We start from the raw sequence: 57,671 nt of genomic DNA, 5'->3' as shown, positions 1-57,671 counted from the left end.
ATGAGCTCCACTACGGCATGCGTAGGGTATTGTTCCTTAAGAACTGCGTAGCAAGAAGGATGATTAGCAGTTACAACGACAACGTATTGATCATCTTCATAAGCTTCATCAAAGGTCAAGTTTACTTCCAAAGTTTCGGCGAAGTTATCGAACGTAAACGCAGATCTACCAAACTGTTGAAGCGGAGCCTTACAAATACCTACAGCGTGAGCAGCTTCGGATGAAATGCCCGCCAATTCCCCGGAAGATTCCAGACCCGCGATTTTTTGCTTCAACGAATCATCCAATTGATTCCAACCTACCGCAAGCGGTGCGATTTGCGTCTTCGTTACACTGCCTTCGGCCAAATGAGTCGTTTGGATAGCACCTTCCGTTAACTTTTCGCCACCCACTGACTGATTAAGCAGTTTTGTTCCACTCAAATCTTCCAAGTTAAGATGCTTAAATTGAATCGCACCTTGTTGAATATGCTCGGCACCGATAGACTGCGGCTGAATGTGTACGCCTATAATTTCTCCGACCCCAACATGCCGGGCTTTGACAGCACAAGGAGATAAATGAGAAGACTGTACCGCCTGAGAAGCGATATGCTCTCCTGCTACTGCTTCAGCTGCGAGATGTGAGTTGGTAATTACGCCTTGCTGAATGTGTCTTCCTGTTACAGTTTCATCAGCTAGATGACGCTCCAAAACGGCGAGATTTTGAATATGCCCATCACTAATGCTGTCCACCGCTATCCGATCTCCATCCACGGCACCCATCGTAATATGATCACGAATAACGGATAGTTCTTGCAAGTGATAAGAGCGGATCGCTCCATCTGTAATGTGCTGCGAAGCCACTGACAATTCTGCAAGATGATCACCTTGCACCGATTCAAGCGCCAGCTTGGATGAAATGATGCTGAAATCAGCAATAGCATCTGTTTCTACAGCTCCAGCTGTTAAATGCTCAGCAAGCACGGAATGATCGGCAATATGTTCCGCCTGAATACTATCAAGTGCTAGATGGGCGGATTGCACCGTTCCCTTAGCGATATGTGCCGCTTGCACACTCCCATGCGCAAGATGCACGGCCAGCACGTTACCATGGGCGATTTGCCCTGCTTGCACACTGCCATGCGCAATGTGACCCGCTTCCACGCTACCATGCGCAAGATGAACGCCTGTCACTGCACTTGGTGCCAACTTGCTTGAACTAACACTGCCTTCTTGTAAATGTTCTTTTGCTATAGCATCAGGCTGAATATGCTGTTTGCTTATGGCATGAACCCGCACATGGTCGGAATGAATCAAGCTAGGAGTAAGATGAGCCGCTTCAATCGACAACGGTCGGATAGCACGTGCAGTAACCGCACCTTCTTGCAAATGATCCGCACTAATAGCAGATGGCGCTACCTGATCTTTCGTTATACTTTGAGGCTGCAAGTGCTCACTCTTCACCGATTGATAAGCGAGATGGCGCTCTTCCACAATTGCATCCTGCAAATGTCCTGCTTCGATTACATAAGGAGCAATATGAGCACCCTGTACAGCCTCCACCGTCATGTGATACTCGCGAATGACACCAGCGGTCAAATGTTCTTGATTAATCGACATCGGCTGAATATGCGATGCTCGAATGACACCCGTACCAACATGATTAGAGCGAATGACTTCATCTGCCAAATGATCCGACTGCACGGCGCAAATAGACAGCTTATCACTCGTGACCGACTTCGGCATTAGTGCACTTGTAGATACCGAATTCTCGCCCAGATGATCCTCACGAATCGAATCAGATGCCAGATGATCCTCGCCTACAGCACCAAATGCAATTTTTTCCGAAGTAATCGCCTGCTGCTGCACATGCTCAGCAGCAACCGCATTCGGTTGAATATGCTTCGCATGTATCGAAGCAGCCTGCAGCTGTTTAGCGCCAATTACTTCATTGGCAAGATGAATGCTCTCTACGGAATGTGGACGAATGGAATGGCTTGTTACCGATCCCTCTTGAAGATGCTCTCCGCTAATTGATAATGGAGAAAGATGATCTGCCATAATACTGAGCGGTCTTACATGCTCACCACCTATGACATGATCTCCAATATGGCGCTCTTCGATCACCCTATCTTGCAAATGAGCAGCTTGAACGCTCTCAGGAGCAATATGAATGCCCTTTACTGCTGTAGCAGCCAGATGTCTTGATGTTACGGCATCCAATTGCAGATGTTCTCCACCAATACTATCCGTCGCAATCTGCTCACTGTCTACCGCGCGATGGGCGATATGTTCTCGAAGCACAGACAGCTCCTGCAAATGCGTTGAACGAATGGCTCCCTCTGTAAGATGAATGGAATGAATGGACGCACCAGCAAGATGGTCCGCTTGAATGGAGCCATGAACCAACTTGTTAGCAGTAATGCTGGCGTCTGCTAACTTCTCCCCGCTAATGGCGCCTTCTGCAATATGCCTGCCCTGTATATTTTCATTCATAATATGGCCACTGCGAATCGAAGTCGGTGCTAGATGTTCCGCATGAACAGATTCAACCGCAAGCTTCGCACGTGTTATTGCTCCGTCAGCTAGTGATTCACCTTGTATACCAAGCGCTTCAATCTGCTTCGATGTAATCGTATGAGCAGTCAAATGTTCGCCAGTAAGCGTACCGTCGAGAATGAAAGAGCCATCTAAACCTTGATCATCTCCACATAGATGCTCCAACTGGAAGACGCCCGGCTTTAAATGTTCTGGACCTATCGCCTGAGGCTGTAAATGCTCAGCGCGAATTTCCCCAGCTCCAATATGATGAGCGTGTATCGTATGCACCGCGAGATGTTCTGACCGTATCGCCTGAGGTGAAACATGATTGCTTTCCACAGCCCCAATGGACAGGTGCTCAGGCAATATCGTATCCGGCGCAACCTTATCGCTTGTAACCGAGTAAGCACCAAGCACATAGGAAGACACTGAACCTTCTGCCAAATGCTTGCCTTGTACAGCCTCCAGCCCAATTTTGCTTGAAGTCACTGCTTGATCTTGAAGATGCAGAGAAGCGATAGCATCAGGCCGTACATGCTCAGCGTCAATACTATTAGGTTGAATATGATCATGGCCCACAGCCGCAGGAGTAAGATGAGTGCTATCAATTGAGGACGGATGAATAGCTCTGGAGGTGACAGCCCCTTCCTGTAAATGCCCTTCCCCAATCACACCTTCTGTGAGATGGGCAGATGCAATGCTGTGAAGCTGAATATGCTCACCTATAACTGAATTCGGCGTGAGATGGTGCTTCTCGATTGCCCCTTCTTTTACATGTCCTGCATGCACAGAATCAGGCCCAATATGGTGACTGTGTATCACTTCTTCTGCTAAGTGATGCCCGTGAACAGCTAGGGCAGCTAAATGCGATGACTGAATGGCTTCGGCTGTTATATGCTCTCCTGCTATCGTATCTGCTTGAATATGCTTGCCAGATACCGCATCAGGTGTAAGATGACGAGCGTTAATCGCTTCATTTTGAATATGCAGGCCAGTAATGCTGTCTATGGCGATTCGGTCACTGTCTACAGCTCGATGAGCAATTTTTTCACGGACAACGGAAGACTCTAGTAGATGATTCGAATGAATCGCTTCATCCACAATGTGCTGAGACCATACAGCCATATCAGCCAAATGACTCGAACGAACTGCACCAGCAGCTAACTTCGCGGAACTGACACTCAAATCTGCAAGGGCATCGGTGTCTACCGACCCTTTTGCAAGATGTTCATTTTGCACACTAGCATCTGCAAGGTGATCCCCCCGAACTGAAGAAGGCGCAAGATGCTCGGAATGAACAGCTTCCTGTGAAATATTTTCTCGCGTCACCGCTCCAATCGCAAGGGACTCTGATTCAATGCCGTAAGGTTCGATCTGCTCGGATGTAATCGTATGATCTGCCAACTGCTGATATGAAATGGAACGATCTTGAATGTGGCTGCCATCCCATTTCTCCGTAAATAAATGCTCTAGCTGGAATACACCTGGCTTCAAATGCTCCGGCCCTATCGACATCGGGCGCATATGCTCGGCTCCAATTTCACCAGCCTGAATATGTTGAGCTAGGACAGATTGTGACGCAAGATGAGCTGACTTCACAACCTGAGAAGCAAGATGCTCTTCCTGTATCGATTGAGGGGCAATATGCTCAGATACGATCCCTCCAAGCGATATCTTTTCCCCGGTTACAGCACCAGGGGCAATGGCAGATGATGACACTGCTGACTCTGCAAGCAGATCACCACGAATTGCACCGCGAGCAATCTTTTCAGCTGTCACTGCTCCTGCTGACAGCTTTGTTTGTGTAATGGCCTCATCATGAAGATGCTCAGACATAACCGCGAAGGATTGTAAATGATGCGGCCCTATCGCCTGAACTTCAATATGATCGCCGCGGACTGCCCCATTTGCAATATGGGAAGAATCTACCGCTTGTGCTCGCAGCGTGCGAGAATTGACAACGCCGCTGCCTAGATGCTCAGAGAGAACAGATTCGTTTCGCAAATGAGAAGAATGAATCGATTCTGAAGCAATTTTCAATCCGGTTATAGCGCCGTTCGCAATTTTTTCGTTATCTACGCTATTCGGCTGTAGCATTGCCGTTTGGATCGCTTCATCTTGTATATGCTCGGCACCAACTGATTTCAGTGCAAGCTTTTTGCTATGAACAGCACGATTTTGCAGTTTCTCTGACCCTATCGACTCATCCACGATATGTTCCGTACGGATCGAAGACTGCTGGATATGAGAAGAAGCAACTGATTTCTCTTGCAAATGTTGAGCTGCGACAGCACCCTCTTGAATATGATCTGCATGAACAGATTGAGATAAAAGCTGCCTAGACCCGATAGCTCCTTCAGCAACATGCTCAGCGCATACTGCTTCTGGCACGATATGCATGGCATTAACAGCGCCTCTGCCAAGCTGCTCCGAACCAACGCTGTGCTGGCTCAGCTTATCACTCGTTACAGCTCCATCCTCAATCAAAGCGGAATGAATCGCTTGGGGCTGAATATGGGCGCTTGCTACAGCTCCTACAGATAAGCTGTCGCTTCCTACAGAACCAGGCCGCAGCTTATCACTCGTAATCACGTAATCAGCCAAGTGCTCCGTCTGGATGAGACCACGCTGCAAATGCTCACTTTGAACAGAGGCTTCTGCTAAATGATGATGATTGATTTCACCTTCGCCTATATGCTGAGTACGGATCGCAAAGTCTGCAATGTGGCGAGATTCAACTACACTATTGCCGATAACCTCAGACTGAATGGCCTGATTCATCAAGTGCGAGCTGCTGATCGTGCGTTTGCCGATTTTTTCTCCATTTACACTACCATCAGCTAGCTTTTCTGCAATAATACTGTTATCTTGCAGCATATAGGAGCTTATCGCATAAGGCTCTATGTGTTCGCTGCGAATCGACTTCGGTGCAATTTTGTCACTTGTAATCGCATGCTCACTCAATTTCTCTGTTGTAACTACTTCATCTTGCAGATGCTCGCTTTGAATAATGCCTTCACCAAGATGTCTAGAAACAATAGACATTGGCTGCAAATGCTCGCTTGTAATCTCTAGTGCACCAATGTGCTCGCCTTCGACAGCACCTTTACTAATATGATGGGTCTCGATTGTGCTCTCTTCGATATGGGCTCCACTAACCACCTTCTCAGCAAGCTTGCTCCTACTTACAGCTCCATCAGCAAGCTTTGTACCATCTATCGCACCATCCTTGATCATATCTGAACGAATCGAATTGGATTGAATATGAGACTCTTCGATAATTTGCTCATGCAGATGGTGCGGAAGTACAACGCCCTCGGTTAAATGTTCCGATGTCACAATGCCTGCCTTCAAATGGCGTGCATCAATGAGTTCCGATTGCAGATGAATCGAGCCAATCGCTGAACCTTGAATATGCTCCGCATGTACAGCTCCCAAAGCAATATGCTGACGTGCAACACTACCTGGCTCCAACTGATCGGTTCCTACTGCCTGAGGGGTTAAATGAATACGATGAATAGACTGCTCTTCAATAGCTTCTGCTTTGATAGACTTCGGAGCATGATGTCTGGCTTCAATTTGTCCGGCTGCGATATGATGGTTCTGAATGGCGTCACGCTGAATCTGTGCGGTAGCAATAGCATCGGATTGGATATGTTCGGTAGCTATGGACTCTGCTTGAACATGTTCACTTCCAATAGCATGCTCTGCTACATGTCTGCTCGCAATTGCCTGATCTGCAACATGTTCCGTCTTTACGGCTTCTTGCTGAATGTGAATGGACTGAATTGCCTCTTCAACGATATGCCCACTCGTAATCCCTTGCGGTTTCAGCTTGCTTCCAGCAATGCTTTGGTCAGGCCATTGCTCTCCACTTAAAATATCAGATGCAAGATGCGATGTATTAATACTGCCCTTTTTAATGTGATAGCCTTGAATGGCATCCACTCTGACATGCTTGCCGGAAATCGTTTCTAATGCGATGTGCTTGCTGAGCACCGCATTGGCACTAATCTTATCCGAAGTAATGCTGTTATCTTGTATAATATCTGCGGATACGGATTGCGACTGCAAATGCTGTTCGCCAATCAGTTGTTCTGTCAAATGGCTCTGCTGAATAGAGCCAGGTCCAATATGATGATCCTGCACCGCCTGATCTTTTAAATGCGTTGAAGAAATGCTGCCTTCACGAATATGGGACTCGCTAACGCTGTCGAGCTGCAATTGCGCAGCACCTACACTGCCTTCCGCTAATTGCTGCTCAGTAACTGCCTGCAATTGAATATGAGCGCTACTCACACTGTTAAGCTGCAAATGCCCGCTGCTAATGGATTCATCCGCAATATGTGGAGAACGAACACTGCCAATCGCCAATTGTTTCGAGAGAATACTTTGTGGAGCAATCTTCTCCGTCGTTATCGCTTCTGAAGCAATATTATGCTCCGCTACAGCTTCTGCTTGCAAATGCTCTGTAGAGATAATGCCTTCAGCCAAGTGACAGGATTGAATAGCATGATTGCTTATAATGTCACCCGTAACTGCACCATCAATAAGATGAGCCGTTTCAATACTGTCTGCGGCAATTTTATCTCCCGTCACACTTTGCTGGGCGATCTTGCTTGCCGTTACCGCCATGTCGCTAATTTTATCTGTAGAGACACTTTCCGGCGATAACTTGAGCGAAGTGACGACGTAGTCTGCTAAATGATGAGAGAATACAACACCAGGACCAATATGACGATCGCGGATGACTTGAGTCATCAACTTCTCGCTCGAAATACTTTCATTTCTTAACATGCCAGTATCAATGGTTTGGGCACGAATATGACTAGAATGGATAGCGTCAGGTGCAATGTGTGTATCGAGGATGGAACCGGATGCGATTGCTTGTGAGGTGACAGAGCTCTGCTGCAAGTGGCGTGATTGTACACTGTCGTCGGCTAACTTGGCGGATGTTACGCTCCAATCTGCAAGCTTGTTGCGAGTGACAACGGCATCGGTTAAATGTTCGGATACGATAGCGCTGGTCGCAATTTGGGGAGTATGAATAGCACTGTCTTGAATATGTTCGGTAGCTACGGCACGCTTATCCATATGATGCGATTGTACCGCTTCAGGAGCAAGAATGTAGGATGTAACTGCGCCATCACTCAAATGACGTTCATCGATGGACTCATTTTTAATATGCTCACGCCGTATACTATCATGGCTTATATGTTGGCTTTCTACTGCAGCAGGTGCAATATGTGAACCTTCTATCGATTGTCTCGCAATATGACGAGATTGAATGGCCTCTTCCGCGATTTTGGACGGGACGATACTTTGATCGGCTATTTTGGATGATGTAATTGCTTGTTCTACAAGCTTGATCGTCGTAACCGCTTGATCGGCTAATTTGCCGGAAGTAATCGCATGGTCTGACAAGTTCCAACTTTGAATTTCACCTTGGCCGATATGTTCTTGGCGAATCGCATACTCTTGCAGGTGTTGAGATTGGATCGCACCAACTGAGATATGCTGTCCTTGCACGGCGTTTTTTTGGATATTTTGCGCACTGACTGCCCCTGCAGCCAAATGCTCCGTTAGCACTTGCTCTTCCGCAATATGACGGCTTTCTACCGTATGATCGGCAATCGCACTGCCGGACACACTGTTATTCGATAAATGTTCCTTGCTAATACTCCCTAGCGCAAGCTTCTCCGCGGTTACTGCACCATTTCTTAACTTAGATGTCGTAACGGCTTCTTCCCCAAGCTTGGAAGTATCCACGCTCTCGTTAGCAAGATTCTCGGTATGAATCGAGCCGCTTCGAATTTTATCTGCGGTGATGGAATGATCTTGAATCAATTCATTTGAAATAATGAGCGCCCGCAAATGTTTCGTATCGATTGAACCTTCTGCAATCTTAGAGGAATCAATCGTTTTATCTGCTAATTTCTCAGATGTTATGCTGCCGTCACGGATCTTCTCACCTGTAATCGAACGATCCCGAATTTTTCCGCCAGATATAGCATTGCGAATCAGATGTTCACCTGCGATCGATTCTAGTGCAAGCTTTGATCCCGTCACTGCACCATCTGCTATTTTGATCGCATTTATCGCATAATCGCGAATTGTATCCGTGTCAACGCTCTCGCGTTTCAGCTTGCTGCCATCGATGGCGTGAGGCGCTATTTTCTCCGTGGTTACCGCTTCAGCTGCGATGTCATCTGTGTATATAAATGCTTTAGACCGTTGAGATCCCCGCTTCTCCGCAATCCACTGCTCTTTATTCGCAGTTTGCCGTTCCTCTTGCATAGAAGTGGTCGATTGCTGCTTATCCTCTTGTGCGGATGTCGCCTTTTTACGTGTTCCTTTGTCATCCGACTCTACTTCCTGAGCAGGCGACGAAGCCGATGCAGATTGGTGCTTCTCTGCTCCAGAAATTACGTCTGCCGAATCATCTTCCTGAGCAGCCTGCTCTGATTCTCTGCGTCTTGAACGTTCTTGATATCGATCCTGCGAGCGCTTCTGGGATCGAGTTTGTTCTGAGCGGCTGGAAGCTGGGGGAGATGCTTCTTCCTCTTCCGATGCCTCTCGTCTTCCTCTCCGTTCATTACGATCAGGACGTTCATGACGCTCTCTCCGATCCCCAACTCTCCCTGCTTCCCGAGATGGAACTTCCGATTCATGTTCTCCTGCTTCAAACTCATGCTCATCAGCTAATTGAGCTCTCCTCCCATGCTCAGGCTGCTCAGCTGTGTCTTGAAGGGATGCAGCAGAATCCGTCTCCGTCCCTTCTAATTCACCTTCCTCAAAAACATGCTCACTTCCTTCAGCATAATCCTCCAATTCAAATATATCCGATGAATGGCGACCTGACTTTACAACGAAACCGTCTTCCTGATCTTCCATCAAATCGATCTCATCCAACTCTGAAGACATATGTGGCAATTCGGCCAAAGCGTTGAGCTTTGCCTGCTTATGTCTCGTGTCATGCCCTTTTTTCTTCATCATCTTATCCAACATACCAAGCTCCGATGTATGTGGATTATCAACGTAATAGAGTGGTTTCTTTGGCTTCTGGGCAGTAGGTTGAAGAGGTCGTGTTATTTTCTTCTTCTTCATGAGTTCTCTCCTTTCTTGCGGGCTGCAGTCTAAGCCTAGGGTATCATATGCGGGCTGGTGTACCGCTGTCACTTGCTCGAACCTCATTCATCCACCGATCTGCTGTATGCTCCCATGTAAAAAATTGTTCAACACGCCGCACACCTGCACGCCCTAGTCGTTCTCGAAGCTCAGCGTTCTCCAATAATCGAGTAATAGCACTGCCTAATTGCAACTTTAACTGGGTAGGCGATACTAAAATTCCTGTCTCTTCATTTAGAATTACCTCTTGAATTCCGCCCGCCCGTGAAGCAACAATGGGTACGCCTGTTGCCATCGCTTCCACATTTACGAGACCAAATGCTTCCTTATCGACAGAGGGTACAACGACAACATCAGCCATCGCATACCACTTCGGAACATCTTCATGCTGTACATAAGGGATAAACCGAACATGATTAGGATAACGACTCCCCCACTGCTCTAGCTTGCGCACATATTTCGTCTTGCGGGTTGAGCCATAGAAAGCGCTGCCTACTACAACAAACATCGTATTTGGATGCTTCTCTACTAATTGTGGAATAGCTTGTAAAAAATAATGAACCCCTTTTAATGGAATAAGACGGCCAACGTACATGACCACTTGCTTATGCTCCCAGCCGTTTAATCGCTTGCCTTCGACATGTGCTGCAGCCCCCTCTAAGCTCCAACGCGACTTGAACCGTTTTATATCAACGCCAAGCGGGTTGATAATCATTCGAGCAGCGCATGATGGAACCAATGCGGCTACTTGACGGTATAAATAGTGACTGTTGACCCAAATCCGCTCCACTTTCTGTAACATCCCTGCCAGCACATGTCTCGGTACATATTTCGACGAAATAAACGTCAGCGAATGCAGATTCAGCCATATTCGTGCATGAGGAAATGCACGCTGAAGCATGCGTACAAAACGAGGCCTATTTTCAATTTGAATAATATCCGGCTTATAAGAACGAAGTTGGCGTATCACTTGCTTTACATACGCTCGGCCGCCTGATGATGAAACTCGCACGCAAGGCACCTCTCCCACATAGCCATATGAACTTTGCCCCGGCCAACGCCTGCTATAGATAATCGCCTTCATCGAAGATTGAGATAAACTGACTACATGCTCAACGACTCGCTCAACTGAACTACTGGAACCTGATGGTATAGGGAAAGTACCCGGTGTAATGATCGCTACTCGTGGAATCCGCACAGCACACCTCCTTTCCTTAACAATGTTCATATCGCTCATCTGCACAAGCCCAAACAAACTTATTCCTGCATGCATACAATGGATTCGGAAAGCTTACATAACGATTATCCGAGTGAGGTGCATTGTCTATGTCCAACAGCTCCATGTATAAACGTATCGGTATATTGTTCAATGATCGTATGCTTCGCGGCGTTGCTGTTGGCAAGACAGGGCAAGAGAAGTTAGCATGGTATGAGGAAGCGGCCTCCCGGCATGAGGTTATCCCTGTCTACTTTCGCCTTGAAGACGTAGATATGCATTCTATGCAGGTAAAAGCCTATATGCGCCAAGGCAAGCATTATGTTTCTCGCAAAATTGCGCTGCCTCGTGTTATTCATAATCGTGCCATTTATACAAATCCCCGCTATGATCGAAAGATTCAATCTATCATTGATCGCGGCTACATCTTATACAATCAAGTGAATCGCTACGGAAAAATGACGATTCATGAAATACTTCGTAAAGACCCCTATCTCTATCCATTCCTCCCTGAGACTGAGATTGCTTCGGAAGAAACGATCCATACGCTTATGAAACGACATCATTCGCTCATTTTGAAACCGAACAATAGTAGTGTTGGGAAAGGCATTATGAAAATGGAACGCACCTCACGCGGCTGGCAGGCTACTTATCCGACTACCCCACGATTGGGTAAACAACGCTGGCAGCAGCAGCGCACGACAGGAGATGTTATCCCACAGGTTATTCTCAATCGGATTCGCAAAACGAAATCCACGTATCTCGTTCAACAAACTTTGCCTTTATCCAAATACGGCGGAAGACCATTCGATCTACGTGTCTCTGTACAGAAGTGTTCAGACCGCAACTGGAAAATAACTGGTGTCGTCGGCAAAGTCGCTCCTACCACTACTTTTGTAACGAACGTAGCCCAAGGAGGAGCCGTCGTCCCTTTCGAGCAGCTAGTCGGATCGTCACTTCCTGCCTTCACGGCAGACGTTCTATTCAATCGTGTATCCAACTTTTCGCTTCATATCGCTCATGTGCTTGCCGATACGCTTCCGAACGTCGCTGATTTGGGACTCGATATTGGTATATCCCCTGATGGTTGTCCGCTGTTTATTGAGTGCAATGGCCGTGATCAGCGCTATAGCTTTAAAGAAGCCAAGCTGATTCAATTATGGAAAAATACGTATGAGAACCCTATTGCATATGGAGCCAGCCTGCTCCAATCGTCCTCTTCTTCTTCCTAAATGATCGACTGATTCAGCTCCTCAACTTAGGAATGCCAGATCCGTTATTGAAAAATAAAGCGTTCTATGTCAAGATAGTCGAAAGGAAGCGACAGTTTCCATGATGACTACGGACGCCTATTGAGGCGCCCAACAATATAGGTGATAACAAATGATGATGAAGCGATTGTTGCGTCTGCTAACGGAGCTGTCATCCCGCAAATGGGTGTCACAAGCAGCAGGGTCGTTTGCCAACTCTCAAGCTAGCCGCCGTCTTATTCCGAGATTCGCCAAGTCGTACGGAATTAACGTGGAAGAAGCAGAGAAAGCTATGCACGAGTATGCGACGTTGAATGATTTTTTCACAAGAAAGCTAAAGCCAGGCATGCGCCCGCTCGTACAGGAGACCGACAGATTGCTGAGTCCTGTTGACGCGCTTATTACCGGAATGGGCACGATCAAAGAAGGTGTTATTCTTAATGTCAAGGGACAAGACTACACCTTGGAGGAACTACTGCATCAGTCTCCTCATGCACAGAAGTACAAGAACGGATATTTCTTCGTTCTTTACTTGAGCCCTACCGATTACCATCGGATCCATGCCCCTGTAACAGGCACAACTGTCGAAAGTGAGCATGTACCAGGTAAAGTTTATCCTGTAAACGACTTTGGTCTGCGCCATATGCCGAGAGTACTTAGTCGCAATGAGCGTCTGATTACGTATATTCGCCATGAACAGGGCGAGGTATCTGTCGTTAAGGTCGGAGCATTAAATGTAAGCAGCATTCGTTATACGAACGATGCCGTGCTTCCTGCTTATGAGCGTGGACAAGATATGGCATATTTTGAATTCGGTTCTACGATCGTTCTGCTTACAGAGAACGGCACCTTCTCGCCTAGTGCTGATTTAGAGCTTGGTTCACGCGTAAGGATGGGGGAATCACTAGGTACCCTTCATACCAAGTCAGCGAAACGACCGCTAAACTAATTAGCCATCTGTCAGAACGAAACAAGCAAAAAAGCATCCCGCAATACGATACAAATCGTACATGGGATGCTTTTTTGCTTGCCTATTCAGGTTCAGAATCTGTATATTCGTTACCCTTTTGTTCTTCCCCAACAATGAAACTCCAAGTCGCGAACGCGGTTCAACAAATCTTCGAGCTGCTGAGCTTGTGCGGGGCTTGCAGAGTTTGCTGAGCTTGGCACAGGAGCACTAATATTCGCAGGATGCGCCGACTGATTCAATTTACGCTTCAATTCTTTATTTTCTTTCTCAAGATCCGCAATTACATGTTCAAATGCTTGATAATCTTTAATAATTTGGTCCAAAAATAGATTGACCTCATCTGAGTCGTAACCGCGCATGCGAGAAGAAAATTCTTTGCCATGAACTTCGATTGCGGTTAACAGAATGCCATACTCTTTTAAATTGGTTTGATTGGACAAATTAATCCCCTCTTTAACTATAAAGTTATGTACGCTTATTTTATCATAGAAAGAGGCTGTATTTCATTCCTCATACCAGCAGCTGCTTCCACAGTGCCTTAATATGTACGCACAATCGTGTAAAAAGTATCACCGGCTTCGCTATCTTATTTCAGAAGGACTTCTTCCCGTATATTGCTTGAACTGCCTACTAAAGAAGAAGATATCTCGATAGCCCAAGGCGTCAGCTACCTCCGTCACATTCATGCCTGCATGATGAAGCAAATGCTCAGCCCGCTCAATACGTGAACGAATAATATAATTTTGCACAGACACACCAATGAGCTCTTTAAATTTCACAGAGAAGTAACGCGGTGACAGCTGTGCCCGCTTGGCTAAATCTTCGATCCGATGAGAAAGTCCTGGATTTTGCCGAATATAGTTAGCAACCTCGTGAACAGACGTCGTTAACTGCTGGCTCAATTTACGCTCTTGTGGTTCTTCACACTCTTCCCGCAGCAGATATATCATAAGCTGCTTCAATACAAGCTGTGTTTCCACCTCAGCTCCAAAGGGCTGCGTCACATGCAATCGAACGAATCGTGCCAGCAAATGTTCAAAGTCTACCGTCTCCGTTAGCTGTCGATATGGCTTCGGTATCTCCGTGACACCAGCATCAATATTAAAATGAATGTAGGTAAGCGTTAATGGCTTCTGCGGATGATGTGTTGCACTCGTATGATCGCCAGGTCTGAATAAGAAGCAGCTTCCCTTACTCACTTCATAAGGTTGATCATTGAGCACGACTTGTCCTTCTCCACTCCAAACATAGAATAAGTCGAAGTTTTCCAGCGGCTTCTCCCGCTTTAGCCATTTCCAATTCGGCTCACAAGTAATTTTAGCAATTCCTGGCTTAAGTACATAAGAAGTCGCTGATGCGTGCAGCAATCTGTATACTCCCCTTTCCGTGCTTATACGAATTCTATTTCATTTATATAAGCATAAGCTTTTTTCCTGCTCATTTCGATAATTAATTACATGTTTTCCTCATTGCTTTTGTACAAGTTCTTCTTTTTCGAAATAACGCCAAATAAATATCCACCCTTTTCCAACGCAACGATGACGATCTCTCCTACGAGTGCTATAATAAAGGCATTGTGTAACCGATTATTATGGACGCTGGAAGGATGAAGATGATGAACCCACTAGCTCAACAATTGAATGAATCTATTCGTCAAGAAAATGAACACGTGTACAGCATGTTATCCCGCCTTGGACAGCTCATTTATTTCCCTAAAGAGGGAATTTTGAACCAGTCGGCTGAAGCCTCTGCTAAAGCGAAAAAATTCAATGCTACAATCGGTATTGCAACAGAAGGCAAAGGACCTATGCATCTAAAAGTCATCCAAGATCAATTATCCGCCTTTGAACCAAAAGATCTTTATCCGTATGCCCCTCCTGCTGGAAAGCCTGAGCTGCGCAGCATTTGGAAGGAAAAGATTTTTAAAGAAACACCTTCTTTGGAAGGGAAGCTTATTAGTAATCCTATCGTAACAAATGCGTTGACGCATGGCTTAAGCATCGTTGCAGACTTATTTGCAGATGAAGATGATATCGTCGTTATGCCTGATAAGAACTGGGAGAACTATGAGCTGACTTTCAATATTCGTCGTGGTGCACAAATCGCTTACTACCCTTTATATAATGACGAAATGAAATTCAATAGTGAAGGTCTTCGTCAGGTGCTTCAAGCTCATAGCAGCAAAGGAAAAGCAATTATTTTGCTTAACTTCCCGAACAATCCGACAGGATATACACCTGGAGCAGAAGAAGCGCAAGCAATTGTTTCTGTTATTAAAGAAGCAGCAGAGAACGGAATGAAGCTTGTCGTCGTTTCAGACGATGCTTACTATGGCTTGTTCTTTGAAGATTCCGTGCAAGAATCTCTATTCGGGGCATTCGCATCTCTGCATCCAAATGTGCTTGCCGTGAAGGTAGATGGCGCAACGAAAGAAGAATATGTATGGGGCTTCCGTGTCGGGTTCATCACCTATGCATCCACTTCTGAGAAACTGCTTGCCGCCTTGGAGCAGAAGACGATGGGCATTATTCGTTCGACCATTTCGAGCGGCCCTCATCCTTCTCAAACCTTCGTGCTTAAGGCGCTACAGTCACCTGCCTATGCAGAACAGAAGATAGAAAAGTTCAACATCATGAAAGCTCGTGCGAATGTCGTCAAATCATTGCTTGATAGCGGGAAATATGAAGGAGCTTGGACCTATTATCCTTTCAACTCCGGCTACTTTATGTGCTTGCGTCTAAGCAAGGTGTCTGCTGAAGATTTACGTGTCCATTTGCTGGAGCAGTATGGCATCGGTACGATCGCTTTAGGTGAGACGGATTTGCGCGTTGCGTTCTCTTGTATTGAAGAAGAGCATCTGCCTGAGCTGTTTGATACGATCTATCAAGGCGTGCTAGATCTGACCTCATCGAAAGTGAGCAAATAATATCGATATGAACACCTATGAGCAGACATTGGGCAGCGTCACTGGAAATTGATTCATGAACATCTAAGCGGGATGCCTAAAAAATCCTGATTAGGTCTTTCCTGTCATTCTCGATACATGGATGTAATCGAAAAATAAATATTCCATACAAAAAGCCGGGGCACAAGCTACTACCGATAGTCGGTAAAGAAGCTTGTACATCCGGCTTTTTTCTATTAGTCGTCATCATCTTCATCCTGCAGCTTGGAGCGTCCACGAGACCAACGGGTGGATGCTACAATCACAGCCGCAAGCCCTACCGCTGCCAGTCTATACATGATGGAAGTAGCGCCTACGATAACAGGCACAAGCAGAATAAGCGCAGATAGGAAATGAAAAGCAGTACTATAGGTTAAAGCTGCATCTTTCTTCGCCTTAGGTGACAATGGATATAGTTGATACCAAACATCATGCTTGTGAAGTTGGAACAGGGTCCGGTTTTGCGCGCCGATGGCTACAAGGAATAGCAGCAACAGCAATCCGTTCCAAGGTGTATCTTTCGCAAATGTGATAAGCAGCGTCCCAATTATCGTTAAACGCATCCATATCCCCAACCATTCACTGCGTATAATCGTCTTGGCCAACATATAGTGGTACGCATAGGGTTGACGGAACGAATAACGATTCCCAAGCCAGCTCAGCCAAGGTCGTGCATATCTTCGCTCGTCCATGGCAGGCAAATCTACAAAGCTGCTTAAAAATTGCTGAATTCGCTGTTGATGAACACGTTCGGCCTCCATATGGGCATCCCAAGCAAAAGTTAAAACAGGAACATGACGGAGTGCTAGCAAATAAACAATGCCAATCACACCCGAGAACAGCCCTGCGGCGGGGATCGGAAACCATAACCAAGCCCAGATAAATAGGACACATACAATTTTGCGTGACCAGTCAAGCCAAAACAGAGAATCTTTATCTGTCACATGACGCTCTACCCATACGCCATAGGCTACGACCAGCTTCAATATGAACAGCACGATAAGCATCAACAAATAAGGCTTAGGTGACACATCCACCCGCTGATATAACGGCCAAATGACTGTCCATACAGCTGCCGTCAGCAGCAAACGTGGAATAAGGCTGTATCGGACGCTTCGTCTTAAGTACGGCTGCATGTTATGTGCAATACGCAGGAAAAATACACGATCTGCTTCTACGATAAAGGTTCGATACGTCATTTGAACAAGCGTAGACACTAAAATAACTAACGCCAATAGGCGAACAGGAAAATCTGCTGGCACACGCTCCAAATAAGATGCATATAAGGCTGTTCCTACAACAAATAAAAAAGCGACCATAAATCCAAAACCGCTTCGTATTACATACCCTATGTAAGGAATAATGGACAGCCAATAAGATGAGACTCGATCCGCCCATAACTTTTCTGGATATATCCACTTTCGCACCTCAGCTTGCTCGTATGAGCTTCGAGAGCCATCCGCTGAACGCTCCACACTATCTCTCATCAGGAACCTCCGACGATACGCTAACATCCTCGACCCAAGCATAGAACGCATCCTCTAGACGAGCTTGCTCTGACATCGCTCCCCCTCGAGTCTCAAGACCCAATTTCAATTGCCGCGATGTACCGTCAATAAGTACCTTGCCATGATGAAGCAGGACGAAGCGATCGCAATATTGCTCAATGGTAGAAAGGATATGCGAGCTAACAAGCAAAGAAGCCCCTTCTTCCTTTAATCGTTTCATATATTGAAGCAGCGAGCGAATACCGAGCGGATCCAACCCAAGAAAAGGCTCATCAATAATGTAAAGGGGAGGACGTGCGATAAATGCACACATCAGCATCGTCTTCTGCTTCATTCCCTTAGATAAATGCTGCGCAGCCTTATGTAAATGAGCTTCCATATGGAACAGCTTCGCAAGCTCATCCACTCGCTCTTCAAATTGTTGTTCACTTACGCCATATGCAGTTGCAGACCATACCAAATGCTCATACACGGTTAACGCATCGTACATGAGCGGTGATTCCGGCACATATGCCATCGATGAACGATATGCCTCTGCTCCATTGCTAAGCTGCTTTCCATTGACTAGCACCTGTCCCTGCTGCGGATCAAGCAAGCCTAATATATGTTTCATCGTCGTACTTTTCCCTGCTCCGTTCAAGCCGATCAAGCCAACCATTTCACCAGGTTTCACAGCGAACGATACTTGATGCAATACAGGTCTACCAATGCTGTATCCACCAGTTAATTGACTCACTTCTAATAAAGGATTCATCTTCCATTCACCTCTCTATTCCATTATATCGAATCTGCCAGTTAGAAGCGAATAAACAGAGCACGCCCAATCAGCTTATTATATAAGCCGCTGGACGCGCTCAATATCGTGCTATTATTTTGCTTTTATTACCCTTCTATTTTTTCTTCTTTTTCTCTTCTGCACCTTTACGCTTCGCCTCTTCAAGGGCCTTCTGAAGCTCCGGAATCAGTTCATTAAAAGCTTGCTCGGCAGATTTTTTACCGTCTTTCACAGCATTTAAAGCAGCCCCCAATTTCGTATTCAGAGAAGATATAAACTCCTTAGAGACATTATTTTTATACAGCACTTCATCTAACGAGTAGCTGTTCTTCGCTGGACGCAGAATCGTAAAAGCCTCCATACTTTTCCCATCTATAGGCTGCTGATATTTTACGCGCGACGTCATCCTCCAGCTGGTACGTCCATGAATGCGAGCCATCTCCTGACCTGTGCTAAACTTGACTAATTCCCATGCTGCGCGCTTATTTGCTGAATCATTTGAGATGACAAAAATTTCAGCAATCCTTACCCTGGAAGATTCATCAGGGTTAGCGGGATCCACAGGTACAGAGACCATATTCCACTCAAATGGCTTTGTTTTATTTCCATCATATCCGCCCTGCATGGCATACTTGATTTCTTCAATCATCCAATAGTAATTGATAGACATTGCCGCCTTACCGGCTGCAAATCCCTGACCGTAGCTCATATGATTGTTCGCATCTTGAACATTGATCTTTTTATTTTTCATTAATAATGCGTATTTCTCAAACAACGTCTTCCAAGCTTCACTATCCATAACAACTTTCTCTGCTTTCTGGTCGACAATTTGAAGATTAGACATACTTCCAAGATGAAGTACGTATTCCGCTGGAAGCATATATTCGGTGTGAAGGCCATAAACACGATCTTTATCATCATTGGACTTACTTTTGAATCGGTGGGCTAAATCCATCACTTGCTGGACAGACATCTTGTGTGTTGGAACCTCTACACCTTGCTGTTTAAATAAATCAACATTATAAAATAAGGCATCCGAACTAATCGTTCCAGATAATCCATATATAGCGTTCCCACCTTTTTCACGCAGAAAATCCATTACACCTGGCGCGAAGTCATCCACCGGGTACTTCTCCTCTTGTATAATCGTATCGAGTTTATATAACGTGCCCGAAGCTGATAAATGCTCATATTGTGACTGATGCAGGATCGCAACATCTATGTTTTTGCTTTTAATAAATTCGACCAGTTTCTTATCTCTGTCATCCCCTGGTTTTACGAAGGATTCGAATTCTGTACTCTCGATAACTTCAAACTCTACTTCTGGAAATTTAACATTAAACGTATTACCATACTCACTCATAAATATCTCTGCATTATGAAACATAACCTTCAATGTCGCTGCGCCCTCTTTAGGGAGTTCCGGCAGTTCACTTTGAGCTCCCCCTGTACATGAAGCTAACAGCGAGATAACAAGACTCAGTCCCATAACCAACTTCCATGGACGTGCCCATTTGTACATCATGATTCTCCTCTCGATTATTATCTATTGATATAAGCGTAAAAGAAATGATGAGCGTAAATGTAACTAACAAGCTTTGAGATCAACTCATAGGTGGGGTAGGTAAATAAATGACTGAGGAATAAGAGGTAAAGCCAAACGTTGGATCATATATATGTACCTAACATCATGTTTATCAATGAATATAATCTACCTTTTCCATATTCCTTGAATGAGGGCAAATAATAAACAAAGCACATCCTGCCTACTTACCTACGTAAGCTGCTGGACGTGCTCTGCTAACAAGATTATATATGACTATTATTTTTTCTTCTTTTTCTCTTCTGCTCCCTTACGCTTCGCCTCTTCAAGGGCCTTCTGAAGCTCGGGAATCAGCTCGTTATAAGCTTGATCAGCAGATTTCTTGCCACTTTTCACACTTGTAAGTGCCTCTTCCAATTTCGTAGTTAATGTCTGGTGGAATTCATAAGATATATTATTTTTTGCTAGCACACTCTGTATGGAATAATTATTTTTTGCAGGGCGCAGCATCGTGAAGGCTTCCATGCTTTTTCCTTCTACTTCTTTTTGAACGTTTTTACGTGCCGTCAATTTTCTCGTAGAGCGACCGTTAATTTTGGCCATCTCAGGACCAGTTGTGAACTTGACAAACTCCCAAGCCGCACGCTTGTCCACCGCACTGCTCGTAACCGAATATATTTCACCCAAGCTAACACTAGAAGACTCGTCCGGATTAGCTGGATCAACAGGCACTGTAACCATATTCCACTCAAATGGCTTACTCTCCTTGCCGTCTGGACCTTGACGATGAGATGCATACTTCATTTCATCAAACATCCATGTATAATTGAGAACCATAGCCGCCTTTCCAGCCGGGAAGCCACTTCCATAAGATCCGCCTTGATTGTTCCTATCATTTATATTTATTTTATTATCCTTCACTAACTCAGCATAACTTGTAAATAGACTTCTCCAACCTTCACTGTTCATAAGCACTTTTTCTGCTTTTTGATCAATGACTTGAAGATTTGACATTTCTCCAAGCGATAACATATGGCTACCGACAGAATGATACTCCGTATGGATTCCATAGATACGGTCTTTTTCATCTGACCCACCCGGGAATCGCTGTGCTAAGTCAAGCACTTGCTGCGCCGACATTTTATGTGTAGGAACCTCTATACCATGTTTCTTAAATAAGTCCACGTTATAAAATAAAGCCATTGAACTTATCCCGCTAGGCAGCCCGTATATCGCGTTGCCGCCTTTTTCACGGAGTAAGTCAACAATGCCAGGATGGAAATCATCCATCGGATACTTTTCCTCTTGAATGAGCGTATCCAGCTTATACAGAATTCCTGCCTTTGCCAGCTTCTCGTATTCCATTTGATGAGTCATAACGACGTCTATTTTTTTCTTTTTAATAAATTCAGTAAGCTTTTTCTCGTATTCTCCTTCTCCATTTTCTGGTTTGAAAGATTCATATAATTCTTTAGGTTCGACTATTTGAAACTCAATCTCGGGATATTTCACATTAAATGTATTTCCCAACTCAGTCATGAACTGGTCTGCACTCCAGTGCATGACCGTAATTTTCCCAGCTCCATTTTCAGGCAGGGCAGGAAGTTCACTTTTACTCCCCCCTGTACATGCAGCCAATAATGAGACTACGAGACTTAACACAACTACTAATTTCCATGGACGAGTCCAACTCGACATGTTCATTCCCCTCTCTATTAAGGCAATTATTATAGCTATACTGCGTCTACGGAGTCTATGAAGGTGAGCATCTTGGTGAGTACAAATGACACAGCCTTACTATCACATGAAACGGAAACTATCATTTCATATAGAATGGTGTGTATCTGGGATGTGTATCTGGATGGATGACTGAGATTAGCGTAGGTAAAATGCTAGATGTAAGAGGAAGATCGTTAAGCAAAGTATCTGAGTTGCTTCGAAAACATATATGTTCCTAGCAACATGCTCTACTTAAATTATATATCCATAATTTTCACATTTCAACTAACCTTGGCAGCAATGAAAAAACACACCCATCAAGCTTATCCGATAAGCTGCTGGGCGTGTTTCACTGACATGCTCCAATATTCTTCTATTTTTTCTCTGCTTTTTCCTTGGCGCCTTTTTGCTTCGCTTCTTCAAGCGCCTTTTGAAGCTCTGGCAACAAGTCTGAATAAGCTTGCTCCGCTGATTTCTTGCCATCTTTCACTGCCATTAATGCTTCATTTAATTTCATCGTCAACGTTGAGTGGAATTCCATCGATACGTCGTTTTTATTTAAGGTTTTGTGTAAATAATAGCTATTTTTCGCAGGGCGCAGCATCGTGAAGGCTTCCATACTTTTGCCGTTGATTTCTTTTTGATATTTCGTGCGAGCTGTTAATTTTCTAGTCGAACGGCCATTGATACGAGCCATCTCTGGTCCTGTACTGAACTTAATAAATTCCCAAGCAGCACGCTTATTGGGTGAATCATTCGTAACCGCAAAAATTTCTGAAAGCTCTACTAAAGAAGACTCGTCCGGACTAGCTGGATCAACGGGTACCGTGACCATTCCCCATTCAAATGCTTTTCCTGGCTTCCCATCTGGACCGTAGCGCTGCGTTGCATACTTCATTTCTTCAATCGTCCACTGTTGACCAATACCTAGAGCAGACTTACCTCCAGCAAAACCGGGATCATAGGCTCCGTTAGCATTCTGGTCATTCACATTGATTTTCCCGCTCTTTACAAGCTCTGCGTAATCGAGAAATAGTGCTTTCCAAGCCTCACTATCCATCACTACTTTTTCTGCTTTTTGATCAATAATTTGCATATTTGAAGCTTCCCCAAGAAAGAGAAAATAGTCAGTGATACTTCGGTATCCTGTATGAATGCCATAAATACGATCCTTTTCGTCTTTGGATTTGCTATCAAATCTCTTCGCTAAATCCATCACTTGCTTCACAGACATTTTATTCGTTGGTAACTCAACTGCATGTTTTTTAAATAAATCAGCATTATAAAATAAGACCTGACTGTTAAACGCAGTAGGCAATCCGTACAGTGCATTGCCACCTTTCTCACGAATCAATTCGATCACACCAGGAGCGAAATCATCGATTGAATACTTTTCATCTTGAATGATCGTATCCAGCTTATATAATGCCCCTGCTGAAGCAAGTTCCTCATAGCTGCCTTGATTCAACATCGCAACATCTACTTTTTTATTTTTAATAAACTCTATAAGTTTCTTATTACCATCATCTTCAGGCTTTAGTGATTGGAAATACTCTTGCATCTCAACGACTTCAAGTTCGATCTCAGGAAACTTTACACTGAATGTGTTGCCAAATTCGCTCATAAACTGCTCTTCACCATAATGCATAATCGTAATTTTCCCGGCTCCATTCTCAGGCAGCTCCGGCAATTCGCTCTTACTTCCCCCTGTACACGCAGCTAACAATGAAACAACTAGACTTAACACAACAACCAACTTCCATGGACGAGTCCAACTAGACATGATCATTCCCCTCTCTTTAACTATTTCATATAGTAATACTGCGCCTATACATTTCTTTAGCTTGGGTAGATGTAAACGATCATGATGAGAAGTTGAGACGCAGCCTTTACTACCGATTAAAGCGCTTACGTATTGTGCCGTTTCAATTTGTGTTTGAAGAAATGTGATGGAAGAAATGAAAGTGAAGTGAATTTCGCTCTTGAGAGGTAAATTAAGTTTTAATTTACTACCTATGGATAAACATCCATATATGTTCTTGCTTAAAGTATAAAACCACATTTGCCATCATACAACTGAGGCTGTGTAACGATTTATTATAGAAATCAATGAATATAAAACGACCAGCAAGTCCTTATGGATTCACTGGTCGTCCCTGATTTCATTAATCTCGTTCATAAATTCTACACTGATACTATTTTTTTCTTTTCCTTAGCAGTGTAATGGTAACTATTCCATTTCCACATAAAAATAAAAGAGAAGTAACCAACATAAATATCCAAAAGTTAAGACTGCTACTGTTTTTATTCATGCTGTAATTAATAATTGTTATTGTCAAAAAAACTAAAAAGAAAATTACGTTTATTAATAGGATGTACAATCTACGTTTTTCCATCAGCTCGTGTCTCCCACTCTAACTAATTTGTGGTGTCCCTTTGATATATAACTTAAATCAACTTATCAACCGTACTAAAGATACAAAAAAGTAAGAAGAAGAAACCATAAGCTTCTTCTTCTTACTCTGTCACATTTTACAGCACAGATTATGGTATCTCATAAAAATTAATATGAACATAGTCACTCATCGCTGTTAATAACGGATGAGCTTGTCTTTCATTGGAGTGTCCTGCTAGCAAGAAATCTTTAGTATTAGTATCGTATCCCGAGATTATCATTAAGTGCGTAGGAGTTGTTATAAATCCCGCAATTCCCTTTGATAATACTACTACATCACCTTTGTAAATAGTACGACCATATACCGACGTATGATTGTCTCTATAATGAATCTTAGACATACTATGATCAACTGATTTAGGTCCCCAATATTTTGTGAATTGAACTACACTTATCCAAGGGCTTGGATCCGACAGTGTCCAGCTGTGATTAAGTTCAGCGGCACTTTTTGGGACTAAATATGTGGAGTTTTTCTTAGTTACATACCAGTCCCCTGCCATTTGCTTTCCTCCACCAACATGCATAGCTTGAGAAACGAAATTTGTGCAATCACTTCCCCAAGCAGTAAATGCCGGGAAATTTGTGCTGTACTTATTATAGTTATTATAAGCCCAATCCCCTGCAGCAGTTCCATTATAAGTAGATAAGGTCTCTGCTAAATCAGTTGTAATCAATAAATTGTTTTTACTTTTCTCTTGGTTGATATCAATAACAGACTCCTGTTTTGTCACTTGATTCAGTGAGTCCAAAAAATCAATTGACAGCTGATTACCCAAATTATAAGAATAGCGACCTAAATACTCTTCAAGTAATTGTTGATGAGCTCTATCTTCAACAGACTTAAATACACTCACAATTTTTTCTACAACTTCTATTCGATCTTCCTTTTTCAAAGATGTAGCTTTTACCAATAGCTCTGGATCTTTATATGCTTGGGATATAACATTAGCTACCTTCGTATCTTCCTCATAATAATAATTTAATGCCTCGATCATGTTTTTTTCTTCTATAACTGGATCTACGAGATAAACCTTTTCAGAATTTGTCTCTATTAATGATTTCTCCGTTTTTTCTTTAAAATACTGTTCGACGTACTTATTACTGTTATTGATAATTTCACTAGGAGAAGCAGATACAGGCACTGCAGATATTAAAAAAACCAAACAGCTAAAACCAGTGATTAACTTCTTTAATTTTATCATTCTCCTTACAGCTCCTTTTTAGACTATAAAAGTCTATTATTCTATATTTGAAAGCTGGCCAGCGATTCAAACAATCATTTTGTTAATACATTAAATGAATGTATAGATTAGGAAGGAAAATATACTACTTTATTGTGAGCGAATATAATGGATTGGAGGAGCATTAACGGAGATAAAACCACTCTTTAGTAAAAATAACAATTTATTTTAAAAAAATCCACGAAATTCAAGTTTGTATTTTCCACATTTTTTTTGCGTGGGTTCATATATATGTAAGTGATATTATTAAAGTTTGCTGTATTTTAAATCCTGTCTAGCACAATTATCTATAGTATTCAATTCAGTCATCGATTAGCTGATTGGCTCATAGCTTTCCTTAGTAGAAGCCAAAAATACCTTTAGGATTTTGGCTTCTACTTTTCAAACTATTCTACATTTTCTTCTTGAGCCGTCACACTTTTTTTCTTAGCTACATCCAACTGCTGCTGAAGCTTAATCTGCAATTCTTCGTATGCTTGTTCCGTTGTTTCCTTCCCTGAAGCAATATCTTTAAATGCGTTATCGAATTCCGTAAACAGATTTCGGAAAAATTCCTGAGGCACCTTATTTTTATTCAGCGTTTCAAATAAAAATGGTGAATGGCTCGAAGGTTTCAGCATCGTAAATGCCTCAACACTTTTTCCATCTATATCCTTCTGATATTTGGTTCGTGTCGTCAGCTTCCCTTCCGATTTTCCCGTAATCTTAGCCATTTCAATACCTGCGCTGAACTTGATAAATTCCCATGACGCACGTTTGTTAGGCGCATCCTTCATCATCGATAAAATACTAGCCAGTGAAATTATTTTTGATTCGTCTGGTCGAGATGGATCAACAGGGATCGTCACCATCCCCCATTCGAATGCTTTATGCTTTTTCCCGTTTTTATCACTTAAATATTGCATGGTTTTCATTTGTCCAATCGACCATGATTGTCCGATCATCATCGCTGCTTTTCCATTATAAAAGCCTGGCTGCATTTCATTGCTGGAGCGGTCAAAATAATTGATTTTTTTATCCTTTACCAGTTCAGCATAGTTGAAAAACAACGTCTTCCAAGCCTCGCTGTCCATTACTATTTTTTCGGCTTTTGGATCAACTAACATCAGATTAGCCATATCCGCGAAGCTGATCAGACCGTATCCAAGTTGATTATGTTCGACATCAAATCCATAGATACGATCTTTGTCGTTGTTCGATTTACTCTCGAACCTCGCTGCAAGCTCCAGTACTTCATTTACAGACATTTTATGGCGTGGAAGCTCAACCCCATACTCTTTAAACAGATCTACATTATAGAACAGGGCACTAGTACTAAAATGAGCTGCTAATCCATGCAAGGCATTGCCACCCTTCTCCCGCAGCAGGTCAATAACTCCAGGATGAAAATCATCAATCGGATACTCTTCATCCTCAATAAGCGAATCTATTTTATACAGTAATCCTTCTGAAGAAAATCTCTCATAATCAGGCTGATTCAAAATGACAACGTCTAACCGCTTGTCTTTCACAAATGCGAGCATCTTTTCATGGTAATCATCGTCTGGCCCCATCGTTTGATGCATCTCTCCCGTTGAGACCACTTCAAACTCAATATCGGGATACTTCACGTTGAAAGATGAACCATAGTCTTTCATAAATTGCTCTTCGTTCCAGTACAACACTCTAATGGTTCCTTCTCCACTCTCAGGCATAGGAGGAAGCTCACTCTTATTCCCCCCTGTACAAGCCGCTAACAGGCCAACTACAAGACTTATGATCATAACTTTTTTCCACTGGTGAAATCGACTGAACATGTTCATATTCCTCTCCCTATCTCTGCATTATTTGATTTTTATGCACGCCTGTTGATTAAACATCTATTAGAAAATCATACATGCCAAATCATCATCCACCTTCTCATCCTTACAGAAGTTTCACAACTCAATATTCGATAACCAATCGTCCCTAGCAGAAAAATAAGAAGTGAAGTGAAGCGTGCACAAGTATATAAAACAACAGCACGGCACACCGTTCCCTTTATTCCGTTAACGGTTGTCATAGAGGCTATTCAGCCCATTTTTACTTGTTCTGAGTTTTAAAGGACGCAAGAGAGCTTATTTGCCATATGAAGTAGTCTTTTTAGCCCTTACTGCTAAAATAAGCTCTATTACGACCGTTAAACTTTAATTATGGACGATTTTGTACAAATAACGTCAATAGCGTCCGTTAGAGGAAAGACTTCTTACTATTTCATCTCATGGTGCTGGTGCTACGACGATTCAGTCGATAATATGAGTTTCATAGAGTATACATTCGTACATCATTAGTTAATCATCAGCCGCAGTTTTCATGATGTTTCCAAACCATCTTATCTGTATAAACAAAACGAATGCTGCATTTTGTGACAGCATCCGTTGTTATTTATGTTCTATGGAGCTCTTGGTGTCGATCGATACGTGCCTTATTCCCACTTACTTCTTCTTTTTTGCTTGTTCTTCTTGTCCTTTTCGTCTAGCTTCATCCAGATGCTTCTGAAGCTCTGGAACTAGCTCGTCATAAGCTTGCTCTGCCGTCTTTTTCCCATCGACAACAGACTTAAACGCCTTATCAAAGGCCTTCTCTGCATTTACAAAAAAGGAAGACACGGATACGTTATTCTTTTGCATGGTCTCACGAACCGTTGGAGCATTGGACGGCTTCAACATCGTAAACGCCTCTACGCTCATTCCATATAGGTCCTTCTGATATTTCGAACGCGTCGTCAACTCTCCTGAAGATTTCCCTCTAATTTTGGCCATTTCGATACCAGCACTAAATTTGATAAATTCCCAGGCCGCACGCTTATTCGTCGAATCTTTCGTCATCGCAAAAATGTTGCTCATTTGAATCTCGGATGATTCATCTGGCATAGCTGGGTTAATAGGCACTGTCACCACCCCCCACTTGAACATCTTTTTATCTTTGTTATAATCCTGAGCAGCATTCATTTGCCTCATCATCCATGTATGTCCTATCGTCATTGCTGATCTTCCTTCTCCGAAGGATGGATCATAGTTGTTATAACCATTTGACGCAGCTATGCTCCACTTCTTGTCCTTGATAAGCTCCACAAATTGAATAAATAGTGATTCCCAGGCTTCACTGTCCATGACAATTTTCTCAGCTTTCTGATCCATCATCTGCAGCCCCGCCATGGACGCAAAAGTTTGCAGCATATGTCCGCTAGGCATAAACGTACTATTCATTCCATATATACGTTCACTATCTTTTTGAGATTTGCTTTCAAATCGCGCTGCAAGCTCCAACACCTCAGACACGGACATTTTATGCCGTGGCAGTTCTACACCATATTCTTCAAACAAATCTACATTGTAGAATAGAGCAGAAGATTGAAACGCAGTTGCTAGTCCATACAGCGTATTTCCACCTAACTGCCGCAGTTGTTCAATAACTCCTGGATGAAAGTCATCAATCGGGTAGTTCTCTTCTTTTACAAGCGAATCCAACGGATATAATATGCCCTGACCAGCTACCTGCTCATATTCTCTTTGACCTAGCAGCACCACATCTAGCTTTTTCTTTTTTATAAATTCAATTAACTTCTCCGTATAGTCATCATTAGGTTCTACAGAACCATAAAATTCACTCGCTGGCACAATTTCAAATTCGATATTCGGATACTTCACTTTAAATGGAACCGCATAGAAGCTCATAAATCGCTGTTCGCTATAGTACATCACTCGAATTTTACCTGAACCATCTTCTGGAAGATCCGGAAGCTCACTTTTAGCTCCTCCTGTACAAGCAGATAACATCGTCATAACGAGAATAAAAATAAGCAGCAGCTTCCCATGACGCCCAGCATCTATCTTTTTCAACGTCTGTTCTCTCCTTTTTATATCTACTAGAAGATAGAATTATCGAATTTTCCTCACACCGTAGTTACCACTTACTTTTTTGGCTTATCCTTTTCTTTCCCTTCTTTTATTCTAGCTTCATCCAAACGCTTCTGTAGCTCTGGAAGCAGATCCATATAAGCCTGTTCTGAGGATTTCTTCCCATCTACAACCGACTGAATAGCCTCATAAATAGACTGATCGATCTGTTCAATAAATGACTCCGATATGTTATGTTTACCAATTGTCTCTTCGAGAGAAGGAGAAAGAGAAGGCTTAAGCTTCGTAAATGCTCCCATATCTGCTCCCCATAGATTCTTTTGATATTTCGTACGAGTTGTTAATTTACTAGAAAAGCTGCCATGAACTTTAGCCATTTCTGGACCTGCGCTAAACTTGATAAACTCCCATGCCTCGCGCTTGTTGGCAGCATCTTTCATCATGGCAAAAATACCGCCAAATCTGACCATTTGAGATTCATCGGGCTTAGCTGGATCAATAGGAATAGAGACGATATTCCATTTAAATGTTTTTTTCTTGTTACTTTGATCGTTTAATTGAGCATTTCTAAGATTGTCCATCATCCATAGATCCGCTATAAGCATAGCCGACTTGCCCTCAAGGAATCCGTTGGCATGACCATCTTGTTTGTTTGGCGCAATAAAATTCGTCTTCTTCTCTTTCACTAGCTCAGCATATTGAATAAACAGTGTTTTCCATGCCTCACTGTCCATTACGATATTTTCTGCTTTCGGATCAACAAACTGTAAGCCGGCCATCGATGCAAAAGATCTTAGCATCCTACCAGGACTCATATACTCGCTATGTATCCCGTTAACGCGATCTTTGGCATGATTGGATTTACTTTCAAATCGCTCGGCAAGCTCCAACACTTCATTTACCGACATATTAGGTCGAGGCAGCTCCACTCCATGCTCTTTGAATAAATCTTCATTGTAGAATAAGGCAGCAGACTCAAAGTGTGAGGCTAATCCATACAAAGAATTCCCTCCCATCTGACGCAGAGTATCAATCGCGCCTGGGTGGAAATCATCAATGGGATATTGTTCATCTCGGATAAGGGCGTCTAGTGGATATAGCAATCCATCATTCGCAATCTTTTTAAATTCTTCTTGATTTAGCAGCACGACATCCAGCTTTTTTTCTTTTATAAATTCGCTCCATTTTTCGATATAGTTATCATCAGGTCCAATAGAGCTATTCAGCTCTGCCAGTGGTACAACTTCAAACTCCATATCGGGATACATCACATGAAATGGCGTCCCATAATCGAGCAAAAATTCTTCTTCTCCCCAGTACATGACTCTGATTTTACCGGTACCATCCTCTGCCAGAGGAGGCAGTTCACTCCGGCTATCTCCTGAACAAGCGGCCAACATCGTAACGACCAAACTTAGTACAAGCAGCAGCCTCCACTTACCTACATAGTTCTCTCTTTTCAACTTCTCCACTCTCCTTCTAAATTACTAGATAAGGCAGACCACTTTTTGGTTTTCTAAATTCCTTACTTTTCCTTTAAAAGGCATGAAAGAGTTGCCCTTTGTTCATAAATTTGTAAATTCTTAATTTTCATTCACTTCTTATACCATAAAAAAAGATGCTAGCGACTACACGCTAGCATCCTTATCCTTAACATATTTTACTTTTATTGTTGTGGACGGCCTTTATCACCGTTTTCTTGCTGCTTCGCTTTCAACCACTTTGGCGCACCTTTGCTCTTCTTATCGCGATGGCGATCATTCCCCTTACGTTGGGAACCAGCTTGTCGAGTTTCAACTGGCTTGCGCGCTTGAGGCTTACGCTTAACCGCTCCCTCTTCAACAAGACGTACTTTCCCATCATAGTACGACCATTCTTGAATTTGGATATTAAGTTCCCGCTCAAACTTGCGCATAATGAAATGCTCACGTTCCGTAATCAGGTTGACAGATATCCCTTTACGCCCCATACGACCTGTACGCCCTGCACGGTGGACATAGTGCTCCGCATTGATGGCAGGCTGCAAACTGAATACGATCTCCAGATCAGCAATATCCAAGCCGCGAGCAGCGACATCCGTCGCGAGCAGCAGCTGGAACTCCCCTTCACGGAAGCGGCGCAGTACCTGTACGCGTTCCTGCTTCGGAGCATTTCCATATAAAGTGCCTACTGATAAATGAGCATACTTCAACTTCGATTCCCACTCGCCGATCATGTCCGAATCATTGACAAACACAATGGAGCTCTTCGGATTGTAATGGCGCACAAGGCGTCTAAGCATATCAATTCTGTCGCGCTCCTCTGATATGATAAAGGAATGCGTAATCGTGTCCGCAACACGCTTGTCTGGTTCGATACCAACGTTAACAGGATCCTTCATCCATTTCGAAGCAAGCTTTTTCACTTCAGCAGGCAGCGTCGCAGAGAAGAATAACAACTGACGATCACGCAGTGCACGATTCATAATATATTCCGTATCGCCTGCTCCGCTTTGACGCAGCACATGATCCACCTCATCAATGATGATCGTGCGAACTTCGTGCATCTTCAGCTTCTTCATATCGAGCAGCTCACGAATACGTCCTGGCGTACCCACCGCAAGTTGTGGACGCTGTTTCAGCTTGTCCAGCTGACGGTTCAAGGCTGCGCCTCCGATAAGCGGCGCCACGACAAGCCCTTCTGCGCCCGCTAACGCTTCTGCCTCGCGCACGATCTGCATCGCCAACTCTTGTGTAGGCGCGACGACGACTGCCTGTAAAGCGCTTTGATCCAGCAGAATGCGCGTAAGCACTGGCAGCAAGTAAGCTAGTGTCTTACCTGTACCTGTCTGGGACTGCGCCAATACATCACGCCCAGCAACAGCAGCAGGGATCGCTTCCGCCTGTACAGGAGACGGCGTTACAATGCCGCGCTGCTCCAGATTATCCGCATAGGTTGTATCTATAGGTAATTGTTTAAATGTTAAAGTCACGATTCACTTTCCTCTCTTCTGCATCCCAACGATGATTGCTCTTCCTATCATTATAACGAATGAAGGAGCATCCTCCAACTTTCTTCACAATTCGAGCAATCATTTTATTTACATAGAACCTGCTGCTCCGCTCAAAGCAAGAAAAATAATGCAGAACAACACGCCTTTATCAAGCTCACTTTCTACATGCAAGCTGCCATTATGCTTCTCAACCATCGACTCTTATGTTAGAGTTCAAATTGTTGCGACTGCGGTAAACATATTTCTTTTAAAATTGTATTTCCAGTTTATATAACTGTCTATAGTAGGTGTTATCATGAAAATTTCAATCGAAGAAATAAATAAAGATCTGGAAGAAGAGATTCTCATCAGATGCCATGAAGTCAATAAGGAGATTTACGAGCTCGTTAACATATTGACAACAGAAACCCTCATCCTGCTCGGATACCATAATGATCGTGTTCATCGTATTAAGCTTAGCGATGTCTTTTACTTTGAGGCAGTGGACGGAAAGGTTTTTATTTACTGTAAGGACAAAGTGTTTGAGATAAAACAGAAGCTTTATGAACTTGAGGAACGATGCAGGGAGAAGAATTTTTTTCGTGCGTCAAAATCCACCATTTTGAATATAGCTATCATCTCATATATTCATCCATCCATAAGCGGTAGATTTGAAGCAGTACTTGATAACGGAGAGCGTGTTGTTATATCCAGGCAATATGTGCCTGTCCTTAAAAGGATGCTTGGATTATAAAATGGAGGGGCAATTATGAAACTTTCTGAATTTATAAAAGAGATCATCCGAGATTTCTTTATCATCTTCGGATCTATCATCATGATCATTACGATGTTGCGACAATTTTTCCAACCCGATCTAGCCTTTGATTTGAAGTCGATTTATACGATTATGACATTTTCGATGATTAGTGCATTGATGGGATTTATTATGTACTCTCGTAATGATTTAAGCGAGAAGCAAATGCGTATCAGAATGGCTGTTCACTTTCTTGCTTTGGAAATCATCTTAATTTCTCTTGGAATTATCATTGGTATTATAAACAGTCCATTAAGTGCAATAATTCTGGCCTTGCAAATTGCAGTCGTCTATATCATCGTTCGTCTGCTGGCATGGCAAAATGATAAAAAAGTAGCCAATAGCATGAATGAGAGACTAAAGTCTTTTAAGAAAGACATTTGAGAGCAGCGGTAAGCTAAGGAGCTTATCGCTCTTTTTTTGCAACTTATTGCCCTGCAGCTACAGCTTATTGCTTTTTTATATACATCTTTTCAACCGTTTTCTAAGATGGAATCAAAAATCAATAGAAACGAAAAGGAGTAACTACTATGGGAATGTTCGTATTGTTTGTCACTCTAATTATCGAATTTGGGTTAGCAATATATTGCGTTGCAACTAAGCAGATCCACTCGAAACTCAGAAGCTGGATTCGAATTGCGATATTTTCAACATTTGTCCTTCTCACACTTTCATCAGTTATCGTTTGGAATTTCAGCTGGGTATTGCTTGCTATACTTCTTTTCATACTCGCTGTAATCGGGACGGTATCGCTCATACGCAACAAAGCAAATACCAAAACGTACAGAAGATCTCGGATTATCGGGAAAGCAATGTTGATGACATTGGCATTGGTAATTGCACTTGTACCTGCTCTTATTTTTCCGCAATATACATTGCCTACGATTACAGGTCAATATGAAGTGGCAACAGCCACCTACACCTATACAGACGAAAACCGTATTGAGGAATTTACTGACACCGGCGAAAACAGATTTGTTAATGTACAATTCTGGTATCCTAATAATGCCGATGGAACCTATCCACTCCTAGTATTTTCACACGGTGCATACGGTATTATGGAAAGCAACACCTCAACCTATACTGAGCTTGCAAGCCACGGTTATGTCGTCGTTTCCATTGATCATCCGTATCATTCCTTTTATACGGTTTCAGATGACGGGACAACTACGCTAGTCAATACAGAATATATGCAGGAAATTAGTAAGTCCAACACAGCAGGTAATTACACACCGGAGGAAGCCTATGAACTCATTCAAAAATGGATGAGGCTGCGTACAGACGACATGAATTTTGTGATGGATACGATTCTTTATCGATCCGAAAATGATAAGGCCCCCATTTATCAACTTATTGATACTAGCAAAATAGGTGTTTTTGGGCATTCGATGGGTGGTGCAGCAAGTGTTTGGGTCGGTAAAGAGCGTCACGATGTAAGTGCGGTTGTCAATATTGACGCTCCATTGTTTAGTGAACTTCATTACAATAAAGAGATTAATAATTTTGAAGCAAGTGGCGATGTGTATACGACCCCGCTTCTTAATATCTATTCTGACGATGTTTGGGTACAACTTGATACAATCTCCACTTATGCAGCAAACAAGACTATCGATATGAATTCTACTGAGTCATACACCGTTCATTTTGAAGGTGCGAAACATTTAAGTCTGACAGATTTGCCGTTATTCTCTCCTGTAGTTGCAACTATTCTACAAGGTGGCAAAGCACCCATTGATACCTACTACTGTATTGAAACTCAAAATGAGCTGATTCTAAAATTCTTTAATTATAAATTAAAAGGGAGTGGCCGTTTTGAATTCAAAGGAACGTATTAAATCATAATGGCATTATATTTTGAGTAATTATTCGTATATTCATATAAAAAAGGCAGCCTAATGGCTGCCCTTATTTTTTGTTCAACATACGTCCTGCAATGCGACTTGATAGTCTCGGGAACAATTGCATCAGCTTCGTACCAATTGCTCCTAGCAATGGCATATCTACTTCAGCAGTCTGACGTTCCATGACACGAATAATGCGACGAGCCACCTTCTCCGGCTTCATCATAAACCAGCGCACGTTGTTCACATATTGCCCGCTTGGATCAGCTAACTGGAAAAATGGAGTATCAATCGGTCCTGGATTTACTGCTGACACCTTTACACCGGTTTGCGCCAGTTCCATGCGCAGCGAGTTCGTAAAGCCAAGTACCGCGTGCTTGGATGCCGCATACCCTGCGGACTTAGGCGTCCCTACTTTTCCAGCCATTGAAGCTATGTTGACGATATGTCCGGATTGACGCTCTAGCATATGTGGCAGCACGGCCTTCGTACAACGGACAATCCCCATATAATTCACGTCCATCATCGCTTCAAAGTGTTCAAGCCCCATTTCATCTGTAAGCTCGAACAAGCCAAACCCAGCATTATTCACTAAAATATCAAGTCGACCGTAACGGTCAATTACATCATGAATGACTCGCTCTACATCTGCTGTATCCGTTACATCCAAGGTGATACATTCATGTCGTTGTTGAATTTGACTCGACACCTCTGCTAATCGACCCGCAGAGCGAGCTGCTAAAATAGGAACGGCACCTGCTTCAGCTGCATATCGAGCTATTAATGCACCTATACCACTTGATGCTCCCGTGATCAGAATGACTTTATCGCGCAATGAATGATTGTTTGATTGACTCATAATTCCACCTCTTCTGTACAGCAACTTTCCTTATAGGACCAATGATCCATCATGAATGCAACCTGCGTTTATCCTTCTATCTTCATCATAATATCCAGACGACCAACATTATGTACATGCAATGGAACTGCCATTGCATTGGTTCCACAGTTCGGTATTGCTTGGAGTGGAACGAGCTGCGGTGGCAAAATATCAACATGTATCCCTTGATTGTACAACATCGTTGAAGCGTTGCCGCTAATCATATTGCCCAACTCAGAGATCGCACTTTCCCCCATTGCGTCCAGTGATTCTAACGGATAGCCACCCATCATTGCGGAAGCCATCTTCACTGCTGCCCCTTCATTCAATCCAAATGCGATAACACCTGACATTTGACCTGTCAGGCCAATTTGGATATGTAGATCATGCGTCCCATGCCAAGCTAGCATTTCAAGTTCCCCACGCTCTGGGCGAACTTGTAAGATCTGTTCAATAACGCTGCATGCTGACTGTAAAAAAGGATGTACCCATTCGGCTTTCATCTTACATCTTTCGCCCCTTTCTGACACCAAGAAGTATGTTCAAGATGTAACATACGTCCTATACACCCGAAAACACTAAGACTATTATACTGAAATCAGCCTATAAATCACTACATCCATGACATATTTATTTCAAGTTTCTAGAATAAAAAAGAACGAGCCACGCTCGTTCTTACTGTATCTCCCATTTTATACTAAATTTTATACTATTAAAGTAATCCAGACTTCATCGCTTTAAGAACAAGCTGGGCGAACAAACTATTGGACCAAGCAAACCATGGACGTGTAAAAATAGCAGGATCATCCGAATGGAAGCCTTCATGCATAAAGCCTGTATCCGCATCTGTCGATTCCAGCATCGCAATCATGTCTAATACTTCTTCGTCGGAAGAAGCTGTCAGTCCCTGCATGGAGAGCGCCATATGCCATATGTAGCCGTCTGGTGTATGAGGGCTGCCAATTCCTTTGGCTGCTTTCCCTTCAAAATAGAACGGATTTTCCTTACTTAAAATAAAGCGACGCGTATTTTGATAAATAGGATCATCTGCTGACGCATACCCGAGATAAGGAATCGATAGCAAGCTTGGTGTGCCCGCATCATCAAGCAAGCAGTTGTTGCCGTATCCATCTGTTTCATACGCATAAATGCGGCCATATGTCGGATGTGTGACGACACCGTACAACTGGATGCCATGGTCAATTTCTTTCTCTAACTTGTGCATTTCCGCCACGAGTGCTTCATCGCGGAAGCCATACTTCGCGATTTCCTGCATGTGACGAAGGGATACGACAGCGAACATATTGGACGGAATATGATAATGGAAGTCACAAGCATCGTCACTAGGACGGAAGCCTGACCAAGTCATTCCCGTATAGTTTACAGGCATGCCCATCCCGTCATTGCGCAGCGTATCAATATCCGGGCAATTCTCGCGATGGAAACGATATGGCGATTTCTCAAAATGACGCTGCTCTGTTTTCCACACGTCTACGATTTTGCGCATCGCTGACTTGAAGTTTGTATCGAAAATATCAGTGCGGCCCGTCTCCTTCCAGTACATATAAGCGAGACGAATCGAGAAGCACATTGAATCAAGCTCATACTTGCGCTCCCATACCCAAGCTGACATGTCGGTTTGATCGTTCGCATCCCAATGCCAATCGTTTGCCGTTTCGTTAAATGCATTTGCATACGGATCCAAATTAATATAGAACATATGACGCTTAATAAGTCCACCGATAATGCGTTGAAGATCTGCATCTTCCTTAGCAAACGGCACATAATGAATCACTTGCTCCACAGAGTCTCGCAGCCACATCGCTGGAATATCGCCTGTTAGAACAAAGGTAGTGCCATCATCCAATAGCTTTGTTGTCGTTTCGAGTGTGTTAGGGAAACAATTTTTGAACATTTTCAGCAGCTTCGGTCGATGCGCTAATTGCGCTTCAGCTTCAGCCAATACCTGCTTTACTGCTTGAGGCAGTTCCAGCTTAGGCACATCAATTTTCGGTAATCGGAACTGTTCCATACTTCTCTCCACCTATCTCTCCACATATTGTCTAAGCAACCTTATGAAAATTGTTATATGTTAACGATAACACATAGGAATACTACCTAGTTTACATGTAAACGCTTTATATCGCTAGTATGCAATTGCAGTTATTGCTCATAATTCCTTTGCAACAAACCGATTTACATAGAGAAAGGGTTGACAATAGACGAAGAGCCGTTCATCTTTGTAAAGTATAGAAGGAAATCGGATTTCAGATAACAATATGACATGTTTAGGGGGAAGACTTATGCCTAACATTTGGACGCATATGATTTTTGGCCAAGAAGTAGTAAAGCAGGCAGGCCTTTCTTCGTGGATCGACAACCAATCACATAGCAAATGGTTCAATATGGGCTGCCAAGGTCCAGACTTCTTGTTCTATCATCACTTCCTGCCTTGGAAACAAGATAAGACGATGAACAAAGTCGGCAGCGCGATGCACAATCAACAATGCGGCCCTGTCTTAATGGATCTAATCACGCGTACGAATCCTGCTGAGCGTGCCGATGCGGTCTATGTACTCGGATTTCTGCTGCATCATATTCTTGATCGTCACATGCACCCTTATGTATTTGTTCGTTCCGGGTTTAAGAAGTGGGACCATCAACGGTTCGAAGTGCTGATGGATACTCATGTTGCTAAGCGCAAGCTAGGTGTGGATACGTGGCGAACTCCTGTATGGAAGTGGATTGACGTGGGTCCAAGCTTCTCAACGAACATGCTGAATTCGTTTGAAGCAGTCATAGCTGCTCATTATCCAGAATTCGAAGGACAAATTCGTCGTGAAGCTTGGAATGAGTCCATTCGTGATATGGTGCAAGCACAGAAGCTCTTCCATGACCCATATGGCTGGAAACGAATCGTCACCTTCAATCAGATCGAGCCGATGATGTACAAGAAACAAGTCGCCCCATATGACGTTATGAACGAGGCACGCCGCCCATGGCCTGATCCAACAGGTCTAGATAAGCAAACCAGTACAAGTGTGTGGGATATGTGGGAAGCAGCTGCTGAGGATGCAGCGCGCGCCATACAGGCTGTTCTAACCTACTGGCGAGCAAGAGAGCTTGCCTCTGTGGATAGTAAAAGTACAGTCGAAGCACAAACGGTGCATTGGAACGAAGTGTCTTCGATTGACAATACACTAATTCCTCATGTAGAAGCTGCCAAACAAGCGCTTCAGCAAGCCGTTGGCAATCACTCCTACGAGACTGGACTGCCGCTGGAACTGAACCGCCCAATCGTAGTCGAAGACCCTATATGGTCCTCTTGATCAGTCTAGGCAAGTAAGCTTATGAAACAACTTACAACTACTTGGAGCTATACGGTAAAAAGCCGCCCTCAAGCCAATTATGCATGTCCATTCCGACATCGCAGGCAGGCTTGTGAGCGGCTTTTTGCTTTTTTCCTTATGCTTATTGCTCATTTATTATCGCTTAGTTTACCCCATCAGGTCAGGACAGCTTCAGTTCTCGCTTCAGCCAACGACGGAAACCAGCACGAAGTCCATACATCTCCGTTGCGCGCCATGGCATATGAGCAGCAGCACCTTGCAGCGTAATAACGACTTCTCCATCCTTAACGATACAAGACATATCCTCTGCCACTTGGCAGCCATACGTGCGCGTTAAATCAAGCGCCAAACGCATAAGCAGCCCCATTTTAGCAGCCATAACTTGATCTCCAGGTTGAAGAATCGCTTCTACTGCTGCCCATTCCCTAGGAACTTTATGCTTAAAATCCATCGTAGCTACGAGAGCGCTAAGTGCAATTTGACGAGGTGTCAGGCCATACAGCTCTGCATGACGAATCATGTAAAAGGTATGGCGCTCCCGCTCCATATGGCTTACGGATACGCCAATATCATGCAACTGTGCAGCTGCGTATACGATCCTTTTCCATTCCTCTTCCCAACCAAGAACAGGCTTAAGTTCATGGATGAGAGCGTCTGTAAGCTGCCACACCCGGTCAGCTTGCTTCCTATTCAAGCCTAAACGGTGCTGAAGATGATAAATGCTGAACTTCAGTGGGTGATCAATATGTATGCCTTCTCCACGCAGCATATCGAACAGCACGCCTTCACGCACACCTTTCGCGCTGACCATTACTTTTGAAGAAGCAAATCTAAGCAAGCATTCATCGATAAACGTTAGAGACCCCGTCAGTATAGCTGCTCGATCCTTAGACAGACCAGGCAGCGCCTGCTTCTCTTCTAAGTCCATTCCTTTAATACGCTGATGCCAGCCTTCGACCTCTTCTGGCATAAATTCATAATGATGCAGAGAGTCGACTCCATACTCCCGTTCATCAATATCCATCTTGGCTAACGTACGAAGCGTTCCTCCAATAGCTACTAGAGGTAGCTCCTGAGCTTCCTTAAGCCAATGAACATGCCTCAACCAATAGCGAGTCATGGACCTCAGATACGTTTCTGTATCTGCTGCCAGTGCATCTTCTACCTCATAATCTTCCGCGATCGTCAGCGCTCCGACAGGCAGACTAATGCTCTCCTTGAATTGGCGGTTCTCCATCCATATAAATTCCGTAGAACCTCCACCCATGTCCATAATGACCGCATCTTGAACGTCTACCGTTGACAACACAGCCACATAATCGAGATAAGCTTCGCTATCCCCACTAATCATCTGCACCGTAATGCCAGTTTCCTCATAAATTCTGCGGACAATATGCTCACTATTCGCAGCTTTGCGCATGGCTGCGGTCGTAACCGCTATCCATTCACATCGCTGATAATTCGATCCAAGCTGTTTGAATCGATGAATGACCGACAGCAGCTCGTCCACCTTCTGATTTGGAATACTCCCTTCTTCGTCATATCCAGCTCCGAGCCGTATCGTTTCCTTTCCTTGATCCAACATATGAAAGGTACGATTCGCAAACAACTTAGCTATCATATAACGGGCGGAGTTCGATCCAATATCCATAATGCCGATGTGGCGAATCGCAGCCTGTTCATCGCTGTAGACAGAATCGTGCATCTCCCGTTCCTCCTTACCAGTAACGAACTTATCTTCAATTGACCTTGCTCACGTATAACTCTATTTAACCATGAACATTCACATTTGACTAAACATATATGATTTGCGAATGGATTTGTACGTTTTTCCACATGCTATTGTGTGCCGTTATACAATTACGGTCCAATCTTTTGATTGGTTGTAGCGCTTCACATCTCGTTAATGACGTTACTATATGTTATCGAACCTTTTTTATCGACTTTCATCGACGCTAGATAAACGGATCGCCAAATCCCTATTCTTATGCACGGCTTGTACGAATCGTACACGGCCTCACTTCAGGTACAAGACTAATCGCTAGGAGATGACATGAGTGGAACAAGTACAAAAACAGCCAGAACGTACATCCTCGCAAGAGGCTTATTACACCCTAACTTACGATGAAACCATTGCCAAGCTTGATTCTTCGCAGAACGGCCTAACAGAAGCTGAAGCTGCTGCAAGACTTGAACGCTACGGTAAAAATGTACTGCAAGAAGCAAAGCGTAAGTCTATTATCGCAAAGCTGATCGCTCAATTCAAAGATGTAATGATTATTATTCTGCTTGTTGCTGCCTTAATATCCGGAATTCTTGGCGAGCTGACAGATGCGATCATCATTCTTGTCGTTGTCGTACTTAACGCTGTACTTGGCGTGCTGCAAGAGAACAAGGCGGAACAAGCGCTAGATGCACTGAAGCAAATGTCGTCACCGAACGCCCGTGTTATACGCGATGGCAAGACGATTGAGATCAAAGCAGAAGACCTCGTACCAGGTGATGTTGTCGTATTAGAAGCTGGCAATGTTGTGCCTGCGGATATAAGGTTGATTGAATCAGCATCGCTCAAAATTGAAGAAGCTGCGTTAACTGGAGAATCGGTACCCGTTGAAAAAGATACGGCTCCTCTGGACAAACCTGATGTCGTTATTGGTGACCGAAAAAATATGGCCTACATGTCAAGCAGCGTAACTTACGGGCGTGGTGTAGGTATCGTAACGGGAACAGGCGAAAATACGGAAGTCGGTAAAATAGCCAGCTTTATTTCACAAGAAGATGAAGATATCACTCCACTGCAAAAGAAGCTCAATGAGTTGGGGAAATATTTTACCATCATTATCATCGCTGTGGCGATTCTCATATTCGGTATAGGCTTATTTCAGGGGCGGACGTGGCTGGAGATGCTGCTCGTATCCATCTCCTTAGCCGTAGCAGCCATTCCAGAAGGACTTCCTGCGATCGTCACAATTATATTGGCTCTTGGCGTACAACGAATGGCGAAGCGCAAATCAATCATTCGCAAATTGCCAGCTGTTGAAACACTGGGCAGTACCGAAATTATTTGCTCAGATAAGACAGGAACCCTTACACAGAACAAAATGACGGTGAAGCAAGTCTATGTCGACAGCGGACTGCAAGATGAACAAGCAGATCTAAGCACCGTAGCAGGGAGCGATATTCTCCTTCAAGTTATGACCCTATGTAATGATACGAAAATGACGGAAGCGAATTCGGACGTGGATGCGGATGCTGACCGCGCTGATGATTCTGGCAAAAAGGGCATGCAATTTATCGGCGACCCAACCGAAACAGCACTTGTCGAATTCGCCCTGCATCGGAATTTTGATAAGCGTGAAGGGGAAAATCAATACCCGCGGCGAGCTGAGCTGCCATTTGATTCAGACCGCAAGTTAATGACGACGGTGCATGAAATGCCTCAGACGGAAGGTAAAAAGGTATTTCGTGTGATGACCAAAGGAGCACCTGATGTGCTCTTGGAACGATGCAGTCGCATCCATGTTAACAATCAAACCGTCGACATGTCTGCTGAGCATCGCCGTAATATAGAGGAAGCCAATAAATCAATGGCACAGAAGGCACTGCGTGTTCTTGCGCTTGCTTACAGCGATAAGCCTGAGCTGCCGCATTCCATGGAACCAAGCGAGGTTGAAGCGAATCTGACCTTTATCGGACTAGTAGGCATGATTGATCCGCCGCGTGAAGAAGTAAAGGAAGCTGTTCGCATATGCAAAGAAGCTGGTATTCGCCCGATTATGATAACCGGCGATCATCGTGATACAGCTGCTGCTATTGCGAAGGAGCTTGACATTATACAAGATGAGAGTGGTGTACTTACGGGTCGTGAACTAAGTGAGCTGGATGAAAAAACGTTCATGAGCAAAGTAACCCAGTATTCCGTCTATGCTCGCGTTTCTCCTGAACACAAAGTACGCATTGTCCAAGCTTGGAAAAAGCATGGTAAAGTCGTTGCCATGACAGGCGATGGTGTCAATGATGCACCAGCACTGAAAGCATCGGATATCGGGATTGGTATGGGGATTACAGGAACCGATGTCTCTAAAGGCGTGTCGGATATGGTACTGGCGGACGACAACTTCTCAACCATTGTCGTTGCAGTAGAAGAAGGACGAAAAGTTTACAGCAACATTCGAAAAACGATTCAGTTCCTTCTATCCGCGAACTTAGGTGAGGTTGTCACGTTATTTATTGCAACATTGCTTAATTGGAAAATCTTATTCCCGATCCACATCCTGTGGATTAACCTTGTAACGGATACGCTGCCAGCGCTCGCGCTTGGCTTGGAAAAAGCAGAGAAAGACATCATGAAACAACCACCGCGCAGTTCAGAAACAAGCGTATTCGCAGATGGCGTTGGCACGAGCATTATTTATCAAGGATTGCTTGAAGCAGCCTTAACCTTATTCACCTATTGGTGGGGACATACCCATTACGATGAATCTGTCGCTGTTACGATGGCCTTTGCTACACTAGGTCTCATCCAGCTTACACATGTATACAACGTTCGCTCCAATACGAAATCCATATTTACGATTGGCGTCTTCTCCAACCGATACTTGAACTGGGCTGCACTTGCAGCAGGTGTTCTTGTACTAGTCGTTATTTGGGTACCGTATATGAACGAACTGTTCAGCGTTGTGCCTCTAAATGGCGAACAGTGGTTGATTGTCGTCGCTGCTGCATTTAGCATTTTGCCAATTGTAGAAATTGTGAAGCTGTTTATCCGTATGAGAATTAGAAATAGAAATAAAGGCTAATCACCTTTATCACATTCACATTTCCTATACGTGCGCTCACTCGCACAAATAAAAAAGGCAGTTCCATCCTGCGCAACATCCGTAGGAATGGAACTGCCTTACTCATTTTCACAACATCATCATGCTTTATTGTCATTTGCTTTCACACGATACCAGTACGTGTAGATCTCTTTATATCCCAACTTCTCATACAATCTTTTCGCACTATGATTACTCTGTACAACAAGAATATAGCTTTTCGTGGCACCAACTGACAACGCCCAATTCAATATCCCTCGGATAAGCTGCTCTCCATACCCTTTGTTTCGATAAGGCTCAGCTGTAACGATGTCATAGAGACCAATATAATCTCCTTCAATGACACCTAATCCACAGGCAACTGGTACAGACTGCACATATAAAATGAAAAACCCTTTGCGCAGCAGCGAATTCGATAAGAGCTGTCTTGTAATGTGACGATTATGTGTGGACAGATGATTGAAGTCGGCAACAACATCAAGCCACTTCTGGCTTATATATTCACACACTTCCACTTCTATCTCAGATTGCTCAGCTTGTTCACGATACGCTGTAAGCCCATGCAAATCATGCAAGGATTCAAGCACTTGCACACTGGAAGGTTCAACATACTGATAACCTCTATCTGCTAACAAAGCATCAAGGGGACTCGGAACGAACGGAGTCATTTTAAAAATAACATCAAGACCCATACCCTCATATAATTGTTCACAAATATCCATCTTTTCTAAAAGCTGTTCGTAAGATTGGACCTCTGACTGATGATAGATAGCGCTTACCGAATTAGATCGCTTTGTATACCCCTCAGCAAAGCGCAGCAACCACCCATCTAGTACATTCGTCTGGAGAGCTGGCCAAGCGTTCAATGCATACTGTTCAATACGACGATTACGATCGATATCCTTGATTATTTCCACGTTCAAGTCCTCCCCAACAGCTCCATAATGGTTATGACTGACCTTCACCCGCTTCAACTTTTCCTTTTGCGATATCTACTCTCATGAACAACAATATGCCTACTATAAAGAACAGTAAAATAGATAAAATCGCCAACCTTGTAGAACCTGTTACCAAACCAACGATCCCAAACACAGCCGGGCCAATGGAAGCTGATACTTTACTGGAAAGACTGAAGAAGCCGAAGAACTCAGACTCTCGTCCTTTTGGAACCAACTGGCTAAAGATCGAACGTGCTACTGCTTGACTTCCACCTTGTACCATGCCAACCATGAAGGCGAGCATGTAAAAATGAACCGCAGTTTGCATATAATAACCGAGCAGAACGATAATCATATATATCGATAAAGAGATGTATAAGGAACGCTTAGAACCAAGACGCTTGGCAAATCTAGCAAATAAATAAGTAAATGGAATGCCCACAAATTGTGTAATAAGAAGTGCTGCAATTAAATGCGTTGTTCCGATACCAAGCTGAGCTCCGTAAATCGCTGCCATACTAATAATGGTGGTGATGCCATCATTAAAGAACCAAAATGCCAGCAAATATTTCAATAGCTCTGGATAACGACGAATTTCACGTATGGTACGGATAACGCGGCTGAATCCTTGATTCGCATAAAAACGGACTGGCTTCCTGTTCCACTCCACAGGATCTTTTATCGTGCGGAACAACGGAATCGAGAAGAGAAACCACCAGATTCCAACGGATACAAATACGATCTGTGTAGCAGCCAGCTTATCGGGAATACCGAACCAAGAATATTTTTCTAACATTAAAATGTTCAGTGCGAGCAGTATGCCTCCACCTATATAGCCGTACATATATCCTCTTGCTGATAGTTCATCCCTCTGCTCAGATGAGGCAATAGAAGGAAGTAATGAATCATAGAAGGTGTTACCACCTGAAAAGCCGAGCGTACCAAAAATGAACAAGGCGGATACAAGTAACCAGTCACCATTACCGGCTAGGCTCATAAGCACACAACTTAGTGCGCCCGTCCATGCAAACGCTCTCAAAATGGCCATTCTGCGTTGTGACAAATCCGCCACTGCCCCTAGTACGGGAGAGATGAGCGCAACGAGAATCATGGCCGTCGTCTGTGTAAAAGACCAGTAACTAGTCGCCACATGTTTGTCGAGTGTAGAAGCTGCCACAGTCTGATAAAAAATCGGAAGTACAGCCGCTATCATCGTTGTAGCAAATGCCGAATTAGCCCAGTCATACATCATCCAACTGCGTTGCTGCTTCGTAATCATTCTTTTCCTCCTCATGAGGCTCATCCAGCTGTTAGTTTATCGCTATTATATGCTGCTATCGGATGTCCATCACTATATTTGAGCAAGCGAGCGATTATTCATATTTTGAAGTAAGATAAACCTTGCGTCAATAAAGACTTACACGGATACTGAATGCATTTACTTGGCTCCTCATTCATGCTTTTCAATCTGGGAATAAGATGAAGATATTTACTTTTAAATGGAAGAAATGGCTAATTCATTGCCCATTTCCAACCCTTCATCTATAATAATCATTATGACAAATTTTATTTACAGTGCACGTTACGGTTTAACTTCACTCGTTCACGCCTAGTACGTAACGGTAAGGTTCTTGTTTCTACATATAAAAAATCCGGTAATCAAGAGGAGGACTGACTGTCATGAACTTGAGCCAACTGGAAACACTACTGACAATCTCAAAGACGATGAGCTTCCGTAAGGCAGGAGAGTTGCTTAATCTTACTCAGCCCGCTGTGTCTGCTCAAATTAAGAGCTTAGAAGATGAGTTTAAGACCGTTTTGATTGATCGTAATCAGCCTGTCACACTGACGGACAGCGGCAAGCTATTTCTGGAACACGCTGAGCAAATTCTGAATACAGTAGATAACTTAAAGCAGAAGCTTGCAGATCTGAATCAAGTACCACAAGGCCATATCGTACTTGGCACGACAACATCCATTGCCATTCAGATATTGCCGCGTATTTTATCTTATTTTCAAGATCAATTCCCGCTCATTAAAACAACCATATTGTCTATGTCATCTTCTCAAATCGTAGCTCAGATCGAGAACGGAACCGTCGACATTGGCATTGGCTATTTGCTGGAGAAAAGCCCCAGCTTAGTATCTTCCGTTCTATATTATGATACGTTTGAACTCGTCGTTAGCCCTGAGCATCCACTAGCACAGCACTCTCATGCAACGATGGACATGCTCAAGGACGTTCCACTTATTATGCTGTCACCGGACACAGTTGGCAGAAGATTTGCAGATGAAGTATTCCGCAAACATAACATTCATCCGCATGTTGTTATGGATTTATCCAGCAGTGAAGAAGTAAAACGTATGGTTGAGCTCAATCTAGGTGCTGCCATCGTCTCCAAGCTAACGATCAGTAACGAGCTAAAACGCGGCACAATTAAATTTGTTCAAATTCGCGAGTTGGAAACCGCTCACCCCGTTGGTGTTATGTACCGTTCAGGACGTTATTTAAATTCGGCCATGCAGCAATTTTTGAATGACTTGAAAGGTATGCCTGAGAATCAATTCGTTAGTTCCGAGTAAAACTAAGGAAAAGTCGTTTCACAACAAGTAGAGGAGGTGCAGTGCATCATGAAGTTCGATTTACATACTCACCACGTTCGATGCGGTCACGCTAATGGCACAATTAGAGACTATATTGAAGCAGGTATAGCTCGGGGCCTACAGGTGATCGGTATTTCCGATCATACTCCTTACTTTGGCTATGAAGAAGATCAACCATTCCCAAAGATAACGATGCGCAAAAGTGAATTGTCTTCCTATGTGGAAGAGGTTCTTGCGTTGAAACAAGAGTATGAGGGTCGTATCGATGTACTGCTTGGGATTGAATCAGACTATTTCCCTGAATATGCGAAGCTGTATCACGAAACGTTGTCCCGTTACCCATTTGATTATATTATCGGTTCTGTGCACCACACTTTTGGTATCAGTATTTTCAACAAATCACGTTGGAAAGAATTGAACTCCGCTCAACACATGGAGGTCAAATCAGAATACTACCGACTTATTCAAGAATCAGCACGTTCGAAAATGTTCCAAATTCTCGGTCATATCGATGCGATGAAAGGTAACTATCCCGCATTTTCAGATATCGAAGCGCCGGATGTGATAGATGAGACTTTGCGAACTATCGCAGAACAAGGAATTGCCATCGAAGTAAATACTTCGGGCAAAACAAAGAAAAGCGGCGGCTGGTATCCTGCGGATGCTATTTTAGAGCGCGCACTTTATTTTGGAGTCGATATTACATTTGGTTCTGATGCACATAAGCCAGAGCGCGTTGGAGATGAATGGGAAGAGGTACAAGCTCGCTTACACGAAATTGGCTTCTCCTCTTGGGTGTATTACAAAGCGAAACAAAAACAAAGGGTGCCGCTACATATTTGATCACGTAGGCTGTTCTTATCGCTCATTCATCCGAGTACGAGGAACAGCTTTATTTTTTGGAGTGATTTACAAACTGGTCCCTCTATTACGAATATAGCCTCCAAGTCCGATAAATAAAAAAAGAACCTGCCATCGCAGGTTCTATTCAAGGGATATATATTCATCAAAAGGGGGTCTTGCTATTATATTACCCTCCGAACATTATGTGACGTTAACAGCAATATTACGGTTATGTAACAAAAGGTAAAGTAAATGTAAAATGAGGTGTTTGAATGAAATCTGCTCCATTGCCATCCTCCGATTATCACCATTTAGAGCATGCTAAAGTACAATCCTCTTCATTGAAAACGTTATGGGTTACACTTTTGCTTACCTTGTTTTTTACAATTGTTGAGATTATCGGCGGCATTATGTCACGCTCACTCGCACTTTTATCTGATTCCGCTCACATGATTTCCGATGTCATCGCACTCGGCTTGAGTATGACCGCCATTTATATGGCAAGACGCGCATCTAACTCCCGCTACACCTTTGGTTACTTGCGCTTTGAAATTATCGCATCCTTTCTAAACGGCCTAGCATTAGCAATTATTTCGATTGGAATCTTTATCGAAGGTGTACGTCGCTTCTTCAATCCTGTCGATATCGACTTCCGGCTGATGCTCATTATTAGCAGCATCGGACTTGTCGTCAATATCGTCTTAACGATTGTATTGAGCCGAAGCATGAAAGAAGAAGAAAACTTAAATGTGCAAAGTGCCCTCTGGCACTTTATTGGCGATTTACTAAGCTCGATCGGCGTTATCGTCTCGGCTGTGCTTATTTATTTTACTGGCATGCTCTGGTTCGACCCCTTCATCAGTATCGTAATCGGCTGCATTATTTTCCTAGGTGGAGCACGTATTATACGGGAATCATACTGCATCCTGATGGAAGCTGTCCCCGACAAGTTCGATCTTGAACAGATTCGCGCAGATATTTATGAGGTTGAAGGCGTAGAGGATGTTCACGAAATGCATTTATGGGCCATTTCAAGCGATCATTATTCATTAACTGCCCATGTCTTTGTGAGAGAAAACATTCAACCTTATTGCGTCATATTGGCTATAAATGAAACACTTAAAGAAAATTACAATATTACTCATTCCACGATCCAAACCGAACACGCAAACATTCATCCTCACGGTGAATACGGCAAAACATTTGCGAAGCGCAGCCGCACGTAATCCCTTTAACCTGGGTATTTCCACTTCGTGTATGTAGGCGTGTACATCAGTATATAAAAACGGTCTTACAAGAAGGCGATTGCTTTCAAGTAAGACCGTTTTTATTTCATGCACAAATATGATAAAGCGGCAGTGCTTAACCGTGATCGCTGCAGATGAGATAGGATCACTCTGGCTTCTGCAAGCCTCTGTATACACCTGTTCGTAATTCACGTACATAAGGCTTAACTGCTGGCATATCGCTCTTCTCAGCTGCTCGCACGGCCTGTTCGATATCATACGGCACACGGCAAAATTGAACAGAGAACGAATCTTGCTCAATACTGCCAAACTGCCCTGTAATCAGCACATAGGAAGCTTGCGTCATATCAAGAGGGTTGCCGACACTTCCGCAATTCAATAACGTACGACCTTGAATATGTTGTAAATAGGCTTGATGAATATCTCCATATATGATGATATCAGGCGACTGACAAGGATGTAGTGGATCATTCAACTGAGCTGTAAATTCAAACATGCTTAGACGCTTCTCCTTATCATCCCAAGGTTGTACACGATGGTAAACACTTTGAGGAGAGGCATGCAGCATACGTACATGACGTCCACTAATGATGCAGTCATAGGAAAATGGCAGCTGCTTCAGCTTAGCTAATCGCTCAACCCCTAACTTCTCAGCATGCCAGCGGAAATTTTCATCATCTTGTATGTTAACAACGAGCTCATCCCAATTCCCTCGTACAACGACATCACATTGTGCAAAAATCAAATCAGTCACTTCTGTAGGATTCGGTCCTTTACCAACGAGATCGCCCAGACAAATGATTTTATCAGCACCCTGCCGTTCAATGTCCAGCAGAACGGCTTCTAATGCTTGTAAGTTACCATGTATGTCTGCTAAAACAGCTATGGTCTGCATAGTTGGTGCTGCCTCCTCTCAAATACGCAATTCTGTACTTCTAACTAGGATATTACTATGATCTTAATAGATTTGCAGGAAGCTCGGCAATAGATAATTATCTCATCTTAACGCTAACATTTCTATTCGCGGTATTTTTTTGAATCCTACACGCCTGTTTCTATGATGTAGATGATTTCGTTACACTTCTTAAGGTGATAAGCGTCCACTCAGGCGGGCAAAAGAAACGAATCGGCATAAGCGTCATGCCTACGCCTCGGCTTGTATGTAATTGCAACTCTGGTATTTCCGATGTTCTCGCCTGCTTGCGCGATATTTGATACATTCCGTCCGGGTATTTCTTTGCCATTAAAGGAAGCATAAGCGGCCCAACTATCGGAACACGTACCTGCCCGCCATGGCTATGCCCTGACAGTTGCAGATCAATAGGATACCGACTAGCGATGTCAGCCCAATCTGGCTCATGAGCCAGCAGCAGACACCATAAGTTTGGAGGACATCCCTGAAGTGCTGTTTCCATATCAGGGTTGCCTTCTAGTGCATCATCAATACCAGCTACTGCTATAGATGAATCTTTATAGTGAATTTGATGATGCTTGTTCGTTAGTACACGGAAGCCAGAGGCTTCCAATGAGGCCGTAACGAGATCTGTACGATCACTACTAAAATAAGCGCGGCTATCTCTCACATAATCGTGGTTGCCTAGTACGGCATATTTGCCTAACGGAGCCTGCAGCTTGCGCATCACTTCAATGATTGTCTCAGCAGGCATGACATGGTCTTCAACCAAATCGCCCGTAAAGCAGACCATATCAGGCTTATTCGCCATGATTTGTTCGAAGATGTTGACTACATGCTCCTTCGTCACAAATTCACCGTAGTGAAGGTCTGACAGGTGGGCAATGGTCACTCCATCGAAGGAAGATGGAATACGTTCAGACGCTATTGTAAGCGTCCTTCTTCTCAATTGGTAAGGTTCCACCCATTTAGCATAAGCACCACTTAAGAGAGGTATTCCTACTGCTGCACCAATGCTATACTTCATAAACGTTCTTCGGGTCATCTTCTTGGAAGTCCATGTCGCCGGCTGAGTCTGATCCGTCGGTTGTTGTGCTTGTTCCAGCCTTGTGGACGAGTTGCTCGGGCGTGGTGCCAAAGATTATCCCTACTTTCATCTGATATATATTTATTATGAAGGACGACTGTTATCAATGCAAACCTACAAAGACTCTTTTGAATACGATCTAGCAAGTGTGATTAAATAGTTATATACCTAACAGCTAAGGAGGCCCGACAGCAATGGAGCAGCTATTACAGAGCCACCAGCAGTATTTTCACACAGGGCGAACACGGGATATCCACCATCGCCGTCAAGCTTTGCAAACGCTCATAGATGGGATTCATCGCTACGAGCTGGAAATTGCAGAAGCATTGCGTCTTGATTTAGGCAAAAGCCATACGGAAGCCTATGCCACGGAAATTGGACTCGTCCTGCATGAAGCGCGACTGGCACTGAAGCACGTTGGAAAATGGACAAAGGCAAGACGTGTTCGCACGCCGCTTACTCATATAGGCAGTAAAGGATACGTGATTCCGGAACCGTATGGGTCCGTCCTCATCATTGTTCCTTGGAATTATCCTTTTCAATTGGCCCTCTGTCCACTTATAGGAGCTATCGCAGCAGGCAATACCGCTGTAATCAAGCCTTCTGAACTGGCTCCTCATACGAGCGCCTTGCTGAAGCGCCTCATGCAAGAGCTGTTCCCTCCTTCCTTTGTTACCGTTGTTGAAGGCGGGATCGACACAAATGAAGCGCTGCTTGAGCTTCCATTTAACTATATCTTCTTTACCGGAAGTACAGCCGTAGGGCATATAGTCATGCAGGCTGCTGCCAAACGACTGATCCCAGTAACTTTAGAGCTAGGTGGAAAAAGTCCTTGTATCGTGCATCGGGATGCTGACATCGAATTAGCTGCCAGACGGATCGCATTCGGGAAGTGGACGAACGCAGGTCAGACATGCGTAGCTCCTGATTACGTCTACATTCATCGCTCTCAGCACGATGCTTTGATTATGCGTTTACAAGCAATTGTCCAGCAATTTTACGGTGATGCACCTTTAATGAGTGACAACTATCCTTCGATTATTAACGATAGGCACTTTACTCGACTTACCTCCTATTTAGAAGGTGAGATGATTGCTTTCGGTGGTCGTCATGATCGGGAGAAACGTCGTATCGAGCCAACTACCCTAACAGATATCACGTGGGAAAGCCGCGTCATGCAAGATGAGATATTTGGACCCATTTTGCCTATTCTTCCTTACGAGGATATAGAGGAAGTAATTAAAGCGGTAACAGAACGACCTAAACCACTCGCCCTATATTTGTTTTCACAAGACAAAGCTATTCAGCAGCAAATCACAGAGCGAATATCATTTGGTGGAGGCTGTATAAACGATACGCTAATGCACTTGGCTACTCCCTATCTTCCGTTTGGAGGAGTCGGTGAAAGCGGTATGGGCAGTTACCATGGCCAATTCAGCTTCTCTACCTTCTCTCATGAGAAGAGCTTGCTCGTTCAATCTACTTGGCTCGACATACCCTTCCGATACCCAGGGACTCGACATGCACTAAAATGGCTGAGGCGGTTTATGAAGTAAATGTCTAAAGTCTAAATTGTCTATGGACGAGCTCAACTGCAAGCAAAAGAGTGTGAACCCTTCCGTTACGTCGGAGGTGGACACACTCTTTTCTTTACATGCGGATACATGTGATAGTTGTATGGTTGCATGTATTCATATATATCTAGTTGGCCTTCGTTCTGCATACCTCCATGAACTTGTGCACTTCAAGTTCAAGTGTTTCACGGTGGGTACATAGGACATAACAGAACTGATCAATGTGCTCATGCCATAGTTGTGCACGCTCACGTTTCATCATACATGGCCCTATTCCAAAATGACCTTCAATAAAGGAACATAAATCATGTGTCAGCTGTGAGCGGTTCCAATCTTCTAAACATCTTTCCATCAGGTATAATGTTAAACAGTCATACTCATCATCAGGTGCACCCAAAGCAAGTAATCCTAGAGGATCCCATTCATCTACCAATGGCTTAATACATCGATACAAGCCATTCGAACCCCATGTGACTTTCTCATTTTCGCACCATTGAACCATCATGAATGATGCCCCCCCGTTATTCAAACTCAAATCCCAATTAAGAGCGCGTACCGATTCATTTGTATGTCTTTCCTTACACTAGTAAGCACTGTCATCTTTGCACGGAATAATTTGTATATCGGTAGGAACGTTCTAATCGTTAACTCCAAAGTCACATTTTTTTCTTTTTTTGGATAAAGTTAGCACGCTTTTACTTTTTAGACGAGGATGTCTTTAATATGTAGTATACAATGTTTTACTCACTATGAGGTAAAAAGTTACGATTTCGAGAAAATTTTGTAACCGCTTTAATGCTTTTTTCGCTTCTCCAATATATTTGACAAAATATCTAATTTTCCTGCTACCAATCGTCACATTGCTATAAAAAATACACTCCCTTGCGCATTGAAATAGTTAGTCGCAAGGGAGTGCTGCATGTATGATTATACTTTGAACCAGTTCTTAAACATCAGCTTAGTTGTATCACGATTCATCTCTGCAATGGATGTTGTAAGTGGGATGCCCTTCGGACATGCACGCACACAGTTCTGTGAGTTACCACAGCCCTCAATACCACCATCATCCAACAACGTCTCCAAACGCTCGTCTTTGTTCATTTCACCTGTTGGATGAGCATTGAACAGACGAACTTGCGAAATTGGAGCTGGACCGATAAAGCTCGTCTTGTCATTCACGTTCGGACAAGCTTCCAAGCAGACACCGCATGTCATACACTTAGACAATTCATACGCCCATTGACGCTTTGGTTCAGCCATACGTGGACCAGGTCCCAAATCGTATGTTCCATCGATCGGAATCCACGCTTTGACTTTCTTCAAGGAGTTGAACATGCGCTTACGATCAATCACCAAGTCACGCACAACTGGGAACGTACGCATTGGCTCAAGTCTAATTGGCTGCTCTAGTTTATCGACAAGCGCTGTACATGCCTGTCGAGGCTTGCCGTTAATAACCATCGAGCAAGCACCGCATACTTCTTCCAAGCAGTTGGATTCCCAACAAACGGGTGCAGTGCCTTTGCCTGAGTTATTAACAGGATTACGTTGAATCTCCATAAGCGCACTAATGACGTTCATATTCGGACGGTAAGGAATTTCGAACTCTTCCGTATATGACTTTGCATCCGGAGCATCTTGGCGCGTCACAACAAACTTAACTTTTTTTGCAGCTGTCATCGATTCGGCCATCGTTATTCCCCTTTCTTCTTGTCCGTCGAATAGTCACGTTTACGTGGCTTCAACAAGGATGTATCTACTTCTTCATAGCTAATGACAGGACCATCCGCTGTCCATGAAGCAATCGAAGTTTTGAGGAAACGGTCATCATCACGTTCTGGGAAGTCCGGCTTGTAGTGAGCACCACGGCTCTCATCACGAAGCAATGCACTCAGCGTCATCGCTTCTCCAAGCTCAAGCATGTTCCACAACTGACGAGTAAACGCCACGCCTGGGTTATTCCAACGAGCCGTATCATGGATGTTGATGTTCGCATAGCGGCTTTTCAGCTCTTTAATCTTGTTAATCGTATCTTGCAATTTATCGTTGTAACGAACAACCGTCATATTGTTCGTCATCCACTCACCAAGCTCTTTATGAAGTACATATGCATTTTCGTTGCCGTCCATTTTGAGGAGGCTTTCGTATTTGTCGGATTGCTTGTTCTTCTCGCGATCAAATACCGTAGAAGAAATATCTTCAGCAGACTTGGACAAGCCGCGTACATATTCTACTGCCTTAGGTCCTGCTACCATACCTCCGTAGATCGCGGACAGCAAGGAGTTGGCACCAAGACGGTTAGCACCATGATATTGGTACTCACACTCACCAGCAGCGAACAAACCTGGAATGTTCGTCATTTGATTATAATCTACCCACATGCCGCCCATCGAGTAGTGAACGCCAGGGAAGATCTTCATCGGAATTTTACGCGGATCGTCACCCATGAACTTCTCGTAAATCTCGATAATACCGCCGAGCTTAACATCCAGTTCCTTCGGATCTTTATGGGACAAGTCCAAATAGACCATGTTCTCGCCGTTGATGCCTAGCTTCATGTCAACGCACACATGGAAAATTTCACGAGTCGCAATATCACGCGGAACAAGATTTCCGTATGCTGGATACTTCTCTTCAAGGAAGTACCAAGGCTTACCGTCTTTATACGTCCAAATACGACCGCCTTCACCACGAGCAGACTCTGACATAAGACGAAGCTTATCGTCTCCTGGAATTGCCGTTGGGTGAATTTGAATGAACTCACCATTTGCGTACTTAACACCTTGTTGGTATACAGCAGCTGCCGCTGTCCCTGTATTAATAACAGAGTTCGTCGTCTTACCGAAGATAATACCAGGGCCACCTGTAGCAAGAATAACGGCGTCCGCTCTAAAAGTAAGCGTCTCCATCGTGTGCAGATCTTGTACAGAAATACCACGACATACGCCATCATCATCAATAACAGCGGATAAAAACTCATGATGCTCGTACTTAGATACTAGCCCTGCAGCTTCCCAACGACGAGCTTGTTCATCCAATGCATACAACAACTGTTGTCCTGTTGTTGCGCCTGCAAATGCCGTACGGTGGTGCTTCGTTCCGCCGAAGCGACGGAAATCTAGCAATCCTTCTGGCGTACGGTTAAACATAACGCCCATACGGTCCATTAAGTGAATAATGCCAGGTGCCGCGTCACACATTGCTTTAACTGGTGGCTGATTCGCTAAGAAGTCTCCACCATATATAGAATCATCGAAGTGCTCCCACGGGGAGTCCCCTTCACCTTTTGTATTTACAGCTCCATTAATGCCGCCTTGTGCGCATACAGAGTGAGAACGTTTAACAGGTACTAAAGAGAACAGATCAACATGCACGCCTGCCTCTGCTGCTTTAACGGTCGCCATCAAGCCAGCTAGACCGCCACCTACGACGATAATATTCTGTTTAGCCATCGCGAGTTGCTCCTCCCTTAACCAATAACCGATTTAGCAGACGCGAGAATCGCGCTTGCCGCTTCGAACTCTTCTTGACGCATCCCAACGATCGCCAACACGAACATCACGGACATAACTACAAATAGGCCCATGCAAATTTTTGCGAATACTTTTTGCGAGCGAGGACCTACAGTGATGCCCCAGCTTACGAAAAATGCCCACAACCCGTTCGCGAAGTGATACGACGCTGCAACCGCACCGACAACATAGAATGCCAACATGAACGGATTCGCAAAAATACTATTCATGTGAGTTCCTAGGTCTTCAGAACGCAAATTGCCAAGTGCAATTTGGACACGTGTTTCAAAAACATGCCAAGTTACGAAGATAAATGTAATAACTCCGGTTATACGCTGCATTAAAAATGCAAAGTTGCGGCCGTAATTGAAATTGCCTACGTTGTTACGAGCTGTATAAGCAATGTACAATCCGTACACCCCATGGTATAAGAGCGGGAGCCAGATTCCGAATATTTCTAAGACAAGCACTAACGGTAACCCGTTAATGAGTGCTACTTTGTCCTGAAAAGAATCAAGTCCGCCTTCGAATGCAGAGAAGTTAGAAACCATGTGCGTAATCATAAAGAAGCCCAATGGTATAACTCCTAGTAACGAGTGTAACTTTCGAGAGTAGAAATAACCTCGTTTCATTCTCTGTCGTTTCCCCTTTCCGTTGCGTGCATGTAGTTTTTGGTAGATTGGCATCCTCATTTTACTAGTCGCTGTCGAAAGCGTCAATAATTTGTCACAACCCTCTGTACTCCCTATTACCCGCTTTTCGACAAATAGACTACTTTTCTGCAAGCGCTTACCGCTTTTTTATACTTGTGAACAACTTGTGACACTTCCATCATACTCCTTAAACACTTATAATGGAATTGCAATGTTTTTATAATTTTAATAACCTATATGCATAAGGATATGACTGAAGAAGGAAACCTGCTGTTTTTTCAAATATAGAGACAAGATCATTGATCACAGGAGGATACGGTTCATGTTAGATTTACTAGAGACATTTGCCACAGTCGTAGACCACACCAGCTTGAACCAAGCAGCTAAACGGCTCAATATTTCGCAGCCCGCGCTTTCCCGCCAAATCGGAAGATTGGAGCAAGAATTAGATGTACAGCTCTTCAATCGACAAGGTAAGCGA

At 43.7% G+C, this 57,671-nt stretch carries 40 protein-coding genes (2 of these 40 running past the window's edge); 13 read left to right on the top strand and 27 right to left on the bottom strand.

Annotated elements, in window-relative coordinates; translation table 11 throughout:
* Positions 1–9,626 carry the 5' portion of a WIAG-tail domain gene (locus tag H580_RS0106820; RefSeq protein WP_028594114.1) on the bottom strand. It extends 58 nt beyond the left edge of the window, so the window shows 9,626 of its 9,684 coding nt (coding positions 1–9,626); it begins with the start codon at positions 9,624–9,626; the stop codon falls past the left edge of the window.
* A gap of 43 nt (positions 9,627–9,669) precedes the next feature.
* Positions 9,670–10,845 (bottom strand): glycosyltransferase family 4 protein, encoded by a 1,176-nt coding sequence (locus tag H580_RS0106815; RefSeq protein ID WP_028594113.1) that lies wholly within the window; start codon positions 10,843–10,845, stop codon positions 9,670–9,672.
* 128 nt (positions 10,846–10,973) lie between these two features.
* On the opposite strand from H580_RS0106815, the gene H580_RS0106810 reads away from it, so the two are divergent.
* Both H580_RS0106810 and asd read left to right on the top strand, forming a co-directional pair.
* Positions 10,974–12,095, top strand: a complete 1,122-nt coding sequence (locus H580_RS0106810; protein WP_028594112.1) for a YheC/YheD family endospore coat-associated protein — start codon at positions 10,974–10,976, stop codon at positions 12,093–12,095.
* 154 nt (positions 12,096–12,249) lie between these two features.
* Positions 12,250–13,062, top strand: a complete 813-nt coding sequence (gene asd, locus H580_RS0106805) for an archaetidylserine decarboxylase (RefSeq protein WP_028594111.1) — start codon at positions 12,250–12,252, stop codon at positions 13,060–13,062.
* A gap of 110 nt (positions 13,063–13,172) precedes the next feature.
* Here the strand turns inward: asd and H580_RS23585 are convergent, their stop codons facing one another.
* Both H580_RS23585 and H580_RS0106795 read right to left on the bottom strand, forming a co-directional pair.
* Positions 13,173–13,523 (bottom strand): DivIVA domain-containing protein, encoded by a 351-nt coding sequence (locus H580_RS23585; RefSeq protein ID WP_051217299.1) that lies wholly within the window; start codon positions 13,521–13,523, stop codon positions 13,173–13,175.
* 141 nt (positions 13,524–13,664) lie between these two features.
* Positions 13,665–14,450, bottom strand: coding sequence for a helix-turn-helix domain-containing protein (locus H580_RS0106795; protein WP_028594110.1), 786 nt, complete (start codon positions 14,448–14,450; stop codon positions 13,665–13,667).
* Between the two features lie 248 nt (positions 14,451–14,698).
* Between H580_RS0106795 and H580_RS0106790 the strand changes: the two genes are divergently transcribed.
* A complete protein-coding gene (locus tag H580_RS0106790; protein WP_028594109.1) occupies positions 14,699–16,009 on the top strand; it encodes an aminotransferase class I/II-fold pyridoxal phosphate-dependent enzyme in 1,311 nt (436 codons plus the stop codon).
* A 215-nt stretch (positions 16,010–16,224) separates the two neighbouring features.
* On the opposite strand, the gene H580_RS0106785 is transcribed toward H580_RS0106790, so the two are convergent.
* From H580_RS0106785 to H580_RS26795, 11 genes are all read right to left on the bottom strand, one after another.
* Positions 16,225–17,514 (bottom strand): ABC transporter permease, encoded by a 1,290-nt coding sequence (locus H580_RS0106785; protein ID WP_051217298.1) that lies wholly within the window; start codon positions 17,512–17,514, stop codon positions 16,225–16,227.
* A complete protein-coding gene (locus tag H580_RS0106780) occupies positions 17,504–18,289 on the bottom strand; it encodes an ABC transporter ATP-binding protein (protein ID WP_028594107.1) in 786 nt (261 codons plus the stop codon). Before H580_RS0106780 ends, H580_RS0106785 begins: the two co-directional genes overlap by 11 nt.
* A gap of 136 nt (positions 18,290–18,425) precedes the next feature.
* On the bottom strand, positions 18,426–19,835 hold the full coding sequence (locus H580_RS0106775; RefSeq protein ID WP_084509018.1) for an ABC transporter substrate-binding protein: 1,410 nt from the start codon (positions 19,833–19,835) through the stop codon (positions 18,426–18,428).
* Positions 19,836–20,132: 297 nt separating this feature from the next.
* The gene (locus H580_RS0106770) at positions 20,133–21,551 is read right to left on the bottom strand and encodes an ABC transporter substrate-binding protein (RefSeq protein ID WP_028594105.1); all 1,419 of its coding nucleotides are present in this window, start codon (positions 21,549–21,551) and stop codon (positions 20,133–20,135) included.
* 394 nt (positions 21,552–21,945) lie between these two features.
* Positions 21,946–23,355, bottom strand: a complete 1,410-nt coding sequence (locus H580_RS0106765) for an ABC transporter substrate-binding protein (protein WP_028594104.1) — start codon at positions 23,353–23,355, stop codon at positions 21,946–21,948.
* 761 nt (positions 23,356–24,116) lie between these two features.
* Positions 24,117–25,229, bottom strand: coding sequence for an amidase domain-containing protein (locus H580_RS0106760; RefSeq protein ID WP_028594103.1), 1,113 nt, complete (start codon positions 25,227–25,229; stop codon positions 24,117–24,119).
* Between the two features lie 425 nt (positions 25,230–25,654).
* Positions 25,655–27,064 carry an ABC transporter substrate-binding protein gene (locus H580_RS0106755; protein WP_169449353.1) on the bottom strand — a complete coding sequence of 470 codons (1,410 nt, stop codon included), beginning with the start codon at positions 27,062–27,064 and terminating at the stop codon, positions 25,655–25,657.
* A gap of 657 nt (positions 27,065–27,721) precedes the next feature.
* On the bottom strand, positions 27,722–29,128 hold the full coding sequence (locus H580_RS0106750; RefSeq protein ID WP_028594101.1) for an ABC transporter substrate-binding protein: 1,407 nt from the start codon (positions 29,126–29,128) through the stop codon (positions 27,722–27,724).
* Between the two features lie 71 nt (positions 29,129–29,199).
* Positions 29,200–30,609 carry an ABC transporter substrate-binding protein gene (locus H580_RS0106745; protein WP_028594100.1) on the bottom strand — a complete coding sequence of 470 codons (1,410 nt, stop codon included), beginning with the start codon at positions 30,607–30,609 and terminating at the stop codon, positions 29,200–29,202.
* 203 nt (positions 30,610–30,812) lie between these two features.
* Positions 30,813–32,120, bottom strand: a complete 1,308-nt coding sequence (locus H580_RS0106740; protein WP_051217297.1) for a DEAD/DEAH box helicase — start codon at positions 32,118–32,120, stop codon at positions 30,813–30,815.
* A gap of 105 nt (positions 32,121–32,225) precedes the next feature.
* Positions 32,226–32,333, bottom strand: a complete 108-nt coding sequence (locus tag H580_RS26795; protein WP_169449352.1) for an ATP-binding protein — start codon at positions 32,331–32,333, stop codon at positions 32,226–32,228.
* A gap of 100 nt (positions 32,334–32,433) precedes the next feature.
* On the opposite strand from H580_RS26795, the gene H580_RS0106730 reads away from it, so the two are divergent.
* From H580_RS0106730 to H580_RS0106720, 3 genes are all read left to right on the top strand, one after another.
* Entirely contained in the window at positions 32,434–32,871 is a 438-nt protein-coding gene (locus H580_RS0106730) for a LytTR family DNA-binding domain-containing protein (protein ID WP_028594098.1), read from the top strand.
* Positions 32,872–32,886: 15 nt separating this feature from the next.
* Entirely contained in the window at positions 32,887–33,315 is a 429-nt protein-coding gene (locus H580_RS0106725) for a DUF3021 family protein (protein ID WP_028594097.1), read from the top strand.
* Positions 33,316–33,461: 146 nt separating this feature from the next.
* Positions 33,462–34,766 carry an alpha/beta hydrolase family protein gene (locus H580_RS0106720; protein WP_028594096.1) on the top strand — a complete coding sequence of 435 codons (1,305 nt, stop codon included), beginning with the start codon at positions 33,462–33,464 and terminating at the stop codon, positions 34,764–34,766.
* A 70-nt stretch (positions 34,767–34,836) separates the two neighbouring features.
* Here the strand turns inward: H580_RS0106720 and H580_RS0106715 are convergent, their stop codons facing one another.
* The 3 genes from H580_RS0106715 to H580_RS0106705 form a co-directional block, all read right to left on the bottom strand.
* The gene (locus H580_RS0106715; protein WP_028594095.1) at positions 34,837–35,631 is read right to left on the bottom strand and encodes an SDR family NAD(P)-dependent oxidoreductase; all 795 of its coding nucleotides are present in this window, start codon (positions 35,629–35,631) and stop codon (positions 34,837–34,839) included.
* A gap of 68 nt (positions 35,632–35,699) precedes the next feature.
* Positions 35,700–36,155, bottom strand: coding sequence for a chemotaxis protein CheX (locus H580_RS0106710; protein ID WP_028594094.1), 456 nt, complete (start codon positions 36,153–36,155; stop codon positions 35,700–35,702).
* A gap of 209 nt (positions 36,156–36,364) precedes the next feature.
* Positions 36,365–37,684, bottom strand: coding sequence for a glycoside hydrolase family 125 protein (locus H580_RS0106705; RefSeq protein WP_028594093.1), 1,320 nt, complete (start codon positions 37,682–37,684; stop codon positions 36,365–36,367).
* Positions 37,685–37,955: 271 nt separating this feature from the next.
* Between H580_RS0106705 and H580_RS0106700 the strand changes: the two genes are divergently transcribed.
* Complete coding sequence (locus H580_RS0106700) at positions 37,956–38,981, top strand: zinc dependent phospholipase C family protein (RefSeq protein WP_028594092.1); 1,026 nt, start codon at positions 37,956–37,958, stop codon at positions 38,979–38,981.
* Between the two features lie 181 nt (positions 38,982–39,162).
* Here the strand turns inward: H580_RS0106700 and H580_RS0106695 are convergent, their stop codons facing one another.
* Positions 39,163–40,707 carry a Ppx/GppA phosphatase family protein gene (locus H580_RS0106695; RefSeq protein ID WP_028594091.1) on the bottom strand — a complete coding sequence of 515 codons (1,545 nt, stop codon included), beginning with the start codon at positions 40,705–40,707 and terminating at the stop codon, positions 39,163–39,165.
* Positions 40,708–41,059: 352 nt separating this feature from the next.
* Here H580_RS0106695 and H580_RS0106690 point away from each other — a divergent pair, with 352 nt between their 5' ends.
* Positions 41,060–43,801 carry a calcium-translocating P-type ATPase, SERCA-type gene (locus H580_RS0106690; RefSeq protein ID WP_028594090.1) on the top strand — a complete coding sequence of 914 codons (2,742 nt, stop codon included), beginning with the start codon at positions 41,060–41,062 and terminating at the stop codon, positions 43,799–43,801.
* Positions 43,802–43,920: 119 nt separating this feature from the next.
* Here H580_RS0106690 and H580_RS0106685 read toward each other — a convergent pair whose 3' ends face one another.
* Positions 43,921–44,736 (bottom strand): GNAT family N-acetyltransferase, encoded by an 816-nt coding sequence (locus tag H580_RS0106685; RefSeq protein WP_245583507.1) that lies wholly within the window; start codon positions 44,734–44,736, stop codon positions 43,921–43,923.
* Positions 44,737–44,767: 31 nt separating this feature from the next.
* On the bottom strand, positions 44,768–46,036 hold the full coding sequence (locus tag H580_RS0106680) for an MFS transporter (RefSeq protein ID WP_028594088.1): 1,269 nt from the start codon (positions 46,034–46,036) through the stop codon (positions 44,768–44,770).
* A 401-nt stretch (positions 46,037–46,437) separates the two neighbouring features.
* On the opposite strand from H580_RS0106680, the gene H580_RS0106675 reads away from it, so the two are divergent.
* The 3 genes from H580_RS0106675 to H580_RS0106665 all read left to right on the top strand — a co-directional run bounded on the left by H580_RS0106675 (position 46,438) and on the right by H580_RS0106665 (position 49,430).
* Positions 46,438–47,340, top strand: coding sequence for a LysR family transcriptional regulator (locus H580_RS0106675; RefSeq protein WP_028594087.1), 903 nt, complete (start codon positions 46,438–46,440; stop codon positions 47,338–47,340).
* A 48-nt stretch (positions 47,341–47,388) separates the two neighbouring features.
* On the top strand, positions 47,389–48,204 hold the full coding sequence (locus H580_RS0106670) for a histidinol-phosphatase (RefSeq protein WP_028594086.1): 816 nt from the start codon (positions 47,389–47,391) through the stop codon (positions 48,202–48,204).
* Positions 48,205–48,476: 272 nt separating this feature from the next.
* The gene (locus tag H580_RS0106665; protein ID WP_036604778.1) at positions 48,477–49,430 is read left to right on the top strand and encodes a cation diffusion facilitator family transporter; all 954 of its coding nucleotides are present in this window, start codon (positions 48,477–48,479) and stop codon (positions 49,428–49,430) included.
* Positions 49,431–49,596: 166 nt separating this feature from the next.
* On the opposite strand, the gene H580_RS0106660 is transcribed toward H580_RS0106665, so the two are convergent.
* Both H580_RS0106660 and H580_RS0106655 read right to left on the bottom strand, forming a co-directional pair.
* Entirely contained in the window at positions 49,597–50,346 is a 750-nt protein-coding gene (locus H580_RS0106660; RefSeq protein ID WP_028594084.1) for a metallophosphoesterase family protein, read from the bottom strand.
* A 160-nt stretch (positions 50,347–50,506) separates the two neighbouring features.
* Positions 50,507–51,502, bottom strand: a complete 996-nt coding sequence (locus H580_RS0106655) for a metallophosphoesterase (RefSeq protein ID WP_028594083.1) — start codon at positions 51,500–51,502, stop codon at positions 50,507–50,509.
* Positions 51,503–51,645: 143 nt separating this feature from the next.
* Here H580_RS0106655 and H580_RS0106650 point away from each other — a divergent pair, with 143 nt between their 5' ends.
* A complete protein-coding gene (locus H580_RS0106650) occupies positions 51,646–53,007 on the top strand; it encodes an aldehyde dehydrogenase (protein WP_028594082.1) in 1,362 nt (453 codons plus the stop codon).
* A gap of 145 nt (positions 53,008–53,152) precedes the next feature.
* Here the strand turns inward: H580_RS0106650 and H580_RS23580 are convergent, their stop codons facing one another.
* The 4 genes from H580_RS23580 to H580_RS0106630 all read right to left on the bottom strand — a co-directional run bounded on the left by H580_RS23580 (position 53,153) and on the right by H580_RS0106630 (position 57,169).
* Entirely contained in the window at positions 53,153–53,530 is a 378-nt protein-coding gene (locus H580_RS23580; RefSeq protein WP_051217296.1) for a hypothetical protein, read from the bottom strand.
* Positions 53,531–53,952: 422 nt separating this feature from the next.
* Entirely contained in the window at positions 53,953–54,717 is a 765-nt protein-coding gene (gene sdhB, locus H580_RS0106640; RefSeq protein ID WP_028594081.1) for a succinate dehydrogenase iron-sulfur subunit, read from the bottom strand.
* A gap of 2 nt (positions 54,718–54,719) precedes the next feature.
* Positions 54,720–56,477 carry a succinate dehydrogenase flavoprotein subunit gene (sdhA, locus tag H580_RS0106635; protein ID WP_028594080.1) on the bottom strand — a complete coding sequence of 586 codons (1,758 nt, stop codon included), beginning with the start codon at positions 56,475–56,477 and terminating at the stop codon, positions 54,720–54,722.
* A 17-nt stretch (positions 56,478–56,494) separates the two neighbouring features.
* Positions 56,495–57,169, bottom strand: coding sequence for a succinate dehydrogenase cytochrome b558 subunit (locus H580_RS0106630; RefSeq protein WP_028594079.1), 675 nt, complete (start codon positions 57,167–57,169; stop codon positions 56,495–56,497).
* Between the two features lie 343 nt (positions 57,170–57,512).
* Between H580_RS0106630 and H580_RS0106625 the strand changes: the two genes are divergently transcribed.
* On the top strand, positions 57,513–57,671 hold the 5' end (the start) of the coding sequence (locus H580_RS0106625) for a LysR family transcriptional regulator (RefSeq protein ID WP_028594078.1). Its footprint extends 759 nt past the window's final position; only the first 159 of its 918 coding nucleotides appear in the window; the start codon lies at positions 57,513–57,515; its stop codon lies beyond the right edge, outside the window.

Origin of the sequence: Paenibacillus assamensis DSM 18201 (genome assembly GCF_000422445.1) — a bacterium.
In the GTDB taxonomy this organism is placed as follows: domain Bacteria; phylum Bacillota; class Bacilli; order Paenibacillales; family Paenibacillaceae; genus Paenibacillus_B; species Paenibacillus_B assamensis.
This window is presented reverse-complemented; position numbering and strand designations above follow the sequence as displayed.

Coding starts and splice junctions, on each gene's coding strand:
- H580_RS0106810 (WP_028594112.1), top strand. CDS start 10,974: ATGTCCAACAGCTCCATGTATAAACGTATCGGTATATTGTTCAATGAT.
- asd (WP_028594111.1), top strand. CDS start 12,250: ATGATGAAGCGATTGTTGCGTCTGCTAACGGAGCTGTCATCCCGCAAA.
- H580_RS0106790 (WP_028594109.1), top strand. CDS start 14,699: ATGAACCCACTAGCTCAACAATTGAATGAATCTATTCGTCAAGAAAAT.
- H580_RS0106785 (WP_051217298.1), bottom strand. CDS start 17,514: ATGAGAGATAGTGTGGAGCGTTCAGCGGATGGCTCTCGAAGCTCATAC.
- H580_RS0106780 (WP_028594107.1), bottom strand. CDS start 18,289: ATGAATCCTTTATTAGAAGTGAGTCAATTAACTGGTGGATACAGCATT.
- H580_RS0106775 (WP_084509018.1), bottom strand. CDS start 19,835: ATGATGTACAAATGGGCACGTCCATGGAAGTTGGTTATGGGACTGAGT.
- H580_RS0106770 (WP_028594105.1), bottom strand. CDS start 21,551: ATGTCGAGTTGGACTCGTCCATGGAAATTAGTAGTTGTGTTAAGTCTC.
- H580_RS0106765 (WP_028594104.1), bottom strand. CDS start 23,355: ATGTCTAGTTGGACTCGTCCATGGAAGTTGGTTGTTGTGTTAAGTCTA.
- H580_RS0106760 (WP_028594103.1), bottom strand. CDS start 25,229: ATGATAAAATTAAAGAAGTTAATCACTGGTTTTAGCTGTTTGGTTTTT.
- H580_RS0106755 (WP_169449353.1), bottom strand. CDS start 27,064: ATGTTCAGTCGATTTCACCAGTGGAAAAAAGTTATGATCATAAGTCTT.
- H580_RS26795 (WP_169449352.1), bottom strand. CDS start 32,333: ATGGTTGAGAAGCATAATGGCAGCTTGCATGTAGAAAGTGAGCTTGAT.
- H580_RS0106730 (WP_028594098.1), top strand. CDS start 32,434: ATGAAAATTTCAATCGAAGAAATAAATAAAGATCTGGAAGAAGAGATT.
- H580_RS0106725 (WP_028594097.1), top strand. CDS start 32,887: ATGAAACTTTCTGAATTTATAAAAGAGATCATCCGAGATTTCTTTATC.
- H580_RS0106720 (WP_028594096.1), top strand. CDS start 33,462: ATGGGAATGTTCGTATTGTTTGTCACTCTAATTATCGAATTTGGGTTA.
- H580_RS0106715 (WP_028594095.1), bottom strand. CDS start 35,631: ATGAGTCAATCAAACAATCATTCATTGCGCGATAAAGTCATTCTGATC.
- H580_RS0106710 (WP_028594094.1), bottom strand. CDS start 36,155: ATGAAAGCCGAATGGGTACATCCTTTTTTACAGTCAGCATGCAGCGTT.
- H580_RS0106705 (WP_028594093.1), bottom strand. CDS start 37,684: ATGGAACAGTTCCGATTACCGAAAATTGATGTGCCTAAGCTGGAACTG.
- H580_RS0106700 (WP_028594092.1), top strand. CDS start 37,956: ATGCCTAACATTTGGACGCATATGATTTTTGGCCAAGAAGTAGTAAAG.
- H580_RS0106695 (WP_028594091.1), bottom strand. CDS start 40,707: ATGCACGATTCTGTCTACAGCGATGAACAGGCTGCGATTCGCCACATC.
- H580_RS0106680 (WP_028594088.1), bottom strand. CDS start 46,036: ATGATTACGAAGCAGCAACGCAGTTGGATGATGTATGACTGGGCTAAT.
- H580_RS0106675 (WP_028594087.1), top strand. CDS start 46,438: ATGAACTTGAGCCAACTGGAAACACTACTGACAATCTCAAAGACGATG.
- H580_RS0106670 (WP_028594086.1), top strand. CDS start 47,389: ATGAAGTTCGATTTACATACTCACCACGTTCGATGCGGTCACGCTAAT.
- H580_RS0106665 (WP_036604778.1), top strand. CDS start 48,477: ATGAAATCTGCTCCATTGCCATCCTCCGATTATCACCATTTAGAGCAT.
- H580_RS0106660 (WP_028594084.1), bottom strand. CDS start 50,346: ATGCAGACCATAGCTGTTTTAGCAGACATACATGGTAACTTACAAGCA.
- H580_RS0106650 (WP_028594082.1), top strand. CDS start 51,646: ATGGAGCAGCTATTACAGAGCCACCAGCAGTATTTTCACACAGGGCGA.
- H580_RS23580 (WP_051217296.1), bottom strand. CDS start 53,530: ATGATGGTTCAATGGTGCGAAAATGAGAAAGTCACATGGGGTTCGAAT.
- sdhB (WP_028594081.1), bottom strand. CDS start 54,717: ATGGCCGAATCGATGACAGCTGCAAAAAAAGTTAAGTTTGTTGTGACG.
- sdhA (WP_028594080.1), bottom strand. CDS start 56,477: ATGGCTAAACAGAATATTATCGTCGTAGGTGGCGGTCTAGCTGGCTTG.
- H580_RS0106630 (WP_028594079.1), bottom strand. CDS start 57,169: ATGAAACGAGGTTATTTCTACTCTCGAAAGTTACACTCGTTACTAGGA.